This is a genomic window from Leucobacter sp. cx-42, assembly GCF_014529985.1.
In the GTDB taxonomy this organism is placed as follows: domain Bacteria; phylum Actinomycetota; class Actinomycetes; order Actinomycetales; family Microbacteriaceae; genus Leucobacter.
This window is the reverse complement of record NZ_JACVMU010000001.1, coordinates 340,701-398,371: the sequence shown is the minus strand read 5'-3', so window position 1 is coordinate 398,371 and position 57,671 is coordinate 340,701. Positions and strand designations below refer to the sequence as shown.

At 61.9% G+C, this 57,671-nt stretch carries 39 protein-coding genes (2 of these 39 cut by a window edge); 18 read left to right on the top strand and 21 right to left on the bottom strand.

Annotation, left to right across the window (positions count from 1 at the left end; genetic code table 11):
* From solA to ICM05_RS01735, 6 genes are all read right to left on the bottom strand, one after another.
* Nucleotides 1-305 carry the 5' portion of an N-methyl-L-tryptophan oxidase gene (gene solA, locus ICM05_RS01760; RefSeq protein ID WP_188022825.1) on the bottom strand. It extends 868 nt beyond the left edge of the window, so the window shows 305 of its 1,173 coding nt (coding positions 1-305); its start codon is at nucleotides 303-305; its stop codon lies beyond the left edge, outside the window.
* A 95-nt stretch (nucleotides 306-400) separates the two neighbouring features.
* Nucleotides 401-1,528 (bottom strand): tyramine oxidase subunit B, encoded by a 1,128-nt coding sequence (locus ICM05_RS01755; protein WP_188022824.1) that lies wholly within the window; start codon nucleotides 1,526-1,528, stop codon nucleotides 401-403.
* A 126-nt stretch (nucleotides 1,529-1,654) separates the two neighbouring features.
* Nucleotides 1,655-2,233 (bottom strand): TetR/AcrR family transcriptional regulator, encoded by a 579-nt coding sequence (locus ICM05_RS01750; protein ID WP_188022823.1) that lies wholly within the window; start codon nucleotides 2,231-2,233, stop codon nucleotides 1,655-1,657.
* Nucleotides 2,233-3,777 carry an APC family permease gene (locus ICM05_RS01745; RefSeq protein ID WP_251364428.1) on the bottom strand — a complete coding sequence of 515 codons (1,545 nt, stop codon included), beginning with the start codon at nucleotides 3,775-3,777 and terminating at the stop codon, nucleotides 2,233-2,235. Before ICM05_RS01745 ends, ICM05_RS01750 begins: the two co-directional genes overlap by 1 nt.
* A gap of 287 nt (nucleotides 3,778-4,064) precedes the next feature.
* Entirely contained in the window at nucleotides 4,065-4,418 is a 354-nt protein-coding gene (locus tag ICM05_RS01740) for a nuclear transport factor 2 family protein (protein WP_188022822.1), read from the bottom strand.
* 57 nt (nucleotides 4,419-4,475) lie between these two features.
* Entirely contained in the window at nucleotides 4,476-5,888 is a 1,413-nt protein-coding gene (locus ICM05_RS01735; protein ID WP_188022821.1) for an aldehyde dehydrogenase family protein, read from the bottom strand.
* 191 nt (nucleotides 5,889-6,079) lie between these two features.
* Between ICM05_RS01735 and ICM05_RS01730 the strand changes: the two genes are divergently transcribed.
* From ICM05_RS01730 to ICM05_RS01705, 6 genes are all read left to right on the top strand, one after another.
* Entirely contained in the window at nucleotides 6,080-7,675 is a 1,596-nt protein-coding gene (locus ICM05_RS01730) for a GMC family oxidoreductase (RefSeq protein ID WP_188023019.1), read from the top strand.
* A gap of 214 nt (nucleotides 7,676-7,889) precedes the next feature.
* Nucleotides 7,890-8,846 (top strand): SGNH hydrolase domain-containing protein, encoded by a 957-nt coding sequence (locus ICM05_RS01725; protein ID WP_188022820.1) that lies wholly within the window; start codon nucleotides 7,890-7,892, stop codon nucleotides 8,844-8,846.
* 139 nt (nucleotides 8,847-8,985) lie between these two features.
* Nucleotides 8,986-10,608, top strand: a complete 1,623-nt coding sequence (locus ICM05_RS01720; protein WP_188022819.1) for a CDP-glycerol glycerophosphotransferase family protein — start codon at nucleotides 8,986-8,988, stop codon at nucleotides 10,606-10,608.
* A gap of 3 nt (nucleotides 10,609-10,611) precedes the next feature.
* Entirely contained in the window at nucleotides 10,612-11,334 is a 723-nt protein-coding gene (locus tag ICM05_RS01715; protein ID WP_188022818.1) for a 2-C-methyl-D-erythritol 4-phosphate cytidylyltransferase, read from the top strand.
* Complete coding sequence (locus tag ICM05_RS01710) at nucleotides 11,324-12,397, top strand: NAD-dependent epimerase/dehydratase family protein (RefSeq protein ID WP_353055784.1); 1,074 nt, start codon at nucleotides 11,324-11,326, stop codon at nucleotides 12,395-12,397. The genes ICM05_RS01715 and ICM05_RS01710 overlap by 11 nt, the downstream gene beginning before the upstream one ends.
* Before the next feature lie 91 nt (nucleotides 12,398-12,488).
* Nucleotides 12,489-15,590 (top strand): CDP-glycerol glycerophosphotransferase family protein, encoded by a 3,102-nt coding sequence (locus tag ICM05_RS01705; protein ID WP_188022817.1) that lies wholly within the window; start codon nucleotides 12,489-12,491, stop codon nucleotides 15,588-15,590.
* 193 nt (nucleotides 15,591-15,783) lie between these two features.
* Here the strand turns inward: ICM05_RS01705 and ICM05_RS01700 are convergent, their stop codons facing one another.
* Together ICM05_RS01700 and ICM05_RS01695 are read right to left on the bottom strand one after the other, a co-directional pair.
* A complete protein-coding gene (locus ICM05_RS01700; protein WP_215401727.1) occupies nucleotides 15,784-16,203 on the bottom strand; it encodes a CatB-related O-acetyltransferase in 420 nt (139 codons plus the stop codon).
* A 399-nt stretch (nucleotides 16,204-16,602) separates the two neighbouring features.
* The gene (locus ICM05_RS01695; RefSeq protein WP_188022815.1) at nucleotides 16,603-18,039 is read right to left on the bottom strand and encodes a CDP-glycerol glycerophosphotransferase family protein; all 1,437 of its coding nucleotides are present in this window, start codon (nucleotides 18,037-18,039) and stop codon (nucleotides 16,603-16,605) included.
* A gap of 494 nt (nucleotides 18,040-18,533) precedes the next feature.
* On the opposite strand from ICM05_RS01695, the gene ICM05_RS01690 reads away from it, so the two are divergent.
* Nucleotides 18,534-18,866 (top strand): type II toxin-antitoxin system HicB family antitoxin, encoded by a 333-nt coding sequence (locus ICM05_RS01690; RefSeq protein WP_188022814.1) that lies wholly within the window; start codon nucleotides 18,534-18,536, stop codon nucleotides 18,864-18,866.
* A 7-nt stretch (nucleotides 18,867-18,873) separates the two neighbouring features.
* On the opposite strand, the gene ICM05_RS01685 is transcribed toward ICM05_RS01690, so the two are convergent.
* The 4 genes from ICM05_RS01685 to ICM05_RS01670 all read right to left on the bottom strand — a co-directional run bounded on the left by ICM05_RS01685 (nucleotide 18,874) and on the right by ICM05_RS01670 (nucleotide 24,679).
* Entirely contained in the window at nucleotides 18,874-20,508 is a 1,635-nt protein-coding gene (locus tag ICM05_RS01685; RefSeq protein WP_188022813.1) for an amidohydrolase, read from the bottom strand.
* A gap of 208 nt (nucleotides 20,509-20,716) precedes the next feature.
* On the bottom strand, nucleotides 20,717-21,721 hold the full coding sequence (locus ICM05_RS01680) for a helix-turn-helix domain-containing protein (protein ID WP_188022812.1): 1,005 nt from the start codon (nucleotides 21,719-21,721) through the stop codon (nucleotides 20,717-20,719).
* A gap of 296 nt (nucleotides 21,722-22,017) precedes the next feature.
* A complete protein-coding gene (locus ICM05_RS01675; protein WP_188022811.1) occupies nucleotides 22,018-23,757 on the bottom strand; it encodes a thiamine pyrophosphate-binding protein in 1,740 nt (579 codons plus the stop codon).
* A 166-nt stretch (nucleotides 23,758-23,923) separates the two neighbouring features.
* Complete coding sequence (locus ICM05_RS01670) at nucleotides 23,924-24,679, bottom strand: IclR family transcriptional regulator (protein ID WP_188022810.1); 756 nt, start codon at nucleotides 24,677-24,679, stop codon at nucleotides 23,924-23,926.
* A gap of 138 nt (nucleotides 24,680-24,817) precedes the next feature.
* Here ICM05_RS01670 and ICM05_RS01665 point away from each other — a divergent pair, with 138 nt between their 5' ends.
* Entirely contained in the window at nucleotides 24,818-26,731 is a 1,914-nt protein-coding gene (locus tag ICM05_RS01665; RefSeq protein ID WP_188022809.1) for an FAD-dependent monooxygenase, read from the top strand.
* Nucleotides 26,732-27,313: 582 nt separating this feature from the next.
* Here the strand turns inward: ICM05_RS01665 and xseA are convergent.
* On the bottom strand, nucleotides 27,314-28,549 hold the full coding sequence (xseA, locus tag ICM05_RS01660) for an exodeoxyribonuclease VII large subunit (RefSeq protein WP_188022808.1): 1,236 nt from the start codon (nucleotides 28,547-28,549) through the stop codon (nucleotides 27,314-27,316).
* Nucleotides 28,550-28,666: 117 nt separating this feature from the next.
* Between xseA and ICM05_RS01655 the strand changes: the two genes are divergently transcribed.
* The gene (locus tag ICM05_RS01655; protein ID WP_251364457.1) at nucleotides 28,667-29,701 is read left to right on the top strand and encodes a 4-hydroxy-3-methylbut-2-enyl diphosphate reductase; all 1,035 of its coding nucleotides are present in this window, start codon (nucleotides 28,667-28,669) and stop codon (nucleotides 29,699-29,701) included.
* A 109-nt stretch (nucleotides 29,702-29,810) separates the two neighbouring features.
* On the opposite strand, the gene ICM05_RS01650 is transcribed toward ICM05_RS01655, so the two are convergent.
* The 3 genes from ICM05_RS01650 to fbaA form a co-directional block, all read right to left on the bottom strand.
* Nucleotides 29,811-30,887, bottom strand: a complete 1,077-nt coding sequence (locus ICM05_RS01650; protein WP_188022806.1) for a hypothetical protein — start codon at nucleotides 30,885-30,887, stop codon at nucleotides 29,811-29,813.
* A gap of 179 nt (nucleotides 30,888-31,066) precedes the next feature.
* Complete coding sequence (locus ICM05_RS01645; protein WP_188022805.1) at nucleotides 31,067-31,888, bottom strand: DUF6264 family protein; 822 nt, start codon at nucleotides 31,886-31,888, stop codon at nucleotides 31,067-31,069.
* Nucleotides 31,885-32,916 (bottom strand): class II fructose-bisphosphate aldolase, encoded by a 1,032-nt coding sequence (gene fbaA, locus ICM05_RS01640; protein WP_188022804.1) that lies wholly within the window; start codon nucleotides 32,914-32,916, stop codon nucleotides 31,885-31,887. Before fbaA ends, ICM05_RS01645 begins: the two co-directional genes overlap by 4 nt.
* Nucleotides 32,917-32,993: 77 nt before the next feature.
* Between fbaA and glpX the strand changes: the two genes are divergently transcribed.
* Nucleotides 32,994-33,977, top strand: coding sequence for a class II fructose-bisphosphatase (gene glpX / locus ICM05_RS01635; RefSeq protein WP_188022803.1), 984 nt, complete (start codon nucleotides 32,994-32,996; stop codon nucleotides 33,975-33,977).
* A gap of 362 nt (nucleotides 33,978-34,339) precedes the next feature.
* Here the strand turns inward: glpX and ICM05_RS01630 are convergent, their stop codons facing one another.
* Together ICM05_RS01630 and ICM05_RS01625 are read right to left on the bottom strand one after the other, a co-directional pair.
* Nucleotides 34,340-35,683 (bottom strand): DNA recombination protein RmuC, encoded by a 1,344-nt coding sequence (locus ICM05_RS01630; protein ID WP_188022802.1) that lies wholly within the window; start codon nucleotides 35,681-35,683, stop codon nucleotides 34,340-34,342.
* Between the two features lie 82 nt (nucleotides 35,684-35,765).
* Nucleotides 35,766-36,350, bottom strand: a complete 585-nt coding sequence (locus ICM05_RS01625; RefSeq protein WP_188022801.1) for a 3'-5' exonuclease — start codon at nucleotides 36,348-36,350, stop codon at nucleotides 35,766-35,768.
* A gap of 59 nt (nucleotides 36,351-36,409) precedes the next feature.
* On the opposite strand from ICM05_RS01625, the gene ICM05_RS01620 reads away from it, so the two are divergent.
* Genes ICM05_RS01620 through ICM05_RS01610 form a run of 3 tightly spaced genes read left to right on the top strand, consistent with a single transcriptional unit; the run spans nucleotide 36,410 to nucleotide 38,683 of the window.
* Nucleotides 36,410-37,228 (top strand): Cof-type HAD-IIB family hydrolase, encoded by an 819-nt coding sequence (locus ICM05_RS01620; protein ID WP_188022800.1) that lies wholly within the window; start codon nucleotides 36,410-36,412, stop codon nucleotides 37,226-37,228.
* 11 nt (nucleotides 37,229-37,239) lie between these two features.
* Nucleotides 37,240-38,313 carry a redox-regulated ATPase YchF gene (gene ychF / locus ICM05_RS01615; RefSeq protein WP_188022799.1) on the top strand — a complete coding sequence of 358 codons (1,074 nt, stop codon included), beginning with the start codon at nucleotides 37,240-37,242 and terminating at the stop codon, nucleotides 38,311-38,313.
* Nucleotides 38,306-38,683 (top strand): zinc ribbon domain-containing protein YjdM, encoded by a 378-nt coding sequence (locus ICM05_RS01610; protein ID WP_188022798.1) that lies wholly within the window; start codon nucleotides 38,306-38,308, stop codon nucleotides 38,681-38,683. Before ychF ends, ICM05_RS01610 begins: the two co-directional genes overlap by 8 nt.
* Before the next feature lie 147 nt (nucleotides 38,684-38,830).
* Here ICM05_RS01610 and ICM05_RS01605 read toward each other — a convergent pair whose 3' ends face one another.
* Complete coding sequence (locus ICM05_RS01605) at nucleotides 38,831-39,595, bottom strand: DNA alkylation repair protein (protein ID WP_188022797.1); 765 nt, start codon at nucleotides 39,593-39,595, stop codon at nucleotides 38,831-38,833.
* Between the two features lie 133 nt (nucleotides 39,596-39,728).
* Here ICM05_RS01605 and ICM05_RS01600 point away from each other — a divergent pair, with 133 nt between their 5' ends.
* Complete coding sequence (locus tag ICM05_RS01600) at nucleotides 39,729-40,229, top strand: GNAT family N-acetyltransferase (protein ID WP_215401718.1); 501 nt, start codon at nucleotides 39,729-39,731, stop codon at nucleotides 40,227-40,229.
* A gap of 257 nt (nucleotides 40,230-40,486) precedes the next feature.
* Nucleotides 40,487-40,828 (top strand): HU family DNA-binding protein, encoded by a 342-nt coding sequence (locus ICM05_RS01595; protein ID WP_188022796.1) that lies wholly within the window; start codon nucleotides 40,487-40,489, stop codon nucleotides 40,826-40,828.
* A gap of 63 nt (nucleotides 40,829-40,891) precedes the next feature.
* Here the strand turns inward: ICM05_RS01595 and ICM05_RS01590 are convergent, their stop codons facing one another.
* Complete coding sequence (locus tag ICM05_RS01590; RefSeq protein WP_188022795.1) at nucleotides 40,892-41,440, bottom strand: DUF5067 domain-containing protein; 549 nt, start codon at nucleotides 41,438-41,440, stop codon at nucleotides 40,892-40,894.
* A 167-nt stretch (nucleotides 41,441-41,607) separates the two neighbouring features.
* Between ICM05_RS01590 and ICM05_RS01585 the strand changes: the two genes are divergently transcribed.
* The 3 genes from ICM05_RS01585 to ICM05_RS01575 all read left to right on the top strand — a co-directional run bounded on the left by ICM05_RS01585 (nucleotide 41,608) and on the right by ICM05_RS01575 (nucleotide 57,207).
* On the top strand, nucleotides 41,608-56,268 hold the full coding sequence (locus ICM05_RS01585) for an SdrD B-like domain-containing protein (protein WP_353055783.1): 14,661 nt from the start codon (nucleotides 41,608-41,610) through the stop codon (nucleotides 56,266-56,268).
* 265 nt (nucleotides 56,269-56,533) lie between these two features.
* Nucleotides 56,534-56,956: a VOC family protein gene (locus ICM05_RS01580; protein ID WP_188022794.1), complete on the top strand. Its 423-nt coding sequence runs from the start codon at nucleotides 56,534-56,536 to the stop codon at nucleotides 56,954-56,956.
* A 2-nt stretch (nucleotides 56,957-56,958) separates the two neighbouring features.
* A complete protein-coding gene (locus ICM05_RS01575; protein WP_188022793.1) occupies nucleotides 56,959-57,207 on the top strand; it encodes a DUF4287 domain-containing protein in 249 nt (82 codons plus the stop codon).
* On the opposite strand, the gene ICM05_RS01570 is transcribed toward ICM05_RS01575, so the two are convergent.
* Nucleotides 57,204-57,671, bottom strand: partial view of a siderophore-interacting protein gene (locus ICM05_RS01570; protein WP_188022792.1) — the 3' portion only. It continues 378 nt past the right edge of the window; the window shows 468 of its 846 coding nt (coding positions 379-846); the start codon falls outside the window, past its right edge; the stop codon is at nucleotides 57,204-57,206. The two genes, ICM05_RS01575 and ICM05_RS01570, sit on opposite strands and share 4 nt — an antisense overlap.

Genomic DNA, 57,671 nt, shown 5'->3' with positions numbered 1-57,671 from the left:
TCGGGGAAGTCTGCGGGAGCGATGCTCAAGCAGCCGACCTCGGTGTAGATGTCGCGGCCCGAGTCTGCTTCGAGTTCGCGCCAGAGCGTGCGCGAGCGCTGGATCATGCGCACGTAGGTGCCACCCTCGTGCACCGCGGTGCGGAACACGCGTGACTCACCAGCGTACGAGCCGTGCGAGTGTACGCGGCCGTACTGCTCGATGCCGACAACGTCGAGCCCTTCGCGCTTGCTCAGCTGCCAGAGCGCCATCGAGCCAACAGCGCCGGTGCCGATGACGAGAACGTCAGTTTTCTGGAGTTCCATTTCTCTTTCCTCCGTGAATCAGTGTGCGATGTGTGCGATGCGGGGCGCGGATCGTTTCCCACGGTCGTGATCTGCGATCCGCGCCCCGAAAATGGTTAGGCGAGTGCGGGCTTGTCCCACAGATTCAGCTTGGTGCCGATGCCCTGCTCGAGTGCGTTGCGGTAGATCTTTGTTGCCCAGGCTACGTCCTCGGTGGGCATGCCGCCGACCGAGTAGATGAAGATCTCATCGTCGTGCTTGCGGCCGGGGGTCTGGCCGATGAGGATCTCACCCATGTCTTCGAACTGCTCGGGCTGCATGCGGCCGTCGCGGATCCGGTCGACGAGGTGCATGCCCCAGATGCCGACGGTCTCGTGCGCGGGAGCGGGAAGCTCCTCGGCCCAGGCCTGGTAGATCTTGCGGGCGTCAGCGACGTGGCGCGAGCGCAGGGTGAGCTCTTCGTCGAGGGCGAGGTGCGCCGAGCAGCAGATGAATGCGCCGGGCTTGACCCATTCGCTCGCGACGTACGGGTAGTTTTCTGAGCCCATCGGGCTCGGCACTGCGATGCTCACGATGTCTGCGTCGCGCACCGCGTGCTCGATGTCGGCGACCTGCTCGACGACGAGGTGCGGGAAGGTCTCGTTGGTCCACGCGGTGAAGGCGTCGATGCTGGACTGGCTGCGGCCGGCGACCTTGACGGTCGTGATGCCGGGGCGGGCTGCGACGAACGCCTCAAGTGAGGTGCGGTTCATGGGGCCGGGGCCGACGATGCCGACGACCTTGGCGTCTTCGCGCGCGAGTTCCTTGGCGCCAACGCCGGGGATCGCGCCGGTACGGTACGCGCTGAGCAGGTTGGCGCTCATGATCGCGAGGGGTGCGCCGGTGTCCTTGTCACTCAAGGTGAACATGAGGATGGAGCGGGGGAGCCCCTTCTTCTTGTTTTCGACGTTTGAGCCGTACCACTTGCAGCCGACGGTCTGGAATTCACCACCGAGGTAGGCGGGCATTGCCATGAATCGGCGGTCGGGACCGTCGAGCGGCATGCCGGCGAACGGCGACTCTGTCGGGAAGAAGATCTGCGCACCGTGCGAGTTGTTTTCGCTGCCTGCCATGCGGTAGTCGCCCGCTGCGAACAGCTTGAGGAGGTCGCTCATGGTGTCGACGCATGCGGCCATGTCGGTCACGCCTGCCGAGATCATGTCCTTCTCATCGAGGTAAAGGAAGTCGATCTGGGTGTCGGTCATGTGTATCTCCAATGATCTGTGGTTGACGTGTGTGGGGCGCGGATCGGGACTGCTGATCCGCGAAAACTGTGGGACCCTGTTCGGCGGTGTGCGTGGGCAATGCGTCGCACCAGCGCGAGCTGAGCGCTAGGTTTCGAGCTGCGCTGCAGACTTGATGATCTGGCGCAGGTAGTGCAGGGCGGGTTCGATCTCACCTGGGGCGACAAGCTGTTGGAAGACCATGCCATCAAGCGCGAACCAGATCGTCTCGGCGAGGCCGGCCTGGTGCAATCCGAGGTGCGCGAGCTGGGCTGAGATCGCCTCGCGGTAGGTCTCGTAGTAGCGGTCGACGTGCGGCCGCAGCTCCGGGCGGCGGCGCGACTCGAGCAGCAGCTCGTACTGGAACGCGTGAATGTCTTCTTCGCGGCGGGCGAGCGTCTCGAGCCCGGCGGCGAAGTCGCGATAGCTCGCAGACGGCTGACGCATGCTCGAAGCTTCGAGGCTCTGGTCAATGGAGTAGTCGAGTGCCTGCGCGATGAGCTGGTCTCGGCTGCCGAAGTGGTACCTGACGAGGCTGTGCGAGACGCCTGCCTCTGCCGCGATTGCGCGGTAGGTGAGGGCGCGCAGCCCGCCCTTCGCGACGACGGTGACCGTCGCGCGAAGGAGGGCGTCGCGGCCCGGCTGAGCAGGGGTGACCTGCTCAGCCGGGAGGGTGGTCGTCGACATTACTCGCCCACAACCTCGATGAGCTCGGTGCCGTACGCGCCGGGCTCGGTGCCGTGACCAATCTGCTGGTACAGCTCCGGCTTGCGCTTGCGCAGCACGTTCGCCCAGATCACGCCAATCACGAGTGCCAGCACGATGATGCCTGGCAGGAGGAAGGTGGTGATGTCGGGCTGTTCCTGATCCAGCATGAGCTGGAAGTTCATGAGGATCATGATGAACATCGTTACGAGCAGGATGCCCGAGAGTGCGGGGGCAATGATCCGCACCCATGCGCTCTTGCCGTGCGGCATGCGTCGGAAGTATCCAATCACCGCGAACGCAGCGAGGCCCATGAGGAGTACGAGGCCGGCAGCGCCGGTGTTCGTGAGCCAGGTAAACATCGTGAGGACGGGGAAGAGGAAGGACATGTCGCCGAGCATCGCTTCTGCGCCGCCGAATGCGTCGCCCGCGAGCGCAAAGCCAGCCACGACGACAGCCGCGATGATGGTCTGCGTGACCGAGCCTGCCCAGGGAGCGCCCGACTTGGTGGTGCGCGCGAAGCTCTGGGGGAGTACGCCCTCGCGACCGAGCGAGTACAGGTAGCGAGCGACTGCGTTGTGGAACGCCTGGAGCGCTGCGAAGAGACTCGTGATGAAGAGGATCGTCATGATGTCAGCGATGAGCACGCCAACGTGGTCGGTCATGAACACGAACATGAGGTCGGGGCCGAACTCGCGCGACGAATCGACGATCGCGCTCGGGCCGATGCCGACCGAGAATGCCCACGCACTGAACGCGTAGAAGAGGCCGATGATGGCAACTGCTGCGTAGGTGGCGCGGGGGACGGTGCGCTTGGGATCCTTGGCTTCCTCACCGTAGATCGCGCCAGACTCGAAGCCCATGAAGGCGGCGACGCCGAAGACGAGAATGAGGCCGAGTTCGGGGCCGAAGAGCGCAGCGGGGTTCAGCGCGGCGGTGGTGACGCCCTCGGGCGCGACCGTGAATGACACGATGTCGAAGATGATGACGGCGACGAACTCGAGTGCGACGAGCACACCGAGCACCTTCGCGCTGAGGTCAACGCGGTTCACGCCGAGAATCGCGACGACAATGATGCAGAGGCCAACCCAGACCCACCACGGTGAGGCGAAGCCAAACTTGGCTTCGAGGAACACCGAGAGCTGGAACCCGAAGAGGCCGTAGATGCCGATCTGCATCGCGTTGTACGAGACGAGCGCGATGAATGCGCCGCCGACACCGAGTGCACGGCTCAGGCCCTGCGACACGTAGGCGTAGAACGCGCCAGCGTTGGTCACGAAGCGGCCCATTGCGGTGTAGCCGACGGTGAACAGCGCGAGGATCGCTGCGATGAGTAGGAAGCCGAGCGGTACGCCGAGCGAACCCGTCACTGCGAACGAGGTGGTGACGCCGCCAGCCACCACGGTGAGTGGTGCAGATGCAGCGATGATCATGAGCGTGATCGATGGCACGCCCAGCACGCGACGGCTGAGGCCTTCGTCACCGGCCTCGGTCGCGTGTGAAAGCTGTTGGTCTTGCAGGGTCATCGTTGATCTCCTTCACGGGCTGGCAACGCTGCCGATGCGCTCCATGTAGCGCGCGAATCCCGTTCTTCTCAACGAGTGTAAATACGGGACTGTCCAACTGGAAAGTCGATCCGTGTGCTGGCAGTGCACGGGGTATGACAATCCGTGCAGGGTTCTTGTGCGGTGCTAATCCGCGCCCTCAAACGCACGATGGGCGCCGTAGGAATTCCCTACGACGCCCATCTGAGCGATCGGTGCGATCCGCCACCAATGCGGGTGCGGGTGCGGATCGGGCCCGCACTCCCGACCTATGCGACGGTCGTGAACACCTTGCTCACGATGCGCCAGCGGCCATCGATGCGCGCGAGGCCGAACTGGTTGCGGAAGTTCGCACCGAGGTACGCCGTTTCCTCCAGGATGGCCTGCGCCACGTTGCCCGTGACCTCGATGCTGTGGATCTTGTATGCGTACGCCGGATCTGCCGGCGGCGCGGTCGCCACAACATTATCTGCGAAGGCGACGCCCGACTGCGAGACGTAGTCGTCGCCGAGGTAGCCCCACATGACGGCGTCGTCGCTGAACGCCTGCTTCACCTTTGCGGCATCATTCGTGTGCACGCCTTCGACGTACAGCTCGACCGCTGCGCGAACTTCTGCTTCCACTAACTGTGTCCTTTGCTTCGTGCCTGTCCCCGTGATGGGCTCGTGCGGTTCGGGGAATTAGCCGCTGATGACGTGGGGCTCAGCGACAGCCTTGAGGCCCTCGACGCCGAACTCACGACCGTAGCCCGACTGCTTCGCGCCGCCGAAGGGAACCATGGGGTGGAGTCCGCCGTGCGAGTTGATCCAGGTCGTGCCAGCCTGCAGGCGCGATGCGACCGCAATCGCCTTCGCACGATCGCTCGACCAGACCGACGAACCCAGACCGAACTCGAGCGCGTTGGCCTGCGCAATAACGTCGTCAAGATCGGAGTAGCGGATCACCGGAAGTGCAGGACCGAACTGTTCCTCGAGGACGAGCTCCTGCTGGGGATCAATGTCAGTGATGATCGTGGTGGGGTAGAAGTTGCCCGGTGCCTCACGGTCGGGGTTGCCACCGAGTGCGACGGTCGCGCCCGATGCCTTCGCCGACTCGACAAGACGATCGACCACCTCGAACTGCTTGCGGTTCTGCAGCGGGCCGAGGACGTTCTGCTCCTCGAGTCCAACGCCCATCGGAACTGCGGCAGCAAACTTCACGAGCTCAGCGACGACCTCGTCGTAGACGTCATCGTGCACGTACAGACGCTTGAGCGCTGCACAGGTCTGACCGGTGTTGATGAAGGCGCCCCAGAAGAGATCCTCGGCAATGGCTGCCGGATCCACGTCGGGAAGCACGATGCCAGCGTCATTGCCGCCGAGCTCGAGCGTAAGGCGGGTGACGTTGGGGGCCGAAGCCTCGATGATGTTCTTGCCGACCGGGGTCGAACCGGTGAACATGATCTTGCCGATCTTCGGGCTGCGGGTCAGCGCGTCACCGACGGTGCGGCCGGGGCCAGCAACGATGTTCAGCACGCCCTCGGGCAGTACCTGGTTCATCACCTTCACGAGTGCGAGCACCGAGAGCGCGGTCGTGTCTGCCGGCTTGATGACGACAGTGTTGCCCATGCGCAGTGACGGCGCGATCTGCCAGATCGAGATCATGAGCGGCCAGTTCCACGGCGAAATCGCGCCGACGACACCGATCGGACGGTAGTGCATCTCTGCGTAGCCCGACTCGTCATCAATGAGCACCTCGACGGGAAGCGGAGTATCAGCGGGAGTGCGGGTCCACGCTACGCAGCCGCCAACCTCGAAGCGAGCGTTCGGGCCGTTGAGTGGCTTACCCTGCTCGCGCGACAGGAGTTCAGCGAGTGCCTCAGCCGAAGCCTCAATCGCGTCAGCAGCCTTGTGCAGGTACGCCGAACGCTCCTCGTGGCTGAGCGCTGCCCACGCGGGCTGCGCCGCCTCGGCGGTGTCGATTGCCGCTTCGAGATCCGCGATGCTCTGCACCGGTGCGTCACCGATCTTCGCGTCGGTCGCCGGGTCGAAGACCTCGCGGGTTTCACCGCTGGTCGGGGTGATCGCTGCGAGCAGCTTCTCGTAGGTTTCCATTGGAGCCTCCACTTTGAGTCCTGTAGTTGATACCAGGCTACGCTTCGGGTCGCGGCTGGGGCTTGTCGCCGCAGGAAGCGTCGTTGACTTTCCGTGCCGAGGTTGAACTTCCGGCCGCACGCAGCCCCGCGTGCGTGAAAGCCTGCCAGGAAGATCGCGAGCACCGTCGCCGCGTCAGAGAGGACTCACCAATGCCGGAACAGTCGACCACCGAAACCTCACCAAAGAGTGTCATCGTCGTTGGCGCAGGATCTGCAGGATCCGTCGTTGCCCGCCGTCTCGCCGATGCTGGCGTCACCGTCACCATGCTCGAGGCCGGTGGCGAAGACACCAACCCGGCGATTCATGACCTCAGCCGAGCTGGCGAGCTCTGGCACAGCGCAGATGATTGGGACTACTACACGACCCCGCAGGCAGGAGCTGCAGGCCGCCGCATGCATCTGCCGCGCGGCAAGGTGCTCGGCGGATCGCACGCGCTCAACGCCATGATCTGGGTGCGCTGCTCACCCCTCGACTTCGATCACTGGGCAGCGCTCGGCAACGACGGTTGGGCGTGGAACGACGTGCTGCCCGTCTACCGAGACATCGAAAACTTCTCTGGCGGAGCATCAGCGCTGCACGGAGACCAGGGTCTGCTCGACGTCACCGATGACTATGAGCTGTCACCCATCCAGCAGTCGATCATTGACGCTGGCATCGAAGAAGGCCTCGCCCACAACCTCGACTACAACGGTGACTCGCTCGAAGGAGTCTCGAAGCAGCAGGTCACCATTCGCGATAGTGAGCGCCTGAACACCTACATGGCATACCTCAAGCCCGTGCGCGATCGGGTCACCGTCGAAACCGGCTGCCGCGTCGACGAACTCCTGTTTGCTGAGGATACGGCTGACGTGGCAGGGGAGGCTGCGGGTACTGATCCGCGCGTCATTGGTGTGCGGATCACCCAGAACGGAGAAACCCGCGACCTGTATGCGGATGAGGTCGTGCTGGCCGCTGGTGCAATCGACTCTCCGCGCGTGCTGCTGCGCTCGGGTATCGGCCCGGCGGATGAACTGCGTGCAGTGGGTATTGAACCGCGCGTAGACCTGCCCGGCGTCGGCAAGAACCTGCACGACCACCTGCTCGCTCCAGTGATCTTCGACACCGAGAAGCCCATCGATGCACCGCGAGCCGGCGTCTCCGTCACCCAGAGCCACCTCTTCTGGAAGAGCCGACCCGAACTCGACCGTCCCGACACCCAGCCCATCAACTTCTCCGTGCCCATGTACGGTGAAAACCTCGAGCCACGTGGCGACAACGCCTTCTCGCTCATGGCTGGCCTCGTCACGCCAGCGGCCCGCGGCGAGATCACGCTCTCAGGCCCCGGTGCAGACGACCCCATCAACATCGATCTCGGTGCACTCGGCCACGAAGACGACGTCGCTTCACTCGTCGCTTCGGTACGCCAGTGCCGTTCCATTGGGCGTCAGCCCGCGCTCGCCGCAAGCGTGGCCGACGGCGGTTGGGGTGCAACGGAGATCTACCCAGGACCCGAGGTTGGCGACGGCGAAGACCTCGTCGAATACGTGCGTCAGACGGTCGCGACCTACCACCACCAGGTCGGCACCTGCAAGATGGGCGTCGACGAACTCGCGGTCGTCACCCCGCGTCTCACGGTGCGCGGTGTCTCCGGTGTGCGCGTCATCGACGCCTCGGTGATGCCTCGGGTGTCAACCGGCAACACCAATGCGCCCTCGGTGCTCATTGGCGAGCAGGGGGCGAAGTTCTTGCTGGCGGGGGAGCGGTAGAGGTCGTGGAGATCCGTCGCACGGCGGCCTGCGGGCAATAGCCAACCTGGTGAAATGGCCGGGAAGTGATGAAGGCGCTTCCCGGCCATTTGCAAGTTTGTTAGCTCGTTGCACGCTGGAAAGAGTGCCGCGCGGGGCTGGCTTTGCCTGCTCAGGCCATGTTCACATCGCGCACCGAATTTGTGAGCGTATTAATACACATACAATTCTTTTCATGCTGAACTTTGCACGTCTTACTGAGAGTAATGACGCTCGAACACTTCGTCGTTTCGGTGTAGCCGCTGTAATGGGTGCGCTGCTGCTAGGCCTCACCGGTTGTGGTGACCCCGCGGGAAATGACGTGGCGTTGACCGCTGAGGTCGTCGAACAGTCCCGGGAGGACATGTCGACGGTCTACGATACTGATTGCTACGCATCTCGTGAGAGCACGCTTCTCACGAGTGGCAGCCCAGAAGACTGCACGCTCACGCATCCAGATGCTGAGTTTTCCGTAGTGATGGTGGGTGACTCGCACTCAGCACATTGGCTTCCCCCAGTCGAAGCCATCGCTGAGGAGGAGGGCTGGAATCTCGCCTACTTCGGCAAGCGTGGATGCAGTTTCGGCGACTACGTTTCGGATGATGGTCGTATTGGCGCCTATGAAGAATGCAATGTCTGGAACGAAAACCTTCGTGAACACCTCCGCGAGGTGAAGCCAGATGTTGTGATTGTCTCAAGTTCTTCGCGCACACCGCTCTTAGAAGACGGTGAGCGTCTCAGCAAGGAAGCCAACGAACCTGCGCGTGCTGAAGGTATGCGTAAGGCATGGCAGGGTGTTGTAGACGACGGAAGTGACCTGGTCGCAATTCTGGATACGCCCTATTTGGCGATTGACTCTCCAAAATGTCTCCTTGAAAATCTCGGTGACACCAACGCCTGCAGCGCTACTTACGTGGACGCAGTGACTAACCAGCCTCATCCGGACAAGATTGCTGCTTCAAACGTTCCAGAGGTTGAAACAGTGCAGATGGCTGACCAGTTCTGCCCCGGCGAGGAGACCTGTTACTCGTACTTGCGAAACAACATCGTTTTCCGTGACGGGCATCACATGACGGCTAGCTTCGCCCTTTCCCTTGAGGATGAGCTCGCACTGCGTTTTAAGGAAACCGAAGCTCTCAGCGAGCACATCTAGGGTTTGCTGCAGGTAACGCAGCCTCGCTCTGGGGGCTGTGAGTCGCCAGTGGTAGGCTGATGTAGATTTTTTCTAGTTATTGAGAGCTTCAGAACTTGCAAGAATCTGGTTCTGAAGTGAAGCAGGGGTGTACGTACACATGGGTGAACGCTTTGAAGTCGTTGAAATCCGCTGGGAGCGGGTGAATCTCACACTCGAAGTGAATGCCTCAGGTAAGGCAGATCCCGTTTTCTTCCTGTGCCGCGCGGATCAGACTGAAGTGACGGAGGAGCTTCCCGTTCCCGCCCAGCGCGTAGGCGATGGTAAGTACGAACTATTCCTCAATGTGACCCAGTTCAATGACCGCCGTCAGATTCCGAATGGTACGTGGCAGATCTGCGCTCATATCGATGGCGAGGTGATTCCGGCTCGCTTCGATCTGAAGCGAGTTGAGGAGCTTCCGGATCGTTCACGAGCGTTCGTGTACAACAACAATCACTCGTCATACACAGTGACCTTTGGTGTTGCGGACGATGAGACCGCTCCCGACTTCTTGATGCGTACTTACGCGTTTGGTCGTTCGGGCAACGGTGTGAAGCGAAGCTGGATCCAGAAACGTCTTGGTCGCCGTCGCAAAGACTGGAATAAGACGAAGCGAGCCGCGCTGCGCGCGGTTTTCCGTGCAGGTCTGAATAGCAAGAAGGGCGATAAGCCCCGCATTCTTTTTGCCTCTGAAGCTCGACCGAATATGCAGGGCAACCTGAAGGCTGTCCATGACCGCATGGTGGAGCGTGGTCTCGACGCACAGTTCGAGTTCAACTACTCGTTCCGCACGGTACACACGACGTCGCGTTCTTCGGCGTTCCGTCTTGGCTGGGAACTCGGTCGAGCAGACATCGTCTTGATTGACGACTACTTCCCGATTCTGCAGGACCTTTCGGACACCTCGAAGCAGCGTGTCATTCAGCTTTGGCATGCTGGCAGCGGCTTTAAGTCGATTGGCTACAGTCGATTCGGCCAGTACGGTTCGCCGCATCTCTCAAACTCGCATCGGCTCTACAGCTACGCAATTGCTGGCTCACAGCACCTTCGCGATGTGTATGCCGAGGCGTTCGGTATCGAACGTGAAGCAGTCATCGCAACCGGTCTGCCCCGTATCGATCAGTTCCTCCGTGAGGGGCGCGTCGATGAGGTTCGTCCGGGCTTCGAACGGGATTACCCGAACGCAGTCGGAAAGCGCACGATCCTCTTTGCGCCGACCTTCCGTGGACAGGGCGCACCCGATGCGCACTACCCCTACGAGAAGATCGATTTCGAAGCGCTGTACGAGGCATGTGGCGAAGACAGCGTCGTGCTGTTCCGACAGCATCATTTTGTCGTCGAACCGGCCCCGATCCCCGATCACTTGCGTGATCGCTTGATCGATGTGTCGGCCTTCCCCGACACGAACGACCTGTTGTTGCTGTCAGATGTCATGATCACGGATTACTCTTCGATCATCTACGAGTACTCTCTGCTTCGTCGCCCGATGCTCTTCTTTGCATACGATCTCGACGTATATTCGGCGACTCGCGGTATGCACCGTGACTACCACGAAGTAGCTCCCGGCCCCATCGCTTCGAACTTCACTGAATTGCTCGAACTGATCCGTGAACCCAACCTCTCGACTGAAAAGACTGAGGCGTTCCTCGCAGAGAACTTCGATCACATCGATACGAACAACTCTGACCGCGTAATCGATCAGTTGATCCTGTCCGACCCCAAGACCACCAAGGCGGCGTAAAACATGTCCAACATCGCAGTAGTGTTTGCCGGCGGAGTTGGCTCGCGCATGAAGACGAGCACCCGCCCGAAGCAGTTCCTCGAGATTCACGGTCGTCCCGTTATCGTGCACACGCTTGAGGTATTTGAACGTCACCCTGAGATTGACGGCATCGCGGTTTCGATTCTCCCCGAATGGCGGGAGCACTTTGAACGCATCGTGGCGCGCTATGAGCTCCACAAGGTTCGCTGGATCGTTGATGGTGGTGCGACCGGCCAGGAGTCACGCCACAAGGCGCTTCGCGCCGTCGTCGCAGATGAAGGTGATGATGCGGTAGTGCTTATCCACGATGGTGTGCGTCCATTGATTGATGCGGACCTCGTGTCTAACAACATTCAGGCGGTCAAGCAGCATGGCTCTGCAATCACTTGCACGAAGATGACCGAGACGGTTGTCGTCGCTGATGGCGAAGGCATTGGCGAGGTTATCCCTCGTGACCCGCTGTGGACCGCACAGGCTCCGCAGAGCTTCCTCGCGGGCGATGTGCTTGGCGTATACGACCAGGCCGTTGCCGACGGAGAATACGATTCGATCGACTCCTGCTCACTCATGCGTCATTACGGTCGCACCCTGCACCGCGTTGAGGGTCCCCGAACAAACATCAAGATTACGACTGCCTCGGATTACTACATCTGCCGCACGTTCATGACCCTCGCAGAAGACCGGGAGGCATTCGGTGCAGAGTAACGACATCGTAGTTTTCGATTCTCCGGTATTCCAGGAGGACGCACGTGCGATCGCTTCGGCGGAACTTCCCTGGGAGAAATACCGCGGTCACCGCATCCTCGTGACCGGCGCATCTGGCATGATCCCGATGTACATTGTGGGCGCGCTCCTCGCTGCGAATGAGTTGCATGACCTTGGGCTCACTGTCGTGGGTCTCGTGCGTAACCGCGCGAAGGCAGAGTCACGTTTCGGTGCCGCACTTTCGAACCCTGCGTTTGAACTCGCCGTGGGTGATGTGAGTGACGCAGAATCCTTGCCTGCTGGCAGCTTCGAGACGGTGTTCCATGGGGCATCGCCCGCTCGTCCGGCGCTGCACAACCAGTCGCCGACGACGACGCTGAAAGCAAACGTGCTCGGTACGATCAATCTGCTCGACGCACAGGTCGCTGGTGGGGGCGGATCGTTCGTTCTCCTGTCTTCTTCCGAGGTGTACGGCGCAGTTTCCGGCACTGACCTGATCGCTGAGGATGCGCAGGGTGTTCTCGGTCACTTTGCTCCTCGTGCAGCCTATTCAGAGGGCAAGCGCGTCGCTGAGACAGCGCTTGCTGCGTACCAGGCTGAATTCGGCATCCGCCCGCTCGTGCTGCGCTTTGGGCACATTTATGGTCCTGGTATGGCGCTCGATGATGGCCGAGTTCAGGCTGACTTCTTGGCAGACGTCGTTCTCGGTCGCAACATTCGAATGATGAGCGCAGGCGCAGCAACACGTACCTATACCTATGTTGCAGATGCCGCGCTGGGCACGTTCACTGCGCACCTCAAGGGTGACGACAGCGTGTACAACGTCGCAGACAACGCTGGCAACATTAGTATTCGTCAGCTGGCGGAGATCTTCGTTTCTGCACGTCCCGCTAAGGGCATCGAGCTTGAATTCGCGAATCCGGATGATAGCCGCTCGTTCTCGCCTGTTGCTTCGCTCGGTCTTGATTCGAGCCGCCTGAGCGCGCTTGGCTGGTCACCGCGGGTTAGTCTTGCAGAAGGTGTGAACCGAGCGGTTCAATCGTTCGAGGAAGCTACGAACTAGAACTCGTAGTTCGCTTAAGCTCGGGGTGAAGTCTTGCATCACCCCGACACACTTTTACCGCCGATATTTGGCGCGTTATACGGAGTAAATAATGTCGAAGACTAAGATTCTGCTGCTCTCGAACCGTGATTCAGACAACGTTGGCGACCAGCTTGTCGAAGCCAACATGGTCTCTCTTGTTGCAGGCGTGATGAAGAATCTCGACTATCACGAAGATACATTTGTGATCGATTCCCGGTCATTCGACATCGTTCCCCCATCGGCAACGACAACATCTGAAGACGCAACGCTTGCGAGGCTTCGAACCGCTGTTTCCGGCGCCAAGGTCGTGCTTATCGTCGGGGCATCGCGCCGTGACGGCATCGACGACGACCTAGAGCTTCGCACAGCGAAGACGCTCGAAGTCGCGAACGAGCTAAATGTGCCTGTGATCCTCTTCGGCATTAGCGCGCCGTGCTTTGATGAATCGAATGAGGTCCTAGTCCGGCTCAAGGCTGCGCTTAGCCTGCCCTGTGTCCGACACATCTCGACCTTTGAAGAGGATGCGTCGTTGGATGAATACCTCGAAGACTCACAACTTTCTGCGGTGAAGACTAGCGATCCAACAGTCTTTACAGATGTGGTTTTCCGAAAGCGACCTGCGCCTGTAGCACCCCTTCCCGAGATGAAGCGCACTCCGCTTTCGGTTACTCGAAGCGTTTTGCGACGGGTACCAGTGCCAGTGAGTATCAAGAGTCGTGTAAAGATCCAGTTGAAGAAAATGATGGGTCAAGATGTCGTACATAGCCCAGCGCCTGAGCCTCCTGTTGTGGCTTCCATCGAGGTCAAGCCCACAAAGCCAAAGAGAATCGGACTGCTAGTCGCTCGTGCCAATCTCTTCAACGAGCAAGGCATTGCTTTTACAGAGAATCAGCAGCGGCAACTCTGGCTGAAGACCATTTCTACACTTTCTGCCCGTGGGTACGAAGTGCGTCTATTCACGACCGGTCATGTTGCGGATGAAGCATTTCTTGAAGCAATGGTGCGTGGCGAGCTCATCCCACCCTCGATGGCAGCTGTGGTAATTAACACGCCAGAGGGGTTGCTTGGCGAGCTGAAACAGTGCGCTGGTGTTATCTCATTTAGCGCGCATGCAAGTATTGCGTCTTATGCTTTGAAAATTCCTTCAGTCGGCCTGGCATGGAACCCCGAGATTCGAGACTTTTACCAATCAATTGGGTATGGTCATCGAGCCCTGGAACATGGGAAATGGCGTGCCGATGAAGTGGTAACGGCCATAGAAAAGGCACTCGACAAAGGCGTCAAGAAAGACGAGAAACTCCTCCAAAACGTTTATGAATGGCTCTTTTTCGCCTTCAAAGATGTCACCGGAACAACGGCAGAAGCGATGCTTTCATTGGGGGAACTCAAGACTGAGCTGCCTATCTTCGCCGGTACATCGTCGAAGGAGTACCAGCTGAAGGCCCGTCGTAAATTGCGCCTCGCGTACGCTGGTTTTCCTCAGATGGAAGACGTCCGCAACGGAGAGCAGGAGTACCTGCGGTTCAGCATGGAAGAACCCGTGGACCCCACCGTCGTGTTCTATGAATCAATGTCAGGCGAGCGGGTTAACGACAATCCTTTGGCGATTTTCGAGTACTTGCATGCCCATCCTGAATACGGGAATTTCACTCATGTCTGGTCTGTTGGCAAGGACGTAGAGATCCCTGAGCGGTATAAGGAAGCTGACAACGTCATCTTTGTGCGACTAGGAAGCATTGAATTCCAGAAATACCTTGCAACGGCTGGACACATCGTGCGCAATGTTGGTGTGCCCTCATATTTTGTGAGGCGAGAGGGCCAGCGTTTTCTCAATACTTGGCACGGAGTCCCGTATAAGGCACTTGGCCGGGAGACAAACAACGCGAGGTTTGGTGCCCCTACCACGATTGAGAACTTCTTCAAAGCAACTCACCTGGTGACGCCTTGCTCCTTTATGACTGGAAAAATTCTGGCAGCGTATTCTGCGGTCGGTGCTTCTACTGCTGTAATCGGTGAAACTGGCTACCCCCGTGTGGACGTGACAGTGAACACTGAAGAAGCAAGAAAGTCTGAGATTCGGAAACTCATCGGATTACCCGTTGACGGTACTAGTCAGAGCAGACGACCAGTCGTTCTTTATGCTCCAACATGGCGCTCGAACGGTGATGGTACGTCTAGCGACCACAGCGAACTGACGAACGCTCTTTCGGCGCTGGCTGACGTTGACGCCGAGATTCTTTTCCGCGGCCACCACAGAGTGACACGCTTGCTTGGTTCTAACGCCATCGGTGGGCAACTTGGGGAGATTTTGGTGCCCCCGCAGAGCATCAGTACAAATGAGCTGCTTTCTGTCGTCGACGTATTGATTACCGACTATTCGAGCATTTTCTTCGACTTCTTGCCTACGGGGAAGCCAATTGTGCAGTACCTCTATGACATTGAGGAGTACCAATCGGCTCGAGGACTCTATCTTGGGGTCGATGAATTGCCTGGTTCGATTGCAATGAACCTTGAAGAGTTGCGAGCGGCAGTCTCTGAAGCTTCTGAACTGGTACGGGCGTTTGATCAAGGCGCGGCTAACGCTGTTTTGCCTTTGCAGGGTGATCGGTATGCGGCTGCCCAACTTAGGTTTGCTCCACATGAAGATGGGCAAGCTACGAAGCGTGTTGTGGACTTCTTCTTTAAAGACCAATTGGATTCAGAACTCGTGCGTTCAGCTCGCGATGACCGACCAACTACCCTGTTCTGGGCATCACGTTTCAAGAAGGCCGCCGATGCAAAGGCGTTCCTTGACCGAGTGCTTGAAGCCCTCGAAAACGAGGACCGTCAAATCACTATGGTGATTGCGCGAGACTCGATCATGACAAAAGCCGATGTTGAGAGGCTGAAAGCAAACGCATATAGGCTCGCGGTAGTTCCGAGCGCAATTTCCGGCCCCAAGATGCTTCCTGAAGAGCAAGAGTCATTCTTCGAGTTTGTTCGTGGCCAAAAACTCAGCGTTGACGAGGTAAGAAAAAGGCTTGAAGAGGATGCGTCTCTCCTGCGCATTTGTGATCGGGAATACCGGCGACGGCTGGACGATGCCAAGTTTGACGAGGTAATCCTCGCGGACGACCTGTCCAATTTTGAGCTGGCGCTAGCTGCGCTAGCCGGGCGAAAGAAGCATTTGTAACGTCTTCTAAATCGGATTCCACCCGGTGCAAGAGAGGTGCGCTGTCCATAGCTTTTGCCGTGGATAGCGCTCCTCTCATTTCTCAGGTTGCCCCTGGAATCAATCGCCCAGGAGACAAATCCGAGGCCCTGAGCCTGCCGATTCGCCTATATTGCAGTGGCGTGGACTAGGAGGTGCGTCGCACAGCTCTCGGCTAGGCGCCTAGCGTGATTGTTCGGGGAACGTAGGGGTCGAGTTCGCCGCGCTCAATGCGCGCCAAAACGGCAGACAGGTCGCGCGGATCTTCTGTGAATAGCTGCGACGGTTCGTACTCCCACCACTTCGACGCGAGGAGATCTTCAACCATGGAATCGGAGAAGCGCTTTCGAATTGGCTTTGCCGGATTGCCTCCCACAATTTCATAGGGAGCTACATCCTTGGTGACAAGGGCGCCTGAAGCAATCACTGCACCAGTGCCAATTGTAATTCCCGCAGACAGGGTTACGTTCGCTCCGATCCAAACGTCATGACCGATCTGGGGGTACGAGCCCGGTTGTACAGAAAAACCCTTCGCGAATTCTCGGGTAGCCGGTGTGACGGTACGTGCAAACAGATGATTATTTGGCCGGAACATCGCTGCCGAAGTCGTCAAGGTGTCGAGCGGGTGAGCCGAATCTAAGAAGCGTAGACCTGTGGAAATGGAGCAGTATCGACCAACGGTTAGTGGCTCCGGCAGAGCCGAAAAACTGTACGTAAAGGCGCCAACTGTAGCAAACCCCTGGCTTTTGAGGCCGCCCGGAAGCCTTTGTACGCTCCGCCGTAGATCCCGACGTTTTCTTCGATCGTGACGGGCGCTTTGAACTTCGGAAGGATGTTGCGATCGTAGAGCTCATGCATGAGCGCCTCAGGCATCGTTACTTTGATTGCCATGCGAGTTCACTTATCTATGAAGAAGGGCATTACGTACGGCTCTCATTTTATTGAGTAAGTCCGGGCCGAATTTCCAAGTCAAAGTGGCAAGTATGCAAAGCGCCTAAGCATTGGTAGAAAGCACATCCCCACGTGCGGTTTCAACAAAGAGCCGCTCTGGTGGCGCGACAGCAGCGTTCCCGAGGCGGTGATCGCGCAGCGCGATCCGCGCACCGCGAAGGGGGTCGCTCTTCAGCAGGCGGACCAGCTGCGCGGCCCAGGACGAAGCGTCCTCCGTGAAGAGGTAGCAGCCGTCCTCATTCTGCACGCCAGCGCTGGTTGTCGGGATGAAAACTCCGAGGGGCTTGCCTGAGTAGAGGTAGTCCGAGAGGACTGCCGAAACGTCAGAGATCATCGCATCGCTGAGGTTGAAGCACTCTTTGATCGAGAGTTCGTGCGTGGCACGGCGGCCGAAGACGTGGTCGGTTCCAGTGGTGGCTGCGTGCTCGCTGAGGCGACGGTCAATCTCTGCAGCTGCATCGGCAGTCGATGGGTACCGCCAGGTGTACGGATGTGGGCGGAAGACAACGCGACAGCCATGTTCCAGCGCCAGACTGATGAGGTCAGCCGCGTAGGGGAGTGAGGTGTGCGAAGTTGCCTCGAAATCTCCGCGCCAGGTCGGGGCGTAGAGCAATGTCGGTTGCTGCTTGCTGGAGACAGGCTGATCGCTCTGCTCGATGCCGGACACCTGCGGGCGACCGACGATCGCGATGGCGTTCTGGTCGATCCGCACGCCATGCTCTGCGAATCGATCGACACCGGCCTGGCCAGCGAGATACACGCGGTCGAACAGGCGGAAGGTGCGCGTGGCACTCGAACCCTTATCGCTGTCACCGTGGCCGAGCTGGATGTGCTGCAGATGTTCGAAGCGGGTGATCTGGTTATTGCGGTCAGCGAGGTTCACGTAAAAGACGCTCGTTGCCGAGGAGACAAGGAGCTGTTCAGCGTCGAGTGCATCTTCCGCGAGCAGCACGGGTGCGCCCTGCACCGCGCTGGCGACACAATCGAAGGACTCGGCGCGGCGAACAATCACGGCGTAGGGGAGCGCAATCTGCGCCAAATACGGCAGCCACATCTCGAGCTGGTAGACCGCTTCACGCGAGCCGTCGAAGTGCACGAGGAACTGCGGCTTGTGAGCCCGGAGCTCGTTCGTTCCGGTGGCAAAATGCGCATCAGAAGCGGTACGCCAGGCGCGGTTCGCGCGGCGCACCGCGAGCATCGAACCAGCAAGAACGATTGCAGCAATGACGAGAACGATGAGGGTGACCAAGCCGAAGCCTACGAACGCGGCAACAATCACAAACACGGCCAGAGCAGCGGTGACAGCCCAAAAGACAGTGGCAGCCGTGTGTGAACGACGCGGTTCACGCTGTGACGATGGCAGATTCGCCGTGCGATACGGAGCCGGGTGTGAGAACAGTGCGCTGAGGGTCGCGTACACCGCCGAGCGAGCCTGTGCCGAAATACGTGTAATTCGGCGCCGCATCGGGGACTGAGTCATGGATGATCCTTGCGTACGCCGGTGCACGAGCCCGGTTTCGGGTACGTGCACCGTGGAGTCGGGAGCTAGACAGGTGAGTCAGAGCTATGACTCCAGACTAGCCACCGTTGGCCAGCGATGTTGACGTTGGCCGTTCAGGTTGCTGGCCTGGCGGTCGACACGAATCAGAGGAAAATGCATCGATCTGAACGCCAGTGCACATCACGGGCTTGCCTGTTAAGGTATCAATAGTGATATCACTAGTTCATGCCGAGCATTGACAAGATTCTTGAACACATGAAGGTGGCGCCTCATGCCCTGAGATTCGCAGATCTCGCAAAGGTTTGTGACTACTATTTCGGTTTGCCGCGGCAAACCGGAACTTCGCATCGGGTATATCGGGTTCCTTGGTCCGGTGACCCGCGCGTGAATATTCAAAGCAAGAATGGTTTGGCTAAGGCGTATCAGGTGAGGCAGGTGCTTCACGCAATCACCAGGATTTCTGAGGAGGAGAAATGAGCAACGCAGAGCACTACACGTATCGGGTTCGATGGTCTTCCGAAGATCAAGAGTTCATTGGAAGTGTTGCAGAGTTCCCAAGTCTTTCCTGGCTGGATACTGCCCAGATTGAGGCCTTTGTGGGTATTCGGCGGCTCGTGGAAAGTGTGCTTGTTGACATGACTGAAAGCGGCGAAACTCCACCGGTGCCAATCGGAGAACGCTCATATTCCGGCCGATTCCTCATTCGCATTCCCCCAGAGCAGCATCGTGCTCTCGCGTTAGAAGCGGCAGAGCAGGCTGTATCGCTGAACCGTCTGGCTGCCTCGCGTCTTGGTGTGGCTGCGTAGGAGGGATCTACGCCGCAAACACCTTCCGCCCGGCAAACCACGTCTCCCGAACCTTGGTCTGCACGAGCTCGCGCTCGGGCTGCGCAAACGGATCGCGGTCGAGGAGCACGAAGTCTGCCGACTTTCCGACCTCGAGCGAGCCGGTCTCGGCATCGAGCCCCATGGCGGTCGCGCCATTGATCGTGAATGCGCGGATCGCCTCGTCCAGCGTGATCGCCTGCTCAGGCCAGAGCGTGCCGGGGTAGGCACCCGTCGGATCCTCGCGGGTGACCAAGCCGTGGATACCTTCCCACGCGTTTGGCGAAGGGGAAACGGGCCAGTCGGATCCGCCAGCCACAATCGCTCCCGCATTGAACAGCGAGCGGTTGGGCTGCATCTGGGTCGCGCGTTCGCGGGGGAGTACCTCGCTGATTGCCTCGGCGATCGGCCCGGGGACCCAAATGAACGGGGAGATATCGGCGACGACGCCGAGCCTCGCGAAGCGGGGAATGTCATCAGGGTGCACGAACTGGCCGTGCGCCACGTGATAGGTCGTATTGGTGATGCCTTCGTTGCGGAGTTCCTCGACGACGTTCAGGACCGTGTGCACCGAGGCGTCACCCGTGCAGTGGATCTTTGCCGACAGGCCAGCCTCAGCCACCCGTCGCAACCAGTCACCGAGTTCGTCGTGCGACAGTAGCGTCTCGCCGTGGAAGTGGGCGCCATGCGCGTCATCCGGGAGGTACGGCTCAAGGAAAGCACCGGTGCGCGTCGGCGGCACACCATCGAGGAAGATCTTCACAAAATCCGGGCGGTGATGTTCGGTTCGGAACCGTTCACCCGCAAACACCAGGTCATCACCAATCTCCGAATACCCGAAAATCTCATCATTCACGAGCATCGAGCTCACGACCCAGGCATTGAGCTCGGACGCTGCATCGAGCGTGCGCAGGGCCTCCAGGATGTGCGTTGAGACGCCAGCGTCCTGGAACGCCGTCACCCCGAAGGAACTGAGAATCTCGATGCCGCGGCGCGATGCCTCGCGCTCTTGCGCGGCCGTGAGTGCACCCTGTGCTTCGGCTGCGAGGGACACAGGCAATGCCGCGGCCTCGAGCAGGACGCCAGTCGGGTCGGCACCATCGCACAGCACCCCCGGCTGGGCGGCATCGATGCCGGCAAGTTCCATCGCGCGGGTGTTCGCCCAGCGGTTGTGGAGCGAATCGTCCGCGAGCGAGACCGGGCGGCCGCTCGCTGCCTCATCAAGTCGTTCGAGCGCGTCACGGGAGTTGACGGCGTCGAGTCGGTCGCTCGCCCACGGCCCACCGGTGATCCAGGCGTCGGCTGGCACAGTCGACGCATACTCGCGCACAGCCGCAATGATGTCGTCGAGCGTTGCCCCCACCGGAATCGCCAGCTCGTACAGGTCGGTCTTGCCCGCGAGGAAGTGGTGATTGTGGACGTCGACCAGGCCGGGCATGACGAATGCACCGTCGAGCTCACGAACCTCGGTCTGGCTGGTTGCGTAGCCGGCGATCTCTGTGGCGGATCCGACTGCCAGCACCCGGCCCGCCGTGATCGCGATGGCCTCTGCCCACGGCTGCGCGGTGTTGGCGGTGTAGATCCGCCCATTCGTGAGGATCAAATCTGCGGTGGGGTGAGACATCAGCGGCTCCAAGATCGTGGCTGCTCCCAACATTGGGAGGCTGTGCGAAGAACTAAATTCTCCATGCGTAGAACTTAACATATCGCGGGATCATTTGCCGTAGATATGCAATCGGCCGTCAATATGCTGTTTGGGTCCTGATCTGGCATATCGACGGCGGATCGCATATGTACGGCAACCGCCTGCGAGTGCGGCGGATCCGCCTGGACTACAGGTGGCGGAACTCGCTTGGCGCTACCCCATACGCGGACTTAAACACCCGGCTGAAGTGCGCAGCGTCGGGGAAGCCCCAGCGGCTGGCGATTGCCGAGACAGTGCGATCCGCCAATACGGGATCGAGCAAGTCGGTACGGCAGCGCTCGAGACGGCGCTCGCGGATCCACGTCGACACCGTCGTCCCCGACTGCTTGAACAGTGCGTGCAGGTGGCGCGTGGAAATGAAGTGGGCACCGGCAATCGATCCGGGCGACAGGGTAGGAGAACCGAGGTGGAGTTCGATGTAGCTCGTGATTTTCTGGAGCATGACCTGGTGCGGATCGCGCTGCGCGGGGTCAGCATCAAGGATGCTCGAGAACAGCGTGCTCATCAGATCGAGGCTTGTGTGCGCGAGCTTAGCGCGCAGGCGCTCGTCGAGCGGAGACAGCTGGGTGGGGAACTGCGACAGGAACGCGGTGACCACCGGGGCAAGACCACGATTCTCGGCGTTCAGCGAAGTAGCGGTGAGCTGCTCGGTGAAGGGAATGGGGAGCTCGAGTCGATCTTTCGGGAACATCATGATGAGGTTCCGGAAGTCTTGGTCGAACAGCAGCGAGTATGGGCGCGAGGTGTCATAGACCGAGAGATCACCGGCACGCAGGACGATCTCGCGTCCGTCCTGCACGAGAATGCTTGAACCGGACAGCATGAGGCTGACCTTGTAGTACCCGCTGCCGCCGGCCGCGATGGTTTCGGCGGTCCGCTCCACGAGGTGCGGGCGTGCGACGACCTCGGTGAAGACGACGTCGTCTGCGTGTTCTGCAGAGGTGCGGCCAACGAACGGTTCGTCACGTTCGGTGCTGATCTTGAGGGGCACAAACGATGAGCTGATGAGGCTGTTGAACTGCTCGACGCCGCTAGTGTCGTCGGCCTGCTGGTGCTGGCGTTCGTGTGACGACCGCGGCGTTGTGGCCTGGGCAGCTTCGTTCGACGCTGGCCGCGACTGTGCGATCTGCATCTGTACTCACCTCATTGTTGTGCAGTGCGATGGGGCAAGCCCACCTTCCTTGCCGAGAGACTACACCTAGTTCCTTGGAAGGTCACTTTGAGGTGTGGCACAGGTGGAAACAAGGCCCGTCGGGGTCGGGTAGAACGGGCCCTCACGTGAGCGAACCCCGCGAAAAGGGGCCGTTCTCTCGAAAACCAGGGTTTCATACGCATGAAACGGGTGATCTCGACAGAAAGGCCCCTTTTCGCGGGGTTCGCGGGGTCGGCGGGGTTCGCGGCACTCGCGCCGCAAAGCCAAGGCACGACCTACTCCACGTCGAGCCCGTTCACGCGCTGAATCTCGCGCTGATACTCGGCGACGACCGACTGCGAGACGCGGCAGTCGAGCACGATCGTGCCGTGCGCTCCAGCCTCGGTCCAGTCGCGGAGCGCGTCGAGATCGGCCAACGACGACACCACAACGCCGGTCGCGCCAAGTGCGGCGGCCATGCCAGCGAAGTTGGCATCGGGGATGAGCATGGGCGCCTGGTCGAGACCCATCACGCCATACAGGTGCACCTCGGCGCCGTACGCGCCATCGTTCCACACGACAACCACGAGGCTGGTGGAGGTGCGGATCGCGGTCTCCAAATCGGCGAGCGCCATGAGTCCGCCGCCGTCGCCCGTCGTGAGGACGGTCGTGCTCTCGGGGGCGGCCGCCGAGACGCCTGCGACCGTCGAGAAGCCGAGGCCGATGGTCTGGTAGGCGGTGCCGACCATGATCATGCGCTCGGGAGACGCGATGGGCCAGTACATGTTTGCCCAGCCGAGGAAGTGGCCACCATCAGAGGTGACGTGACGATCCGCGGGAAGCAGCTCGCCGATGCGCGTCGCAACGGCGCGCGGATCGAGTCGCCCATCGGCGCACACCCCAGACGGGTGCTCGTCGAGGCCCGAGTTGCGATGGCGGCGCTCGCCGCCGGGTTCGAGTCCGGTGACAGTGTCGCGCCACGGCGCGGAAGTGCGCGGGGTGGCCGCGATCCGCGCCCCGAGCTCGGCAACGACTTCGCGAGCGTCACCCTGCAGCAGGGTGTAGTCGATGGGGGAGTTGGTCTTGGGCGCCGGGACGGCCGCGGCATCAACGCGGATCACGCGCGTGCCAGCGCCGAACAGGTCGCCGAAGCGCATCGTGAACTGGTTGAGGCTCGCGCCAACGACGAGCACCACGTCGGCCGATTCGATGACCTCCATTGCCTGGATCTGGCCGAAGCCGCCGGTGACGCCGAGGTTGGTGGCCTGGCCTGCGAAGAGTCCGCGGGCGAGGGCCGTCGTGGAGGTGATTGCGCCGAGGTGATCCGCGATCGCGTCGAGCTGGGGTGCGACGCCAGCGAGGTGTGCGCCGCGGCCGGCGATCACGACGGGGCGTGCTGCCTGGGTGAGCGCGAGCGCCGCCTCGTCGAGCTGGGATGATGCGACCGGCGCGACAGCGGTGGGGTCGAGGGCGGGCAGACCTGCATCGGCTGCGGTGCCTGCGGCTGTGTGATCCGCGCCCGTTGCCTCGGCGGGGGCCGAGACCAGGTCGTACGGAATCGCGAGGATCACGGGTGTCTGCGCCTGGAGTGCGTAGGCGACAGCCTCATCGACCGTGCCGGTGACATCTGCGAGACCGAGCGTGAAGGTGCGCACGCCGATCGCGGTCGCGTGCATGGTCTGGTTGACGTCCCAGGGGCGCGGGCCAGAGCTCGGCTCATCGCCGACGACGACGAGCATTGGGGTGTGCGCCTGCGCGGCCTCAGCGAGGGCGGTGAGGGCATTGGTGAATCCGGCGCCGTAGGTGGTGGTGGCGATTGCGATCTTGCCGCTTACACGGGTGTAGGCGTCGGCTGCGGCTACGGTTGCTGCCTCGTGGCGCACCGCGGTGTACGGGACACCGGCCTTGCCAAGATGATCGATGAGGTGGGCATTGCCGTTGCCCATGAGGCCGAAGCTGCGATCCGCGTGCTGGGCAAGTGCGCGAGCGAGAGTCTGCGTGAGGGTAGGCGTCAGCGTCTGAAGGGGTGAAGACATCACAGGTCCTTAGGAGTCGAAAAAATCGAGCGAAGAGATTCCGTGTATGTCTCGTCTGCGGCATCAGTGCCGTGACAGCAGTGCCCCTTTTTCGCGCACCTTACCCGGCCGGGCCGGGATGAACCTGGCCGAGCTGGACGAACTCAGTGTAGAGGCAAATTCCGGATTAGCGGTAGTTCTGCGTAATTTTTGCTGCGGCGCTATGCAGGGTGTCTACAATTTCGTCGACAGCGTCTGGAAGTGCGAAGTGCACGATCGCGAGGGCAGCCGGCGGCTCGCCCACGATTCGCAGCGGGACGGCGAGGCCAGACACCCCGTTCACGACCTCATTACGGCTCACCGCGTATCCCGCCTTGCGGGCCTCGATCGCGTCGTCACTGAAATCGGCGGATCCCAGCAGCGCCAACCGCTCCGGCGCCGACAGCGAGCTCTCAATCGCGTGGCCAGGGGCGCCGCGATCGACCGAGTGTCGCACGCCAGGATCACGCGCAATTGACACTTCAACATTCGATGGCTCGACCGTTGCGAGGGTGACCACCTCGTCGGCGTCGAGCACCGTGAGGAAGGCCGTCATGCCGAGTGAGTATGCGACGTCGGTGACGACCGGCAGCGCGGCGGCGTGCAGTTCGGGCGCGACACCGCGCGACAGGGCGGTGAGTTTTGGGCCGAGGCGGATCCGCCCAGCATCATCACGCACCACGAATCGGCGATGCTCCAGCGTGCGCAGAATGCGATAGGCGTTTGAACGGTGCACGCCGAGGCCCTTAGATAGCTCGGCGATGGTGAGCGGGGTCTTCGCGTCGGCGAGGAGTTCGAGTGCTTCGAGGCCGCGCAGCAGGGTGAGTGACATCGCCGCTGCCTCCGACTGAGTCGGGGCTGGTGCGCCGTCGGGTGACGTGCTGCGTGCGGGCGTCGTTGCCATGATTTCTCGATTCTTTGCCGGAGAAGTTGTGTCATCTCAGAATGAGATTTATGCTGAGTGTGCGATTATCGGAATCGCTGTTCGATAATCGAACAATATCGTAAACGAAGGCTGTTTGCGATACGAAATGGAGAAACAATGCAGTTCCACCACCACGGTTATGTGTCGACCGATCCGCGCGTACGCCCCGCAGCAGGCGTTGGCCTCGACCGCCCGACAGACCTGCCCGATGAGATCGACGTGCTCATCGTTGGCTCCGGCCCCGCCGGTGTCGCAGCAGCGGCTCAGCTCGCTGAGTTCCCGAATGTGGTGACCCGCATCGTCGAGCGCCGCGACGGCCGACTCGTGCTCGGCCAGGCAGACGGCATCCAGGCGCGCAGTGTTGAGACCTTCCAGGCGTTCGGATTCGCCGAGGAGATCATCCACGAGGCGTACCAGATCACCGAGACCTCGTTCTGGAACCCAGATCCCGCGAACCCTGCGAACATCATCCGCACGGGCGTCACCCCTGACGACCCCACCGGCATCAGCGAGTTCCCGCACCTCATCGTGAACCAGGCGCGCGTCATCGACTACTTCACCCAGTTCGCCCGCCAGGCACCCGCCCGTGGCGAGGTCGATTACGGCTGGGACTTCGTCGGCCTCGAGGTTGGCGAGGGCGAGTACCCGGTCGCGGTGACCCTCCGTAAGGTGTCGGGCCACACCGGCGCCGGCCTCAACGCTGAGCGCTCGGCTGACGCGAACGACGGCGAGACCCGCGTCGTGCACGCCAAGTATGTGATCGGTGCCGATGGCGCGCGCTCGAGCGTTCGTCGTTCAATCGGCGGATCCTTGCAGGGCTCCGCTTCCATGCACGCCTGGGGCGTCATGGACGTACTCGCGGTCACCGACTTCCCCGACATCCGCAAGAAGAGCATCATCCACTCGGAGTCGGGCAGCATCCTGCACATTCCGCGTGAGGGCAACCACCTCTGCCGCATCTACGTTGACCTCGGCGAGGTCGACGAGAACGATCACGGCAAGGTGCGCGAGACGAGCCTGGAGCAGATCATCGCGCAGGCGAACGCGATCTTGCACCCGTACACGCTCGACGTGCGCAATGTTGCATGGCACAGCGTCTATGAGGTCGCACACCGCCTTACTGACCGCTTCGACGATGAGACCACCTCGCCTGACGGCAAGTGCCGTGTCTTCCTCATGGGCGATGCGTGCCACACCCACAGCGCGAAGGCTGGCCAGGGCATGAACGTCTCAATGCAGGACGGCTGGAACCTTGCGTGGAAGCTCGGTTACGTCCTTTCAGGCCTCAGCCCTGAGTCGCTCCTCAAGACCTACTCGGAAGAGCGCCAGGTCGCAGCAAAGAACCTCATCGACTTCGATCACGAGTGGTCGTCACTCATGGCGAAGAAGCCAGAGGAGTTCGGTTCGCCCAAGGAGGTCGAGGAGTTCTACGTCCGCACCGCCGAGTTCCCCGCGGGCTTCATGACGCAGTACGAGCATCCGATGACCACTGGGTCGGCGGATCACCAGCACCTCGCAGCCGGCTTCCCCCTCGGCAAGCGTTTCAAGTCGGTCATGACGACTCGTGTCTCTGACGCGGTCGACATTCACCTCGGACACCACCACCGCGCCGACGGCCGCTTCCGCGTCTACGCGTTCGCGGATGCGTCGGGCGAGCAGCTTGAGCAGTGGGCGTCGTGGATGCTGACTGACGAGGCCTCGCCCGTGCGCAAGTTCACTCCCGCCGGAGCTGACATTGACTCGGTGCTCGATGTGAAGGCGGTCTTCCAGCAGGAGCACCACAGTGTCGACATCTCGAAGGTGTCGAAGCTCTTCCTTCCCGCGTCGGGCCCGTTCGGCCTTACGGATTACGAGAAGATCTACGCTGCACACCCCGGTGAGGGCACGGACATCTTCGACCTGCGCGAGATCTCGCGTGACGGTGCGGTCGTGATTGTGCGCCCCGACCAGTACGTGTCGGCGGTGCTCCCGCTCGACAAGCCTGAGCTTGTTGCGGAGTTCTTCGCAGGGATCCTCACGCCGCAGGCGTAGATCCTCGGCCGCTCGACCGCTCGACCAACTCAACCCCGCGAGATCGACCCTTTCTCTCGAGAACACCAGTTTCTACGCGTAGAAACCCTGCTTCTCGGCAGAAACGGTCAATCTCGCGGGGTTTTGCTGGCAACGGGCGTTCCCAGCTGCAATCGCCGCGGATGCACAGGAAAGCCCCATCAAGCTGCCAGGGCGCAAATGGCCACGCGCCAGCGAAGTGCGGGGCACTGAGCTGCATGCCCCCAGCCAAAAGAAATCCACCAGGATAAGAAAACGTGGCGCATCCTGCGCCGCCCTCCAATTCAGAGGGCGCAGCCTGCGGCCGCACGAGATTCCTACAGCCAGCGCACATTTGGGACGGAGTGGTGCTCAGTACACCTCAGCGGGCGCCGATCTGGGGCGCGAGCGTGGGGCTACCCCCTCGAAAACCACCCTTTCTCCCGAAAAGGCCCCTTTCTCGCGCATGAAACACCTTGTTTCGGGAGAAACGCCACTTTTCGCGGGGCTGGCGGGGTTCGCGGGGTCGGGCAGGAGACTGCATTAGACCGAAGCAGCCCGAAGCCAGCGGGCAGCGCGCAAAAACTACGCAGCGCCACCAGAGGTTGCAGCGATCCGCCCACCGGCGACGGTGACCCGAAGCGCGGCACCTGCCGGTGCATCCTCGGGGGAAGCCACCACCGCACCTGGCACGCCAGCAGCGTCAACCACCTGCGCGATCGCGTACCCACGAGCCAGAGTGCCCTGGGGCGACAGCGCCGCCAGCCGCGCGGCAAGGTGCGAGCCCTCGCGCGAGCGCTCTTCGATGCCGCGCTCAACGAGCTCTTGGCCGCGCGCGATCCAGCGCACCAGCTCCTCAGAACGATCGTCGACCAAGCGCTCAGGCGTCGCCAAGACTGGCCGCCCGCGCAGCTGTGCCACGCGATCCGCCTCGTGCGAGAGCAGCTGGGTGATGCGCGAGGTCATGCGTGAACGCGCTTGATCGATGCCGGCGAGCTCTTCGCCCACATCCGGCACCACGCGCTTCGCCGCATCAGTCGGGGTGCTCGCACGCAGATCGGCGACCTCGTCGAGGAGGGGACGATCCGCCTCATGACCAATCGCACTCACGATCGGGGTCTGCGCGTTCGCGGCCGCGCGCACGACGCTCTCGTCGCTAAACGGCAGGAGGTTCTGGAAGTCGCCACCGCCGCGCGCGACGATGATGACGTCGACTTCGGGATCCGCGTCCAAAGCGATAATTCCCGCCGTCACCTCGGCCGCAGCGCGATCGCCCTGCACCGCCGAGTAATGAACCTTGAACTGCACGCCCGGCCAGCGCAGTGTCGCGTTGCGAATGACATCTTTCTCAGCGTCGGAATCGCGGCCGGTCACGAGGCCAATCTTGCCGGGAAGGAACGGCAGCTGACGCTTGCGTGACACGTCAAACAGACCTTCGCTCTGCAGCTGGCGGCGCAGACGCTCGAGGCGCTCAAGCAGTTCACCGATGCCAACGTGTGACAGGTCGAAGACCTGCATGCTGAGCGATCCGCCCTTTACCCAATAGCTCGCCTTGACGAGCGCGATCACGCGATCGCCGGGGGCAAACTCGCCAGTGAGGCGCGAAGACACCGAACGCCAGATGTTGAAGCTGATCGTGGCGTCCTGGGTGAGGTCCTTGAGCTTGCCGTAGACGTTGCCGCCACGCACGTTCCACTGCGTGATCTCGCCTTCGATCCACACCTGACCGAGTCGGTCGATCCACCCCGCGAGCTTTTCGCTCATGAGCCCAACGGGCCACGGGGCATCACGGGTCGCTGGGGTGGTTCCTGCTTCGGCCATGACACCCAGAATACCCGCGTAGTATCTAAGGTTATGAGCGACGTTCTGACTTCTGCATCCGCCGACTCTCCGGCTGTGAACCAGCGCACCATCGGTGCCCCTGTGGTCAGCCTGGCAATGCCCCGTATGCGCCGCGTCGAAGGACGCCTGAAAGCGACCGATGTAGACGGCCCCAAGCAGCTGCTACTTGCGGCTCCGCGCGGGTATTGCGCGGGCGTGGATCGCGCCGTTGTCGCCGTTGAGAAAGCACTCGAGCGCTTCGGCGCGCCGGTCTACGTGCGCAAGCAGATTGTGCACAACGTTCACGTGGTCGAGACCCTCGAAAAGATGGGTGCGATCTTCGTCGACGAGATTCACGAAGTGCCCGAGGGTGCAAACGTGGTCTTCTCAGCGCACGGCGTATCGCCCGCTGTTGTGCAGGCGGCTGATGACCGTGGTCTCCACGCGATCGACGCAACCTGCCCGCTCGTGACCAAGGTGCACCGCGAGGCGGTTCGTTTCGCAAAGCAAGATCTCGAGATTCTGCTCATCGGTCACACCGGTCACGAAGAGGTCGAGGGCACCGCGGGCGAGGCTCCCGAGCACATCACGATCGTGAACTCGCCTGACGACGTTGACACCCTCGAGGTGAAAGACCCCGAGCGCCTCGTCTGGCTCTCGCAGACCACGCTGTCGGTCGACGAAACCATGGAGACGGTGAACCGCCTGCGCGCGAAGTTCCCGAAGCTGCAGGATCCGCCTAGCGACGACATTTGCTACGCAACGCAGAACCGTCAGGTCGCAATCAAGAAGATCGCGCCCCAGGCCGATCTCGTGCTCGTGGTCGGCTCGAAGAACTCGTCGAACTCGGTGCGCCTCGTCGAGGTCGCTCTCGAGTACGGCGCCAAGGCTGCGTACCTCATTGACTACTCGCACGAGGTCAAGCAGGAGTGGCTCGAAGGCGTTCGCACGGTCGGCGTCTCGAGTGGTGCTTCGGTGCCCGAGAGCCTGGTGCAGGATCTCCTCGACGATCTCGGCGATGCCGGCTACGACGACGTGCGCGCGGTCGTGACGGCTGAGGAAGACCTCGTGTTCTCGCTGCCAAAGGAACTCCGCCAGGATGCTTCCGGCAACAAGGACGCTCGCGCCCTCGGCGGTCGCGTTCGCCGCTAACCGGTCGAATCAATAGAGGAAGGCCCGGGCTCTGAGAGCCCGGGCCTTCTTTTGTGCGCCGGCCAGATCGGGGGAAAGCGGGGGACCCGATCTGCCGGAATCTAGAAATCTATGCAGACGCTCGCGTGAGCTTTCGCAGGCCGAACGCGGCGGCCGCGAGGGTGATGAGACCGAGGCCCGCAGCGAGCGGGAGCGCGCCAGCTGACGGGCGGTCAGCGCCAGTCTTCGCAAGCTGCGCGGTGGCCTGTTGCTGAGTCACCGGCTTCTGCGCAGTTCCCGTCCCATCGGGCTGAGGGGCGACCTCAGGCTTCGGCTCAGGGTCGGGCTTCGGCTCAGGATCAGGGTTCGGCGCGCACGGAACCACCTCAGCCAGAACCGACCAACTCAGCGTCTGTGCGCCATCGTCGAGGAAGCCGGGCTGGATCTCTGCGGTGACGTTCCACGCCTTCGCGACGTCGTCGTACGTCGAAGCGTAGAGCACCCCTTCGCTCACCGCGGGAATCACACCGGGCAGCACCCCGCAGGGGACGTTCTGCTCAAGCGCAGGCGCCGCGGTCTCGGCGTACGTGTCGACGAGCGTTGAGGTCATGACGATCGCGGCAGAGCTGAAGAAGCTCCAACCAGCTGGTCGCTCGTGCCACGCCTCAAACGGGCTGTTGCTCGGCAAGAACCCGCGAATCGGGAACGACACGGTGTTCCCTGGATCGGACACCAGGTGCGGATCAATCACAATCGCGTACTCGGTGCCGGCAGTCACAGCGAGACGTGGAGCAAACGTCAGCACCGCCCACGTCTCACCGCCTTCGGTCTCGAAATCGAGCGTGGCCTCAGCGACAAGGTTGCCAGGTGCGTCGGCCACGCCCGTTCGGTCGTGCAGCGCAGCAGAAGTGAACTCGTAGGGGAGTGAGTCATTGACTTGGAGACGAATCTCAGAGAGCGAGCCGTCTGTGTCTTGAGTGAAGAATTGCGCAATGAGGGGGAGTTCTGGCGCGGGCTTCCAAGACGCATTCGAACCGCCAGTCGGGCTTGAGACGCCGGGGCGGTCGCTCTCGTACGCTGCATGCGCGGAGTGCACGGATGTGAAAGCAGTAAGGAGCGCCGCAAGCAGCAGAATCGCTGCGAAAGCAACAAAGCTTCGTGGTGGGAGCGTCCGAGCTGCTTGGACTGGAGAAGAATTACTGTTCACGCTCGCAGCCTATGCACGGGACCGCCGGGCGCATCCTGTCGGGCGGCCAATTGAGTATGACGGCGGATCGCTTGGGTACGCACCCGGTCACATTTGACGGGAACTTGGTAACACACAGACAGGGGTGGTGCAGGTTCTTTGGGAACCTGCACCACCCCTGTGATGCCGAAAGGCTGAGACTATGGCTGCGTGTTCGTCGCCATGTAGTCGAGCATCTTCTGCACTGCATCAGGATCGCTCAGTGCCGTCATCAGCTCGGGCATGCTCGAGACCGCGATCGTGGTCGCGATGAAGAAACCGATCGACACCACAACGCCAGCGACGAGCGGTACCCAGAAGGTCACCTTCTTTGCACGTAGGCGGCGGATCGAGAAGATGAGCGTCAGTGCGTAGATCGCGAGTACGACGAGTGCGCTCACTGTACCGAGCGTGCCGATTGACGCGGGAACTGCCGAGCTCGACACCTCAAGCGCCTCAGCGATCATCGCGAACGATGACCGCAACACCAGCATGGACTGCGCGGTGAAGAGCGCACCCATGGCGCCGAGCACCAGCAGGATGATGGTGAAGACCTTGTCTGCACCACCCTTCTTGGGCGTCTGCGTCTGGTAGATCGGTTGCGGAGGACCAACGGGCTGGCCGGGCTGCTGCGGTGCGTTGGCGCGGTACGGAGCACCGGGCGCTTGCTGCGCCTGCGGAGCCTGCGCTGCGGGCTGCTGCGGAGCAGCCGCAGGGCGCTGTGCACTAGCGCCCGCACCAGCGTTCGAGCCGGAGCCAAGGTTGTGCGGGATACCGGGCAGCGGGCCAGCCGCCGAGGTAGCCGTGTCCACGGACCCCGCGGGAGCTGCCGCAGCGTTCTCCTCCCCAGGAGGAGTCCACTGCCAACCCTCAGGCGCGTACTCGCCAAACTCGGGCTTCGGGCGCGCAGTTGCGGGGTGTGCGGGCTTCGCCTGATCCGCCCCCTGTTCGGGGGTTACCGGGGTCGTGGACTCGTCGGTCATGCGCTGATCGACTTTCCTGCCGAACCGAGCTGCTCAGCAGCGAGCGCGATGCGTGCTGCCATGCCCGACTCCGAGAGACGGCCGTATGCGCGGGGGTCGTACGCCTTCTTGTTTCCGACCTCGCCGTCGATCTTCAGCACGCCGTCGTAGTTCTTCAGGATGAAGTCAACTGCGGGGCGGGTGAACGCGTACTGGGTGTCGGTGTCGATGTTCATCTTGATGACACCGTGCGAGACTGCCTCGGCGATCTCTTCTGCCGACGAGCCCGAACCACCGTGGAACACGAGGTCAAGGGGCTTCTCGCCGGTGCCGTACTTCGACTGCAGGCCGTCCTGGATCTCCTTGAGGAGCGAGGGACGGAGCTTCACGCCGCCGGGCTTGTACACGCCGTGCACGTTACCGAAGGTGAGTGCGGTGAGGTAGCGGCCCTGCTCGCCGAGGCCGAGTGCCTCAACGGTTGCCACTGCGTCTTCGAGGGTGGTGTAGAGCTGGTCGTTGATCTCAGCAACGATGCCGTCCTCTTCGCCGCCGACGACGCCGATCTCAACCTCGAGCACGATGTTTGCTGCAGCCATGCGGGGGAGCAGCTCCTTCGCAATGTCGAGGTTCTCAGTCAGGGGCACAGCCGAGCCGTCCCACATGTGCGACTGGAAGTAGGGGAGGCCGTCTCCGTTCTTGACGCGCTCTTCGCTCGCAGCGACGAGCGGGAGGACGAAGTTCTCAAGGTGCTGCTTGGGGCAGTGGTCGGTGTGCAGTGCGACGGTGATGTCGTACGCCTTTGCAACCTCTTCTGCGTACTTTGCGAACGCAAGCGCGCCGCCAACGCGGTTCTTTACGGTGTGGCCAGCGAAGTAGTCAGCGCCGCCGAAGCTCACCTGAATGATGCCGTCCGAGCCTGCCTCAGCAAAACCCTGCAGTGCAGCGTTGAGCGTCTGCGAGCTGGAAACGTTTACTGCGGGGAACGCGAAACCGCCGTTCTTAGCGGCGTCGAGCATTGCTGCGTACTGCTCCGGTGATGCGACGGGCATGTGTCTACTCCTTGACGTCGAGGGGTTCCGGCGCTTGGCCGGTATCTTTACTCAGTCTACGCGGTAGGATTAGAGACATGAATGAACCTGTATCGCTCGGCGATTGGCAGCCGGACCGCAATCTCGCTATGGAGCTCGTACGCGCAACGGAGGCCGCAGCGATGCGGGCTACCCCCTGGATTGGGCGCGGCGACAAGAACGCAGCCGATGGTGCGGCGGTTGACGCAATGCGTCGCTTCCTCGCAACCGTCAACATGAAGGGCACCGTTGTTATCGGTGAGGGCGAGAAGGACGACGCTCCCTGGCTCTACAACGGCGAGGTCGTTGGTAACGGCTTCGGCGCAGAGTGCGACGTCGCAGTTGACCCGATCGATGGCACCCGCCTCACCGCAGAGGGCCGCCCCGGCGCACTCTCGGTGATTGCAGTGGCGGATCGCGGCAGCATGTACGATCCCTCGGCTGTTTTCTACATGGACAAGCTCGTGTGTGGCCCCGAGGGCGTCGGCGTTGTCGACATCCGTAAGCCCATTGGCGAGAACATCCGCGCGCTGGCTGAGGTCAAGGGCGTTGACGTCTCTGACATCCGCGTTGCAGTGCTCGATCGTCCCCGCCACGAGCAGCTCATCGCTGACATCCGCGCAGCAGGCGCAGGTACCCGCCTCCTCATGGACGGCGACGTTGCAGGCGGCGTGAACGCAGCTCGCTGGGACTCGGACATCGACATGTGCGTCGGTATCGGCGGCACCCCCGAGGGCATCATCACCGCGTGTGCAGTGAAGGCACTTGGCGGCATGATCCAGGGTCGTCTCGCACCCAAGGACGAGGAAGAGCGCCAGGCAGCGATCGCTGCAGGTCACGACCTTGACCGCGTGCTCGAGGCAAACGACCTCGTTTCAAGCGACAACTGCTACTTCGTGGCAACCGGCATCACCAACGCTGAGTTCATCGGCGGCGTGAAGCGTGTTGGTCCCTTCGTTCGTGCGGAGAGCATCGTGATGCGCGCTCACTCGGGCACCATCCGCCACATCACCAGCGACATGGACCCCACCCGCTGGGACTAAGCTCCCTCGGCCTTGGTTTTGCGGTTAAACCCCGTAAAAACTAGGGTTTCTGGTTACTTCGACCGTTAACCCGTCGAAAACCAGGGTTTCTATCGAAAAGGCCCCTTTCATGCGTATGAAAGGGGCCTTTTCGTGTGAAAGGGGTTGTTTCGGCGAAGTTGCCCTTGTTGACACGCGCAAGCTCGCGCGAGCAGGAAGCAACACCGCTCCTCGCCACGTCAGATTCCCTCAGGCTGTGAAGTGTCGGTGCGGCCGCTGGCCGCGCCCTTCTCGCTCGAAGGCGGCGCAGTATGCGCCACGAATCTCGAGCCAATGAGTAACCATTTGACTTCAGTCGCGCTCGCCAGCGCGGACCTGAGCGTTTACAACCCAGGCAGCGTCTCAGCAGGCTCGGACGCAGACGCAGACGCAGACGCAGACGCAGGCTCAGGCTCAGCGTCGAAGCGAAGCTCGGGGGCGACCAGCGGGCGCACCGCGTCTTCGAGCTGCGCGGGTTCAGTGCCAATCTTGTCGCCGTTGAGGGCGCCAATCTTGCGCGCGGTGGGGAACACCTGGCGTTCGAGGGAGCCGACGTAGGCGTTGTAGTCCTGCACTCCGCGGGAGAGCGTGCGACCCAGCTTGTCGAGGTGTGAGGCGGTACGGCCGAGGCGAGTGTGCAGCTCACGGCTGAGGTCGAAGAGCGTGCGGGCTTCTGCGGTGAGCGACTCCTGGCGCCAACTATGCGCAACCGACTTCAGGATCGCCCACAGGCTCACCGGCGAAGCCAGAGCGACGCGGCGTTCGAAGGCGAACTCCAGCAGCATCGGGTCGGTGTCGAGGGCGCTCGACAGGAGCGACTCACTCGGGACGAATGCGATGACGAACTCGGGCGAATCGGGCAGCGCCGACGCGTAGTCGCGAGCGCTCAGCGCGATGATGTGCTCACGCAGCGCCTTCGAATGCTTCGCGAGTAGTGCGGTGCGACGGGCTTCCGCCGCTGCGTCGTCTGTAATCCCAGACTCGGAAATGTGCTGCGCCTCGAGGTACGCGTCGAACGGCACCTTCGAGTCGATTGCGATGGCCTTGCCCCCTGGCAAGTGCACGACCATATCGGGGCGCAGCTCACCGCGTTCAGAGGGAAGTCGGTGCTGCACGTCGAAGTCGACGCGTTCGAGCATGCCAGCGGCTTCGATGATGCGGCGCAGCTGGGTCTCTCCCCAGATGCCGCGGGTGTTGTTCGAACGCAGAGCGGCTGCGAGCGACTCGGCGGTGCCGCGCAGCTTCTCTTCTGCGCGAGTGGCCTGGCGCAGCTGCTCGGCAAGCTCACCGTGCTGTTCAGCACGCTGCTGTTCCATCGTCGTGACGGTGTGCTCCAGCTTGCCGACCGACTCGCGCAGGGGAGCGAGCTGCTGGAGCACGCGCTGCTCCTCCTGATCAAGGACCGCGCGACGGCGCGCGTCCTCCTGCATGTCTTGCAGCCGCTCTTCGAGACTCATCACGCGGGCATCTGACGCAGCAAGTTCTTCGCGCAGCAGGCGCGCACTGGACTCGGCCTCAAGCTTTGCCTGCTGCACGGCCACAGCAGTGTCGCGCGCAATGGAGGCCTGCTGGGCTGCAAGCGCAGCAGCCGCAGCACGCCCACGCACGACCGTACCCACGACGAACCCGCCGCCGACGCCGATGGCGAGGGCAAGCAGTACGAGCAGTGAGATGGTGAGACCTGTCATGGAAGCATGTTCCCACGAGCCACTGACATTTCAAGGTTGAGGCTCGCGCGCAGCGGTGATCCGCCGCCCCAGACGGAGGAAATTACAGCTTGAGCGGAATCGCCTTCAGCGGTGTCAGCCGCAGCCCGACCTTCTTCGCGAGCGCAGCCACATCGGTGACCTCGTGGCGCACCGCGGCATCAGCGATGATCGCGGCGCAGGCCTCGGCATCGGCGAGTGCTTCGTGGTGGGCAAACTCTGCGAACCCGGCCGCAGCGGCGGCGAGGGGAAGCCGGTGCGAGGGGATGTCGTACGTGCGGCGCGAGACCTGCACGCTGCACAGATACTTCAGGCGAGGAGTCGGCGTCACCGTCTCGGCGCACGTGCTCTTGATGACACCCATGTCGAAGCTCGCATTGTGCGCGACCACGACGTCGTCACCGATGAACTCACGCAACTCGTCGAGCTGTTCGGCCCAGCCGCGCGCCTCTGCGACCATCGCCGGGGTGATGCCGTGAATCTTGATGTTGAACGGCAAGAACTCACCGTGCGACGCGGGCGGTGCAATCAGCCAGCTCGCCCGATCAACGACCTTGCCGTCTCGAACGCGCACCATACCCACGGCACAAGCCGAAGACGGGTGGCTGTTGGCAGTCTCAAAATCGATCGCGGTGAAATCTACGGGCACCCGAAAAGTCTGACACAGCCCCCTGACATTTGGAATCGTGCGCCCATTAGGCTTGATCCGTGACCAGACTGCCGAAGCTCATTGCCACAGACCTCGACCACACGCTCCTCAACGGTGAGGGCCACGTCTCGGCTCGCACCCGGGCAGCGCTCGACGCGGCACGCGCAGCGGGAATTACGGTCGTACCAGTGACAGCCCGGCAGCCCATCGGCCTCGTGGACATTGCGCGCGAAGCGGGCTTTGAGGAGTGGGCGCTCTGCTCGAACGGTGCATTCGGCATCCACCTGCAGACGCGCGAGCTGCTCTTTGCCAACGAGATTCCCGCTCGGGTGGTGGCTGAGATTGTGTCGGCGATCCACGCCCGAATTCCGTCAGTGGTGTTTGCGGCAGTGCGCGATGCTGGCGATGGATTCCTCGCGCAGCCCGGATATGCCGCGCTCGCAGATTTCAGCGATCACAAGCGCGCGCCAGCCGAGATGGATCTTGGCACGCTCGCAGAGATCGCCAGTGAACCCGCGCTCAAGCTCGTCATGCGCGACGCGACGCTTTCGGTCGCAGAGATTTTTGCGGCAGTGGCGGATCTCGACCTCGACGGCTGCGAACTCACCCTCTCTGGCGCACCCTTCGTCGATGTGATGGCCGCAGGAATTACCAAGGCAGCAGGTCTGGCCGAACTGTGTGATCACCTCGGAATTGCGCGGGATGAGGTGTACGCATTCGGTGACGAACTCAATGACGCAGAGATGATCGCCTGGGCCGGTCACGGCGTCGCAATGGGCAACGCGATCGGCGCGGTGAAGGCAGTCGCAGACGAAATTACCGGCACGAATGATGAAGACGGCCTTGCCCAGGTCGTCGAACGGCTCCTGGCCAGGTAGAATCGTTTCTCGTGGCTCTTACAATCGGCATCGTGGGACTTCCCAATGTGGGCAAGTCGACCCTGTTCAACGCACTTACGCACAACGACGCACTCGCTGCGAACTATCCGTTCGCGACGATCGAACCGAACGTAGGTGTTGTGAACCTGCCGGATCCGCGCCTCGACAAGCTTGCGGAGATCTTCGGCAGTGAGCGAATTCTCCCCGCGCCCGTCAGCTTCGTTGACATCGCAGGTATCGTGCGCGGCGCAAGCGAAGGCGAAGGCCTGGGCAACCAGTTCCTCGCAAACATCCGCGAGGCAGACGCAATCGCACAGGTCGTGCGTGGCTTCTCTGACCCCGACGTTGTGCACGTCGACGGCTCGGTCAACCCGGCCAGCGACATGGAGACGATCAACACCGAGCTGATCATCGCCGACATGCAGACCGTCGACAAGGCACTCCTGCGTCTTGAGAAGGAACTCAAGAACAAGAAGGTCGAAGCCTCGGTCGTTGAGACCGCAAAGGCAGCTCAGGCTGCGCTCAACGACGGCAAGCTGCTGTCGCAGACTGATATTGATCTCGCTGAGATCCGCGAGCTTGGTCTGCTCACCGCAAAGCCCTTCCTTTACGTATTCAACGTTGATGAGGGCGTACTGCAGGACCAGGCAAAGCTCGATGAGCTTGCTGCGCTGGTTGCTCCTGCACAGGCAATCTTCCTCGATGCAAAGATCGAGAGCGAGCTCATGGAGCTCGACCCCGAGGACGCAGCTGAGCTGCTCGCCTCGACCGGCCAGACCGAGAGCGGTCTCGACCAGCTCGCGCGCATCGGCTTCGACACCCTCGGCCTCCAGACCTACCTCACCGCAGGTCCCAAGGAAGCACGCGCATGGACCATCCGCAAGGGTGCAACCGCGCCCCAGGCTGCTGGCGTCATCCACGGCGACTTCGAAAAGGGCTTCATCAAGGGCGAGATCATCTCGTTCGAGGACCTCGTAGAGACCGGTTCGATCGCTGAGGCTCGCGCGAAGGGCAAGGCTCGCATGGAGGGCAAGGAATACATCATGCAGGACGGCGACGTCTGCGAGTGGCGCTTTAATGTCTAACTCCCTGCCTCCGTGCCCGGAATGTGCAGAGTCGTACTCGTACGAACAGGGTGCACTGCTGGTGTGCCCGATGTGCGGTCACGAGTGGTCCACTGCAGATCCTGGCGCTGATGCAGCTCACGGTTCAGACGAGTCTTCAGCAGACGTCATTCGTGACGCCGTAGGCAATGTGCTCTCGGACGGCGATACCGTCACGCTCGTCAAAACCGTGAAGGTCTCTGGCGGCGGTGGCGGCACCATCAAGGTCGGCACTAAGGTGACGGGCATCCGGCTGAACGCTGGCGGCGCTGGTGGTCACGACATCGATGCCCGAGTTCCCGGTTTCGGCAACATGCAGCTCAAGTCCAGCGTGGTAAAGCGCGCGAACTGACTCAACGCTGGTAGTCGGCCGGCTTCCGACCTCAAGCCTCGAAACGAAGCGTTCATACAAAAGACCTCTTTCATCGCATGAAAGGGGTCTTTTGTCAGAGCGGGCCGGTTTTGCTGCAGTTGCAGCGGGCAGCACCCAACCCGCTCGCTACTTCAACGACCGCAACGCCCGCTTCGTAATGTAGGCAGTGGCTGCTGTCGGGCTCTCCGCATTCCAGCGTTCGCAGATTGCACGGGCCCACTCGGGGGAGTCCTTGGCAGCGTCGTTGATCCAGTTCGCGACGGAATCTTGTACGTATCGGTGCGGATCTGAGCGCAGCGGCTCAAGCAATGGCTCACCGAACTGCGGCGAAGATTTGAACTCGGCAATGTGCTTTGCCCACACGCCTCGCGGACGCAGGGATTCACTGGCGAACCGGCGCAGATTCGCTGACGGTTCGCCCGTCCATGGCGTGAGTTCGTGAATCGAGAGCTCGAGCTCTTCCGCCATTCGTGGCCTGACTGCCATCCACACCCACTCGCGCACGGTGAACAGATGGTCATCGGCAAGCGGCTTCACCGCATCCAGGAGCGAGGCCACACTGTGGCTGGAGTCGGCGGCAATTGCGAAGCACGTCCACCCGCGCACGGTGTCCGACCGATGCTGCGTTAGAGCGTGAATGTGATCCGCCCCCAGATGCTCGTGCAATGCCTGACCGATGGCGGTCATGCGCTTGAGGATGCCAAGGCTTTGCGCTGCCTCAGCCGCGAAAACGAGCTCGCTCGGTGCGTCGGGGACGGCGGCGGCCAGCAGTGCTGGATGGTCAATCACAAGTGCCTCTGTGAGGGTGCGTGCCTCGGCCTTGCCTGTGTTGAGCGCTGCGAGATGCTCTGCGGTGACGTCGCTCTTCTTTGATGCTCCAGGACTGGCCATGTTCAGTTCATTGCCCCTCACTGCGTGACTCACGGTGATCTCAGCCTAGATGGTGTGGTGGGTAGTCAGCTCCTGCCAAAGCCGTAGCGCCTAACCTAGGGTGAGCACACTTGGACCAAAGGCCTCACCACAGATGACGAAGCAGACCTCGAACTCGCGCATAACCTTCACCCGTCTCCCAGAAATACCGATTGAGCAAGTGACGGCGCTGCTAAACGAGCCGCGCAACAGCAGGCATATGCCGCTCGCGACGGCGTTTACCCCAGAGCAAGCTGCCGACTGGGTGCGGGACAAGGACGCGCAGTGGGCGATTCACGGCTTTGGCCCGTGGGCAATTTTGGTGAATGGTGAATTTGCTGGTTGGGGCGGGTTTGAAGCTGAGGCGGACTCTGCCGACTTTGCGCTGGTGTTGCTGCCGGGTCAGTGGGGTATGGGTGAAATGATCACCCGCAAAGCGCTGGAAACAGGCTTTGAAGAATTTGACGTTCACACGGTGACGATCGCGCTCCCGTACTCACGTCAGCCGACCAAGGTCGTCGGACGTCTAGGGTTCAACGCTGACGGAGAGGTCATCTATGGCGGCGAGCGTTTCAGGCGCTACAAGCTCTACCGGCAAGACTGGTGCACGGCGTAGGCCGACTCACCCTTCTCCCGAAACCAGACCAACCATCCAAATCTCGTCACGAAACATCGAATTTGCAAAGAATTCCCTCAGAAGAGTGAAATCTTCTCGTTTCTCAGCTACCTTGATGGGACTGCGGTGCGCGAAATCACCAGCGCTACCCAGGGCTTGTAGGTACCGAATGAAATTTCACCGGGCGGTGCCGGGCCGGAGATCCCAGCGGATTCTGGCCCGCCTGCCTGTCGAATCACGATGGAGTGCGGCGAGAAATGACGAAGAACGAGGTAGACGGTTCACGAGTGAATCGCAGTGAGTTCCTGCGCGATGTTGCGCGTCGCGCTGAGACCGACGTGAAGCTCACGACGGAGATCGTCAATGCGGCGCTCGCTGAAATCGTTGAGGTGGTGAGCCGCGGTGACCACTTGACGCTCACCGGTTTTGGCCGCTTCTACCCGCAGCAACACAAGGGGCATCGCGTGCAGAGTGTCGCTGAGGATGGCAAGCTCGCGGGCACCGACACGGTCGCGCACGTCGATGACTACACGGTGCTGAAATTCTCTGCGACCCGCACGGTGAACCGGAGCCTCGCGGCCGAGTTGCCTGCGTCATAGGGGCGCGGATCCGCGCTTCGCGCTACCGAACCGCACACCGCGCTACCAAACCCCCGCTTCGCGCTACCGGACGCTGAGCGTCTCTCGGCCGATCTCGACGAGCCCTGCGTCGCTGACGATGAGTGCGACGTCTGCCTCAGGGGCAGCGAGCGTGTATGCAATCGTGCTGGACGCGGTTTCGCCCGCGGGAATCTCAGCGCCCTCCGCTGCCTCCGCACCTGCCGCCACCTGCTCATCGGGCAAGGCTGCGAGCGTGAGCTCGGTTGGTGCTTCCGCGCCAGTCTCCTGCACCGCGCGGAAGTGCGTGAGCCAGGCCGCCAGCGCATCGACGGTTTCGCCAGAGGTGTTCGTGAGGTCATACGAGACCACAAGAATCGCCCCGCTGTCGCCGGGAATCACGCGGGATTCGGTGATCGCAATTGTTGTGCGAGAAGATATCAGGGTGCGGTCGGAGTAGCTCGTCGGCCCTGCCTCCGTGGGAACTTCCGTCTCGATGACGCTGTGCTCACCGTCACGTGATTCGCTCCCGGAATCCGTGCAGCCAGTGACTGAGAGGGCGGTCAGGCCTGCGATAAGGGTGATCGCAGCGATGCGTCGCGGGCTGATCTGCACCTGTGGCTCCACTCGTTCGGGTACTCAAGACACCCAAAACGTTATCGGACTGAGTGCATTATTTACTCATATACGAGAATGTTTGCCCCCAAACATTCGTTACGCTTGTTGTGTAACAGAACTCTGTGCGAGCCACCATGCGCGCACACTGGAAGATGGGGTGTTTGGTGAAGCTGAGGCAGATCCTGACGGGTGTCCTTGCGAGCGTGTTGGTCGCAGCGTTGGCGTTTACGGACGTTGCAACTTCCGCGGGCGCAGCCGCTGCGGCGGCACCCTCCCCATCGATCACCCTGAACGGCACTGTCACCGAGGGTGACCCCGGTGCGCTCACCTCGAAGTCGATCATCCTGGCGACCGGCAACGAAGTGAAAGTGAACTATCGCCTCGTGCCGAACTATTCGGCCGGCCAAGCATCCGGCGTGCGGGTGACGCTGTTCATGCCGTCGCTCGAGTTCGTCGATGGCGAGTACTCAGTGGTCGCGCGTGACGCGTCCCCGACTCCGCTCGGTGTGCAGGGGCGCGTGAGTTCCGGCGGCGAGTGGAACGTCATCTCTGACACCACGGTCAAGGGCGGCCCGCTCGTGCTTGAGTACGACGGTGACCTGCGTGGTGGCGCGAACCCCGCGTTCGATATTTTCCTGACGACCTACAACGACGGCACGAACGGTGTCTACGGTGGCATCCCCGAGGGCACCCCGTTCGAGATCAACGGCTTCGTCTCCTACGACATGTTCGACCGCGCTGAAGGCAGCGAGTGGGAGACCCCCGGCCAGCTCGACGACGAATCGCGCGTTGCGATCATCTCGTCCGACCTCAAGTGGGAAACGAAGATCGAGCCGTACGCATACGGCAACGGTGACACCTCGGTGCCGATGTGGGATCGCTACCAGTACTTCGATTACGTCTACACGGTAGACAACGTCTCCACGAACCCGGGATCGAATATCGAGGGGTACACGGGAACCTTCGATATCGATACGACCGACAATATCAACGGCATCATTCCGTTCGATATCAACCGCTTTAGCTACACCGCAGACGGCAAGACCGAACCGAACACCGACCCCGAAGCGACCGAGGGCGAGTTTATTGGCGTGCCTGGCAAGGGCGGTGTCTTGATCTACGACATCACCGATTGGGACGGTGAGAGCGAACTCACGGAGGAGATCCCGTACTCTTACTCGGGCGCCGGCGTGATTTCGATCAATCGCGAGCACGGGGCAGCGAAGCACGGACTGAAGCCCGGCGAGAAGCACAAGTTCATGGTCTCGCTGCCGATGAGCCGCCAGGGCTTCCCGAACCTCCCCACGAACTTCAAGCTCACCGCGATCACCAACGTGCTCTTTGCAAAGACTGCGAACTGGACCAAAACGCACACGGCTGTGCGCGAGGTCGATGTGCCTCGCTACGGGCTGACCTTCACGCACGCACCGGAGAAGCCTACGGTCGAGGAGGGGCAGCGCACCTACACCGAGATCTCCGCGATCAAGAACACCTCGAACGCCCCGATCTTCAACACCGATCTCACCTACACGATCGACCCGGGCTTCGTTGCCGATAGCGTCACGCTTGAGTTCCCGACTGAAAAGTCCGATCCCGACCTCAGCAAGTCCACCCTGACGTACACCTACACCGATAAGAAGGGCGCAGAGCAGACCGGCACGCTCACCGGCACCCTGGGGGAGTCCGAGCAAGGCGCGGATCATTCCAAGCTCACCTTCGATGTCTCGAAGCTGCATGCGCTCGACTGGAATCGCGAGCTGTCGTTCTCGATCGTGAGCGGTCGCCTGAACCCTGGCAAGACGCTGCCGTTGACGATCCGCGTCTATGGCGCCGCGCCGACCGCTGGCACCATTACCGATCCCGCGGCAGTGACATACAACGAGCGCTACGCGAGCAACGACGACTACGCAGAGGACACCGTCTACACCGACGTGCCGCACACGGTGCAGCGTGATGCCGTCTTTACGGTCGTCAAGCCCAAGCCGCAGGACGTGCTCAAGCCCGTCGTCGATGTCATCGGTGTGTATGGCAACGCTCGCACGAAGAATTCGACTCAGGTGCCCTACGAAGCACCGTTCCAGGCGGAGTACCAACTGTCGACGGGTGGCGTTCCCGCGGCCTCGTTCGAGTACACGATGGATCTCAGCGCGCCAACGGTGGCCCCCGGCGTCGCGAAGCCCACGAAGATTGCGCTGTCGGATGCGCTGGTGGGATCCGCCACTGATCTCGAACTCACCTTCATCGATGCGGCCGGTGAGAAAGTCACCACCGCAGACACGACGGTGACGCTCGGCGACCTCGCACTGACCGACGTCGCGAAGATCGTGATTTCGGGAAAGATGCTCACCCTTACGAGCGCAGAAACGATTGCTATCGTCGACTATTCCTCGGCACTGGCGATGGGCGGATCGCAGACGCTTCAGGCGTCCTTCACTGGCAAGCAGGTGCCGCCCGATACCGCGACCCGCACGGCGTCGAAGACTAACGTGGTGACGGTTCCCGAGGCGAAGACCACGGTGAAGATTGAAGGCTTGAACCAGGTCACCAAGTCGACCGGCGCTGGCAACTCGTACGACCAGTGGGTCGATCGTCAGTGGTACTGCTCGACGAGTGGGTGCGGTTCAAAGACCGACTACACCCTCGACCAGGGCTACAAGTCGCTCGGCGGCTTTGCGGCGTCGATCACGCGTCCCACGACCGCAGCGGCGAACAACGACCAGACGACAGTCGTCAGCACGACGCTGCCCGCTGCGCAGTTCGACATGTACTACATGAAGATTCGGAGCGATCTGCAGCCGTACCTGCGGTCGGTCGATATCTTCCGCACGGTTGAGGGCAAGGAAGTCCTGTGGAAGACCGTGCCTGCTGCCGATTGGACGGCAAACACCACCGAGGGCAATTTCTGGCGGATCGCCACCGCAGACCCCGAAGCAACGGACCTGAGCGAGACGTTTGCCACGGTCGACGCCGAGGGGCACACGTACTACAAGGCGCCGTTCGCGGCTGATGTCGTACCTGACCAGCCCGTGAGCCGGGTTGCCTTCACGCTCGACTTCTCACGTGCTGACGCGAACGCGCTGCCAGAGCTCAAGGGCACGACGAGTCGCGTGGTCGAATTCATGGGCCGCTTCTATGCGACGACGACGGACGCAAAGAAGCCCACCTCGGTGACCTCTGCCGACACCTTTGGCACGACGGCGGCGACGCTGCGCACCCACGTTGCAAACCCGGTGTACTCGATCGTCAGCCACCCGTTTGCGAAGTCGAGCACCGGCGCACAGGACTCCACTTCGACCGCGTCGAAGACCGTCACGATGGGCACCGAGGCGAGCTATCTCGCGAGCATTTGGAACGTGAATACCGCCTCGTGGTACATCTACAACGGCCACGGCCCTGACGTCTACACGCCGGTCGCCACGGAGTTCGACGAGTGGCTGTACCACTACAACCCTGAGTCGTTCCACGACAGGTTGACGTACGAATTCACGTACCCCGCAAGCCCGAAGGACGACAAAGAGTACAACTTCGAAGCGACGCAGATCACGCTGCCGAACGTCAAGCTGCTGAACTCCCTCACCGAACTGCGCGTGACCTTCAGCAATCAGAAGACCGCGACGCTCACGGTTGACGCTGACTTGCGCAAGGAGATCCTCGAGCAGCCGCAGCTCAAGCTGGTCTATGACAACTCGCAGCCGGCGGGTATTCACCGTGTCAACGACACGACCTTTGCGATTTCAGCTGGCGTCACAGCCACGTACCCCAAGACGTTTGAGGCGAGCTTCGAGAAGATCGCAGGCTTCGGCGATACGACGGCCGAACTGCAGGGCGGAGCCGGGGACAGCCTCGGCGCAGACCTCAAGGAAATCGACGTCAAGGTCGGCGGTGTCGTCAACGGCAACAAGGCACTGGTGGGCACGACGGCGCTGTACCGGGAGTCGAACGGTACTGCTCGCACCAAGATGGACGAGACGAAGGCGACGCTGCTCGGCGCGACGCCAACGCTTGGCGGCACGCTCGACATGACCTTTGATGCGCTCTCGGTCTACGACTACGAAACCGACGGCATCACTCCGACGACGAGCACCGTGCACATGGGCATGGCGAACTCGGCTCAGGCAGACGTGACGAGTTTCACGATGAACATCGTGCCTGACGCGTCATTCCGTTCGCAGCAGCTTGAGATTCCTGCGGCGATCTTCGACGCAGACTGGCGCACGGCGAGCGTGAAGATCACGCAGCCAAGCGGCAAGCCCGTTGAGATTCCGCTCGACCGGTTCAGCTTGAACCCCGACACTGATCGCTACGAGCTCGACCTCGTCGCGCTGTTCGAGGCGCAGGGTGACGAAGCTGCGCTGCTGACGATGAAGACTGTCCCGGTCACCTTCGGTGGCAAGTCAGACCTCCTGCAGCTCGCAATCAGCAACATCAGCATTGATTTTGCCGCGGCGACTGATGAGACCCGCATGTGGGGTTCCTTCGCTCGCGAAAGCGACCCGACGCTGTCGGCGCGCATGATCGACGGCAGCTACGCCTTCCTGACGGGAATCTGGGTCGACGAGACTGCAGCCGGTCATGACTGGAACTCGAAGCCCTCGTTCCGTGCAGAAGGCACCAAGCTCGACGCAGGAAACTACGCGTACACCTCGTTCCGCGTGCACGTGACCGACATGAAGAGTCCGCAGCGCTTCACCGTCAACGCGGGCGGCAGCAACTCGGGCATGACCCCCACGCTTTCAAAGACGACGTCGGCGGCGCCCGTGCTCCACAACCGCGTGAGCAGCCTGCAGCTGCTTGGCATGCACCTGAACAACGACCTCACGAAGGCGACGGGATCCGCGAACTACCTGTTCGACGCCGATACCGACGGTCCGATCGCGGCCAACAACATGGTGGTGGGTGACACCGCGAAGGTGCTCTACGAACTGCGCAACGCGGCGACCCCCGGCAACGGTGGCATGCCGGTTGCCGACCCCTCGGCGCACTTCACCGCACCGCAGGGCATCGACATTGCCAAGGTGACGGTCGTGCAGCCCGGCACCTCGGAGACCCTCGACGGCGTGATCGCAACGGCTGGTCGCACCCAGGCGCCGGTCGCCGATGGCCAGTTCACCGTGACCGACAAGACCGCGAAGAAGCGCACCGATGTCGTCTTCAGCGGCGTATCGGTCGGGGCGCAGGAGTCTGTCTTCGTGCTCGTCGAGTACGTCGCCGTGAACGACTACGCGAAGGATCCCGCCAAGGAGCTTGGCGCGACCCAGAAACAGATCGTCTACCCCTATTCGTACGCGCGTCCTGGCTACCAACATCACCTGCAGAACTACGTCGTGACCGGCGTGACGGGTGACGGCATTACCGGCTATTCCTCGGTCGCCGGCGACTACGACGGCGACAAGACCAACGAATACCTCGCGCGCACCTACGGCACGACGACGTACGCGAACCCAACGGGGCTCACGCTGAAGTCTGCCTTCACTGAGGAAAGCCTCTCGGGCACGGGCATGACGCTCACGCTGTCGAAGATCAGTAACAAGATCGTGCACAGCAATACGCACGCAACGCTCGATATTACGCTCGATACGCGCGCCCGTGGCTTCACGCTCACCGAGCTTCCCGCACCGACCTACCCTGAAGGGTTTGTCGGTGATTTCGATGCGCCGCAGGTACTGATCCGCGTCAATGGCCAGTGGGTGGCATACGGCAAGAACGAGCACTCGCTCGCAGGGGTCAATGAACTTCGCGTTGACTACGGCATCTTGCCGGCTCGCGACGAAGCCGGTGCAGAGTTCCAATTGCCTGATTTCACCATCACAGGCATCGGCCACTGGCAGGCGACCGGGGGAGCGGCGACCAAGAGCTCGGTCATCGCTTCGTCGGCCGTCCTCACGCTCACGCACCACGATGGTGCGCAGGCTGAGAATCCTGCCGTCGCAAGCTACTCAGTGACCGCGACTGACCAGCAGACGATCTACAAGGCGATTCCGGTCGTGGAGTTGAACCTGCAGTCGTTCGACACCGCTGACGAGGCTGCCGCCGAGTACACCGATGCGTCTGCCGCACAGCTCGGCAAGACCTCGTACCTTCCCGGTGACGACGTCCACATGAAGCTCACTGCCCGCAACGCGGACACGCCCGCGGCAACCAACACCGGATTCGGCAAGGCGCCCCTGCTCGAGCCGATCATGTACGACAAGATCCCCGAGTACATCACGAGCGATCTTGAAGCGTTCACCACCGGCGGCACGCTCGACGTCGCGGCCGCAATCGCGGCTGGCAAGCTCACGATCAACCGGTACGACCGCACTGGCCAGCTCATTTCTGGAGCGGATCTCCCTGCCGTCGCCGTCGAAACCGTCACGGGTCTTGATGTGGGCGGATCGCAGACCTTCGCAAACAATCGCCACAACGATACGTACGGTCTGCTCTCTGCAACGGAACCGAATGACGCCTCGGGACTCACCGCGAAGAACCCCGCGGCGAAGATCAAGTTCCAGCTGCTCACCTACACGTTCCCCACGAAGTTGGGCCGTGGCGAGCGGATTGAGATCATGTATGCCGGCACGATCCGCGAGCATGACCTGCCCTCGGCGACCTATGCGGACGGCCACGCGGTCTTTGCGCCGCTCATGAGCTGGTACAGCGGAAATACCCCCGTCGCGAGCAACATGCACCAGACGAATATGGACATGGCTGCGCTGCTGCACGATGCCGGAATTACTGGCACCCGCAGCGACGAGATGACGGCGACCGAGTTCCTGTCAACCTCGTTTGCGTGGCAGCCAGGCAGCAACACCGAGCGCAGACACCCGGCAAGCAGCAGCGGCACGCTCGACACCTACTATGACTCCTCGGCGAACAGCTCGATGAGTCACAAAGCGTTCATGCAAGAGCGCGTCGCTACCACGTACACCAACCCGCTCTACGAAGCTGCGACTGGTGGAGAGGTCGACGATAACTTCGTATTCGTTGGCGCCTCGCGCGTGAATGACGGGAGCGTGCGTCACGGCGAACGCGTGCTCTGGGCACAGGATAATCTGCAGCTCAATCGTGCCTGGCTGTACGGCGCGAGTGAGATGCTGCCTGATGTGCAGCGGAAAGCGAGCGGCGTAGACGAAGCGAACTTCTACGAGTTCGACGGTTCGCTCCGGAAACCTGACAACAACATCACGGAGTACGCGTACGACGATTACACCTATGCGGTTGAACTGCACGAGCAGCTCACCGTTCGACTGCACGCCGCCAACCTCGGCGACCGCAGCATCGAGAGCGGCATCGAGTACCTCGAGGTGTTGCCAGAGGGCATCTCGCCCTACGACGGTCACGGCGAACTGCTTGGCGTGACCGCGTATGACGGCACCGGCGCCGCAATTGACGCTGACCGTGTGACGGTTGACGTCGTGCAGTCGCCGCGTCGCGACCACGGCTATCGTGCCCCCGCCCAGCAGCAGGAAGCTGGCAGCTACGCGGCGATGACCCGCGATGAGGTGGTGCCGTATGTGATCCGCGTGCAGGTGACCGGTGAACTCGGTGGCATGTTCAACGCTTCGGCGTCGACCATGCAGTCGAAGTACCAGTACGTCGACCTGCGCGTGCGTGTTGCACATGAATCGACGCAGCTCGTCGATGGCAAGTTCACCTGGTACGACCAGCTCACCGTGACCACGGTCGCAGAAGAGCCGTACCTCGAGCTGTATGACAATTCATACGGTGGCTACCACCGTGCGCCTGACATCTGGAACCCCCTGAAGTTCCCGAACGACGGCATGAAGCAGGGCATCGACGTTGTCGACCTGCTGTGGTCGAATTATTCCTATTCGACGTACCTCGCACTTGAACCGTGGGGCATGTACATCAGCGGCATCAATTCGCAGGGCACGGCGACCGAACTCGACGGCAAGCCTGCCATCGTGAACGGCGATCGCCTCGCACTGCGTGCACCGACGCTGCGTGTGTGGAACAACATCGAAAAGGACGCCGACTCGCAGACCGGCGGGGCCTCGTCGTTCGACAAGTCCCTGCAGAACTTCACCGCCGAGCTGTACGAAGAATTCACCGTGCACTCGACGGTCGAGAACCAGCAGGTCGAAACCGACCCCGCCTACTTCACGAGCGGGTACACCGAAGACAAATGGAAAAACCAGCCCCAAACCACGGGCGGCGCCCGCGGCACCTGGTTTGATCCGACCGTGACCGTCTCGCTCCCGTACGGCATCGTGCCGATGCTCGCCGACGGTCAGCCCGCCCGATACACGGGTAAGGTCGCCGACCAGCAGGACGTGGTCTTCACCGCCGCGATCAGCGACGTGACCTACAAGTCCTCGACGCAGGTCGCCGACGTCAGCGAGTACCTCGACGTCAACGTCGAGCGCACCGCAACCGACGAGGGTGAACGGTACGTTCTGCGCTTCACCGCGAAGAACACCGAGGCGGCCCGCGCTGCCATGCACGCCGTGAAGTTCGGCCAGTCGCTGACCATCTCACCGCGCGTGAAGACGGTCGACGGTCCGGTGCCCGGCGCGGCAGCTACGCTCGCCGCAACGGCTGACGACGCCAAGTACCAGCCGATCATCGCTATCGCGAACAGCGAGCGTCCGTCGTTCCAGCCGGTGGTGGTCGCTGCAAAGCCGACCGGATCGGTGCCGACCGGTGCCCCGGCCGACCGTGACCGCCTCGACTCCACGAGCGAGTGGCTGCACACCCCGACGAACGGCAAGGCGAACAATCTCGGTGTCATCAAGATCACCGAACGCTTGATTTCGCCGACGAAGATTTCGACCTCGAAAGCGAATCCCGGCGCGTATGGCGGCACCCGCATGGTGCTGCGCCGCCCGACGATCGTGAACAACACGAAGACTGGGCTCACGAAGGACGGCGAGTTCGTCGAGACTCAACTCGTCGACGCAGCAGGCGACTTCTGGCTCTCGCAGGAGATCACGAACCGTGCCGCGACGAGTGAGAACCCGTACGAGATGATCACCGGTTCTGGCGATGTGCACAATTCTCGCTTCGTGCTGAGCGCGTACGTTTCGGCCTTCGCTGAGCGGATCGGCGACCCCATGCTCGTCGTCGATGGCAAGGTGCTCGCTCCCGCGGAGTACGAGAAGCTTGGCTACGCGGTCAAGATGCTCACCTCAGACGAACGTGCTGCAGCTGGGAACAACGACCGTCAGCTCATCCAGTGGCGCGTGACGACACCGCCGAACGCGATTGGGACGAGCGGCAAGCTCGCATCGGGCGCCTCGATCACCGTGCGACACAAGCTGCGGCTGGTTGACGGCTACGAGGACACGACTCCGAATGAGGAGCCGACCTGGCACGGTGATGCACTCAAGATCGACTCGTACGTCTCACTCATCACCGATGACACCTCGCTCATCGCTGGTGACCAGCGTGAGGACGATTTCATCGTCCAGAACGCAGCTGCGATGACCTACGAGACGCGCGTCGCTGAAAACGAAGGCCTCGTCGATTACGACAACGACGGCGAGCTGGCGACGACGTTCGCGCACAACCCCGCGCGCATTGAGATCGTCAAGCCGCGCGGTGAGGTGCGTGTGAACACGACGCGTCCCCGCCTCGAGTACTCGAACGGGCGTACGGGTGACCCGTACTTCAACTCGTCTGACACGATCGAATACATCGTGACGCACGCGAAGAATACGGGCTCTGGCCTTAAGGAGTTCGCGTTTGAGCACACCCTGCCGACGAACGAGTCGAACGATCCGACGAACTCGCTGAGCACCGAACCCGTGAACAACACGTTGCTCTACGTCTCGACGGGCATGTGGGAGATTCCTACGGAAACCACCGCACTCCTTGCAGAAGCTGGCAAGAGCGTCGACGATGTCTTCGAGACCGAGGTATTGGTCTCGAACGAGCTCGCCGAGACCGGGTACGAAGCTGGTACGTGGAAGTCGCTCGGCACGAGCTCGATCCGCGTCAATACTGAATTTAAGGTGCCAACGGCCGACCGGCTGGGGAAGCGCAAAATCCGCGTGATTGTGCGTTCCCTCGACCCTGATTTCCTCGTGCCGAAGGGCACCAGGCTCGCCATCGATGCGGATCCCGACACCGACGGCAGCCAGGAAGTCACCGAGACCGATCCCGAGAATCAGAGCATCACTGAGTACCCGGCGAGCGTGACTGACAACGCGATGCGGATCGGTCTGCGCGCTGCTTCAGAGCGCAAGGCAACGATCTTCATTTACGACACCGTGCAGATGTGGGGCAACTACGTAGCCAATGCTCGTCTGCAGCTCGACAACAGCGAAGCACGGGCATACCTGACGCCTTCGCGCCCCGTAGTCAACGTCTATCACGACGCTACCTACTACCGGTCGGATTCAACGAAGCCGACCGAGGAACGCTACGGCTGGTCTGAGAACACCGCGATTAAGCCGGATGTCTCGCCGCACCTGAAGTTCCGTGGTGAGGTCGTGAACGCCGACGAGTCGATGTGGAATCCCGACACCGAGGGCAACACCTACGCTGAAGACACCCTCATCAATCCAACGGTGTCGTTCGAGCTGCCGTCGGTCATGACGGTCGGCGACAACTTCACCTATGTGCCCAACGATCAGATCACCGCTTCGCATCCGCTGAGCGATGATCACCGCTCGCGGTACGGCCTCACCGACAACGATGCGTACCTGTGGACGTGGAAGCTCGTTCGCGCAGACGGCACCGAGGCGAGTGCTGATTCGCACATCAAGCACACAAAGATCCACACGGGCTCCTGGCCCGGTATGGACCGCAACGTCGTGACCGTGTGGTTCGACGGCACCGTCTTCCCCGGCGACAAGGTCGTGGTCGATTTCATCGGCAAGATCGACGCCTACACTCCCGGTGCGAAGTCTGACGACCTGAAGTCGAAGGTCTACGTCACGAACAGCACCGGTCTCGTGCAGCCGTTGAACTCTGCACAGAACAGCGGCAACCGCCTGGGCTACATGACTGACCGCTACGACCTCGACGCGAACAAGCTCTTCAACGAGCGCCTGGTCTTCGCCGAGCGCGTGCTGTTCGAGTACGAAACGTACGACAACTTTGGCAAGCGCAAGGTTGCCTACTCAGATCTCAACCGCGCGGGAACGGTCTGGCCGCAGAGCACTCCCGTGCGTGAGGGCGGCACGCTCACCTACGAGCTTGCAATGGATAACACCAAGGAACCGGGCGGATCCACCGCGTACCCGTACCCGATCATGTACGACGTGCTGCCGTTCGCGGGGGACACCTCGATCATGAACGCGGCGACCTCGCGCGAGTCGATGGGTTCCTCTGAGCTCGACCTCACCAGCATTACGCTGCGCCGCGAGGGCGACGGCGGCGGTGTGTACCCGGCCTCCGAGTACACCGTTTACGTTGGTCCATTCAAGATGCAGGGCGGCAAAGTCGTTGCCGCTGACATGCTCGAGAGCACGACGGTCGGCACTGAAGCGTTCTACGATTCACTCGGTGTACCCGGCACTGCTTCGGCGGTGCGTGACGCGCACTTTGTGACGCTCGCACAGTTCACGGCAGCGGTTGCCGCTGATCCCGCGTTGCTTGGCGAGGCGCAGACGCTCCTCACCCTGTTCAACACCAAGGACGCATCGCTGCCGGGCCAGAGCAAGCTCAAGCTCAGCTATGACATGCGCTCGCCGCTGAACGCTCCGGCGTACATCGAGACATGGCAGCCCGAGGCGAAGCCTGCAGACGTCGGCCAGTGGAACTCCTTCGTTGGTACCCAGCGCAAGACTGGCTTCAAGCCCCAGGAATCGAACAAGGCTGGCACCTACGTGACCGAGCGCAAGACCTCCGTGTCGATCGGTAATTACGTCTGGCATGACGCGAACTACAACGCGAAGCAGGACGAGGGCACGATCATCACTGATGACAACGGTCGCGAACTGCTGCAGCCTTCGAAGGACATCAACTTCGATGGCACGGTTGACGATCCCGGCATCAACGGGGTGCAGGTCACGTTGCTCTCGCCAAACGGACGTCTCGTGGATTACGCGGGCAACTCCGTTGCGAAGCAGGGGGGCGAGTGGACTGTTGTGAACGACGAAACTGGCAAGGTCATCACGGATGATCTCGGTCAGACGACCCCGTCTGACGGTCCGCTCGTGACGACCACGCGCTCCGATATTCACGGCAACGCTGGCTACTACGTGTTCTCGAACATCACGCCTGGCAGCTACCGCGTGATGTTTGCATTCCCTGCGGCCTACGACCGGTTCTCGGTCACGACACAGGAACTCATCTCTGGCGCAGGCGTGACGGTCTACGAGCCCGGCTTCGCAGCGAACATTCCGGCGGCCAACGCCACGGAAGCGCTCGTCGCGATCACCTCAGCGCAGGAGATCACCACCGAGACCGTCGACAAGATTCGTATGGGCTTCGACCTCGGTGTTGGGCAGCTTGCCGACTTCGGTGGTGTCATCTGGAACGACGCGAACCGAAACGGTGTGCGCGATGCCGGCGAGCAGGGCCTCGCGGGCTACCGCGTTGCGCTCAAGGACGGTACGGGCAAGCCCGTGCGTGACGCACGCGGTGACGCGCTGGAAACCGTGTCGGCGGCCGACGGGAGCTACCTCTTCTCGGCACTGCCGCGTGGGGGGAACTACACGATTCAGGCGACGCATCCCGGCGGTACGTATGACGTCGAGATGCCGGTGACTCCGATTCTGTTGACGCACGATCCGCTCGCTCAGACGGACGACAACGACGGTTTCCTCCGCAAGAGTGAGTCCGGCGCACGCCAGGTGGTGACGAATCCGTTCAGCTTCAACCTGGAGCGTCTGTTCGGTGCTGACTTCGCGGCGATCAACGCGATCAACGTTGGTTTCACCGAGCGTCAGGACACCGCCGTCATCGGCAACCGGGTCTGGAACGATCTCAACCGCGACGGTATCCAGGACGCTAACGAGCCAGGCATCGCCGGCCAGCAGCTCGAGCTTGAGCAGTACGTTCGCGCAGGCGGCGAGTGGGTCAAGCAGGACGGCTTCACCCGCACCACGGTGTCGGGCGCAGACGGGTACTACTACTTCGCCGACGTTCCCGCGTTCAGCGGCGAAGACACTGACCCGATCGAATACCGGTACCAGGTCGTCGTGCGTGAGCTCACCCGCGGCTTCACCTTCGCGCCCACCCAGGCGGGCAACGACGCTGAGGCCGACTCCGACTTCTTCCTGAACGGCACGATGCACGAGGGAGCCGTCGGCGCGAACCTCATTTCGTTGCTGGACATGGAGGGCGGATCGGCACTCGCGGTCGACACCAGCTCGGTCGATCTGGGCCTCATGGCGCACGCCACCGGCGTGATCGCTGGCGAGGTATTCATCGATGCTGACGCTGACGGCGCGAAGAACGGCGATGATCGGGCCACCGAGCGATACACCGCAACCCTGCAGGTGAGCGTTGACGGGGAAACCTGGACCGACGTGACCTCGCAGCACGGCGTGAACGCGTACCGGTTCGAGGGGCTCGCGATCCACCATGAGGATCGTGGTGTGCTCAACCAGTACCGGGTGGTCATCACGGAGATTCCGCTGTGGCTGCAGCTGACGGCGCAGAACGCTGGTACCGGAGACAACGCTGATGCGATCGACAGCGACTTCGCCGAGACCGCGCGTGAGGGCGCAGCAACCGCTACCGCGGTGTCTGATGTCTACGTGCTCGGCGAGCTCGCAGAGGGACACCTGTTGCCGGTCGATACCCGCGAAGCCATCACCCACGAGGACGTCGATCTCGGTCTCATCGAGCCCGCAATCACCATTGGTGGTCGCGTGTGGAACGATGCGAACGCCGACGGCGTTCAGGACGCCGGCGACACCGACCAGGGCGGCAACACCGTCACGCTGTGGGAGCGTGTTGACGGCGAGTGGGCCCACGCGACCGATCGCAACGGTGTCATGAACGTCACCGTAGGCACCGACGGCCGGTACCGCTTCACTGTGAGCCCCACGGTGTACGACGAGGCCGATCCGCGTTTCCTGCAGCCGCGCGAATACCGAGTCAGCACCAACCGACTCGGTTACCAGGAATGGTCGCCGGTACACGTCGGCGACGACCGCGCGCTCGACAGTGACATCGCGTTCGACGAGGCCATGGACGGCGCAGAGGGCGGATCGCTTCACCGCGGATTCACCGACGCCTTCAGCATCGTCGACACCGATGACGCCGCTGGCGCGATCGTGGCGAACACCGTGCGCGACGACCTGTCGAAGGACATCGGCCTGGTCACCAACGCGCACCTCGCCATCATCGGCGGCGTGGTCTGGAATGACGCAAACCAGGACGGTGCGCGTCAGGCCTCCGAGGGGATGATGGCGGATCAGGAGCTGACGCTCTGGGAACGCATTGACGAAGAATGGGTCGTCGTTGAGGATCGCAACGGAAACTCCACGCGGGTCAGCGGGGTCGACGGCTCATACGAGTTCGTCGTTTCACCGACCGACTACGCGGAGATCTCCGCGGGCTATCTCCTGCCGCGCGAGTACCGGGTGACGACCACGGTTCCTGCTGGGTACGCACTCAGCCAGGGCGCGGACGTCACGGCGAGCTTCGACGGTGAGAAGGTCGTGACCCTTACGGCGCAGATTGTGACCGTTGGGGAGGACGGACGGATCCTCGTGCGCGAGGTAACTGATGACCTGTCGCTCGACTTCCCGTTCGCGTTTGTGCCGGTGGTCACGCCGAGTGAGCCAGAAGGAATCGGCGGCCTCGTGAACACGGGTGGTGGACCACTCGTGTTCTGGGGAGCAGCCGCTGCGATCGTGCTGCTTGGCGGTGGCGCGCTCGTCCTGTGGACGCGTCGTAAGCGCCCGCGGCACGCCGCGCGCTAGCGCTCAGCACCGCACTGCGCTAACTCCACACTGCGCTAACTCCACACTGGTGCAAACCCCGCGAAAGGGGCCGTTTCTCTCGAAACGGCCCCTTTCTTGCGCAAGAAACCATCGATCTCGGCAACAAGGCCTCGTTATGCGGGTTTCGCCTGGACGGAGCCGCCACGAGTTTTGACACAAATGCTGTGTGTCTCGCAGCTTTGTGCTGCATACTGATCTGCACACGGCTCAGCGCAGCCACCTAAACAACGTCAAGGGAGACGTCATGGCGCACTCAATTGCAACCTATATTTCGCTCGATGGTGTGACCGGCGAGGCGATGCAACACTGGCACGAAGTCTTCGGCGGAGAGCTGAACATCATTCGCTACGGCGACATGCAACTGCAAGGCATGCCGTTCGAGCCGCCGGCAGACGCGGTCGCGCACGCGACTCTGACGCTGCCCGGCGGGGTGATCGCCGGGGGCGACTCAATGGATCCGGGCACGGAGTATCCGGTACGCGGCACTGCGTACTCAATGCTCTATACGACTGATACGCCCGACGAAGCGCGGGCGCTCATCGCAGGGCTCCTCGAGGGCGGCGGCGAGGCTGGTATGCCCTTCGAGAAAGCGCCGTGGGGCGACTGGTACGGCCAGGTGTTTGACCGCTACGGCGTGATGTGGTCGTTCTCGTGCGAGGAGGCCTAGCGATGGCAGTGGCTGAGCAGCCTGCAGGGGCCGAGCTGACGACGAAGGGACCGAAGTCCTACTTCCCATTTATCGAGGCCAAATATGGGAAGCCGATGTCTGAGTGGTTCGCGTTGCTCGCGCCCCATACCGGAGAGAAGCACATGGCGCAGGTTGCTGCGTTGAAAGCAGCGGGTATGGGGCACGGGCACGCAAACGCCGTGGTGCACGTGTTCCGCGCAGAACACGGTGGTGCTGGCGGGAACGTTTAGATTGCGAGCGCGAGGTCGTCGAGATCGCCGACGCTGCCGCCAGCAGCGAGCGTCTGTTCGTAGGCGGCGAGACGGAACTCGTCGATCTGGGTGTTTGTTGTCCCGCGCTTCCAGTAGCCGAAGACTGCGACGTCGCCCTTTGCGAGCCCGCGTTCCTTCCTGAAATGCGAGCGAATGGCCTTCATCTCGTCGCGCTCGCCCGCAGCCCACACGGCAACTTCTGTGGTCGCCGGAATGCTCGCAACGTGAGCGTCAAACCCACGACCTGGTGCGATCCGCGTCAGAGTGATGCCCGGAATACTGGGCAGCTCAGCGAAGGCTACTTCGTCGTCGGTGGCGACCCACCCGCGTCCACGCAGCGGCTCGCTCTCCGTGTCCTCTGCCGCAGCAGCAAGGATGGCATAGAGCGCAGGGAGCGACGTCGCGTCGGCGAATATCGCGAGCTCACGACCCTGCGACTCGGG

Excerpts from the sequence above, each read along its gene's own strand:
- ICM05_RS01600 (WP_215401718.1), top strand. The coding sequence starts at position 39,729 with ATGACGAAGCAGACCTCGAACTCGCGCATAACCTTCACCCGTCTCCCA.
- ICM05_RS01605 (WP_188022797.1), bottom strand. The coding sequence starts at position 39,595 with ATGGCCAGTCCTGGAGCATCAAAGAAGAGCGACGTCACCGCAGAGCAT.
- ICM05_RS01750 (WP_188022823.1), bottom strand. The coding sequence starts at position 2,233 with ATGTCGACGACCACCCTCCCGGCTGAGCAGGTCACCCCTGCTCAGCCG.
- xseA (WP_188022808.1), bottom strand. The coding sequence starts at position 28,549 with ATGGCCGAAGCAGGAACCACCCCAGCGACCCGTGATGCCCCGTGGCCC.
- ICM05_RS01675 (WP_188022811.1), bottom strand. The coding sequence starts at position 23,757 with ATGTCTTCACCCCTTCAGACGCTGACGCCTACCCTCACGCAGACTCTC.
- ICM05_RS01670 (WP_188022810.1), bottom strand. The coding sequence starts at position 24,679 with ATGGCAACGACGCCCGCACGCAGCACGTCACCCGACGGCGCACCAGCC.
- ICM05_RS01705 (WP_188022817.1), top strand. The coding sequence starts at position 12,489 with ATGTCGAAGACTAAGATTCTGCTGCTCTCGAACCGTGATTCAGACAAC.
- ICM05_RS01735 (WP_188022821.1), bottom strand. The coding sequence starts at position 5,888 with ATGGAAACCTACGAGAAGCTGCTCGCAGCGATCACCCCGACCAGCGGT.
- ICM05_RS01610 (WP_188022798.1), top strand. The coding sequence starts at position 38,306 with ATGTCTAACTCCCTGCCTCCGTGCCCGGAATGTGCAGAGTCGTACTCG.
- ICM05_RS01700 (WP_215401727.1), bottom strand. The coding sequence starts at position 16,203 with ATGTTCCGGCCAAATAATCATCTGTTTGCACGTACCGTCACACCGGCT.
- ICM05_RS01730 (WP_188023019.1), top strand. The coding sequence starts at position 6,080 with ATGCCGGAACAGTCGACCACCGAAACCTCACCAAAGAGTGTCATCGTC.
- ICM05_RS01680 (WP_188022812.1), bottom strand. The coding sequence starts at position 21,721 with ATGCAGATCGCACAGTCGCGGCCAGCGTCGAACGAAGCTGCCCAGGCC.
- ICM05_RS01755 (WP_188022824.1), bottom strand. The coding sequence starts at position 1,528 with ATGACCGACACCCAGATCGACTTCCTTTACCTCGATGAGAAGGACATG.
- ICM05_RS01595 (WP_188022796.1), top strand. The coding sequence starts at position 40,487 with ATGACGAAGAACGAGGTAGACGGTTCACGAGTGAATCGCAGTGAGTTC.
- ICM05_RS01715 (WP_188022818.1), top strand. The coding sequence starts at position 10,612 with ATGTCCAACATCGCAGTAGTGTTTGCCGGCGGAGTTGGCTCGCGCATG.
- ICM05_RS01685 (WP_188022813.1), bottom strand. The coding sequence starts at position 20,508 with ATGTCTCACCCCACCGCAGATTTGATCCTCACGAATGGGCGGATCTAC.
- ICM05_RS01745 (WP_251364428.1), bottom strand. The coding sequence starts at position 3,777 with ATGACCCTGCAAGACCAACAGCTTTCACACGCGACCGAGGCCGGTGAC.
- fbaA (WP_188022804.1), bottom strand. The coding sequence starts at position 32,916 with ATGCCCGTCGCATCACCGGAGCAGTACGCAGCAATGCTCGACGCCGCT.
- ICM05_RS01580 (WP_188022794.1), top strand. The coding sequence starts at position 56,534 with ATGGCGCACTCAATTGCAACCTATATTTCGCTCGATGGTGTGACCGGC.
- ICM05_RS01655 (WP_251364457.1), top strand. The coding sequence starts at position 28,667 with ATGCCCCGTATGCGCCGCGTCGAAGGACGCCTGAAAGCGACCGATGTA.
- glpX (WP_188022803.1), top strand. The coding sequence starts at position 32,994 with ATGAATGAACCTGTATCGCTCGGCGATTGGCAGCCGGACCGCAATCTC.
- ICM05_RS01630 (WP_188022802.1), bottom strand. The coding sequence starts at position 35,683 with ATGACAGGTCTCACCATCTCACTGCTCGTACTGCTTGCCCTCGCCATC.
- ICM05_RS01720 (WP_188022819.1), top strand. The coding sequence starts at position 8,986 with ATGGGTGAACGCTTTGAAGTCGTTGAAATCCGCTGGGAGCGGGTGAAT.
- ICM05_RS01695 (WP_188022815.1), bottom strand. The coding sequence starts at position 18,039 with ATGACTCAGTCCCCGATGCGGCGCCGAATTACACGTATTTCGGCACAG.
- ICM05_RS01665 (WP_188022809.1), top strand. The coding sequence starts at position 24,818 with ATGCAGTTCCACCACCACGGTTATGTGTCGACCGATCCGCGCGTACGC.
- ICM05_RS01645 (WP_188022805.1), bottom strand. The coding sequence starts at position 31,888 with ATGACCGACGAGTCCACGACCCCGGTAACCCCCGAACAGGGGGCGGAT.
- ICM05_RS01725 (WP_188022820.1), top strand. The coding sequence starts at position 7,890 with ATGCTGAACTTTGCACGTCTTACTGAGAGTAATGACGCTCGAACACTT.
- ICM05_RS01575 (WP_188022793.1), top strand. The coding sequence starts at position 56,959 with ATGGCAGTGGCTGAGCAGCCTGCAGGGGCCGAGCTGACGACGAAGGGA.
- ICM05_RS01690 (WP_188022814.1), top strand. The coding sequence starts at position 18,534 with ATGAGCAACGCAGAGCACTACACGTATCGGGTTCGATGGTCTTCCGAA.